Origin of the sequence: Micromonospora sp. LOL_014 (assembly GCF_048060245.1) — a bacterium.
Classification (GTDB): domain Bacteria; phylum Actinomycetota; class Actinomycetes; order Mycobacteriales; family Micromonosporaceae; genus Micromonospora_E.
The window spans coordinates 1-57,307 of record NZ_JBHMIP010000035.1 but is presented as its reverse complement, the minus strand read 5'-3'; the positions used below and the strand labels follow the sequence as shown (position 1 = coordinate 57,307).

Sequence of the window (57,307 nt, the reverse complement as noted above, 5' to 3'; positions counted from 1 at the left end):
GCCATCGTCTGCGACCACGACGCCGTTGCGATCCTCGCCGGACCCGGAGGTCCGGCGCAGCCTGGACGTGGGCCGAGTTGTGCGCCGAGTTCGGCGAGTTGCGATCCTCGCCGGACCCGGAGGTCCGGCGCAGCTCCGCGGCGGCCTGGTCATGGTCGGCGAGCAGGGCCGTGTTGCGATCCTCGCCGGACCCGGAGGTCCGGCGCAGCGCGCACCGTCAGAGCCCGCCGATGATCAGGTCGGACACGTTGCGATCCTCGCCGGACCCGGAGGTCCGGCGCAGCTTCAGCAGGCGGCGACGGCGGCCGCGGACGCCGAGGTGTTGCGATCCTCGCCGGACCCGGAGGTCCGGCGCAGCAGCTGGTCACCGACCTCATGCACCGTGAAGTCCTGTTGCGATCCTCGCCGGACCCGGAGGTCCGGCGCAGCATCCCGGACGTGCTTGCGTAGGTGCCGGACACACGACCGGTTGCGATCCTCGCCGGACCCGGAGGTCCGGCGCAGCGGCTCGCGAGCTGCGAGTATTCACCAATCACGATTGGCTTCGCGTTGCTCACGAGCAGTTTATGTCCCAATCGTAGGGGTTTGGCGGTTCGGAACCCCACGCTTGGAGCGTGGTCACCGGAGGTTCCTAGATCAACTTCAGACGCCAGACTGCACGTTTTGGTGGCGGCTGGCCGGTACCCGGCCAGCCGCCACCATCAGTCTCAGCGGGCGTCAGGCGTGGGCAGGTAGGTGGTGAAGGTGGCCCACTGGGCGGGAGCGAAGGTCAGGACCGGGCCGGTCGTGTCCTTGCTGTCCCGTACGGCGATGACGTCGGGCAGGTTCGTCGCCACTTCAACGCAGGCTCCGGCGTTGCCGCTACGGCTGCTCTTGCGCCAAGTCGCGCTGGTCAGGTCGACCACTGGTCAGTGCCTCCAATGCTTTCTCTATCATTTCCCTGGACGAGGCTTCGTCGAGGGCACGGCTTTCGAGGTCGCTCCAGACCAGATCGTAGGCCCGAATCTCCTCGGCCTTGTTCAGGTAGAGCGCCCCGGTCAACGTGTCCACGTAGGCCAACGGTGGTTCGACTGGCTCGGTAGCAAGCGGGGCGTTCGGGAAGCTGAGCAGGGTGAACGTCGAGGTCATTCCCGCGTGCTCCCCAGCCGAGTAGGGCAGGACCCGCACAGAGACGCTGTGCCGTTTCATGGCGTCAAGAATGTGTTCAAGCTGAGCCACCATGACTTCCGCACCGCCGACCAGACGATCGAGAACCGCCTGGTTGATGATCGTACGCAGATGAGGTGGTCGAGGCGAGTTCAACAACGCTTGCCGTTCGAGCCTGATCTTGACTCGTCGTTCGACCTCTTCATCGGTGAGCAGGCCGACCGGTAGACGCGTTACCGCCTCGGCGTACTCACGGGTCTGCAAGAGCCCTGGAACCGACTCGGAGACGAAGTGCCGGATCGTGGCGGCGCTGTCTTCGAGGGAGACGTAGAGGCCGAACCAGGCGGGTAGGGCCGATTCGGTGTAGTCGTGCCACCAGGCACGCCTCGGGGCATCGCGGGTCTCCCTGGTCATGGTGAGCAGGCGGTGGCGGGTCTCCGGGGAGACCCGGTAGAGGGTGCACATGGCGTCGACGTCGACGTCGCGGAAGCGGATCCGCGAGTCGCCGGCCTCGATGCGCCAGATGGTGGAGGAGCCGCGTTGCAGTGCTTGAGCTGCGGCGTCCTGGCTGATGCCGGCGGACTCCCGCAACACGGTGAGCCAGCGGCCGATGTGTCGGCGGAGCAGGGTTGTGCCGATGGAGCCGGACAAATCGCTCGCCCCCTTCATCCTCTGTGGTGAGTGTAGTCACCAACGTGGTGGACAATCAACTGACGAGCGCCTTCATAATCGTGAAGGCGCTCGGCATGGAAATGACTGACCTCGACCAGGGGTTGCCCACGACGATAAGGGCGCATCGCGCCTTGTCTTATGCATGCGGTCCAACTTAGATAACTGATGCCGGTGCTGTCCATAGTCACCCGCCGCAGTCGGGGAAACCCCCGTGACCGGCTGCGGCGGGCCCGGCGCATGCGCTCCTGCCCGCACGATTAATTGATCTTCGCTCGGGAGGAAATGGAATGTTCACCGCCCTCGCGTTCATTGCCGCCGGCTTTGTGCTCGGCATTCCGCCGGGTCTGCTGCTGTGCCGGCTGCGGCGGCGCTGGTGCCCGGCCTGCGGGCAGACGCTGCGCTGCCCCGACTGCGGCTCCCGGCAGTTCGTCACCTTCGACATCCGGCCGACGACCGGGCGGCGCTGGTCGCCCCGGGCGCGGTCGGCGCCCCGGGCCGCCGGCCGGTGACCGCCGAGCATGTGGCGGCGCGGCCGTCGTGGCGGTGCCGGGTGTGCCGGGCACCGTGGCCGTGTCAGCCGGCGAAGGCGCAACTTGTCGCCGCGTACGACCGGATCGGCCTGTGCATGTACGTGGCCGAGCGGTCCGCGGCGGCCGCCCTCGACCTGCCGGGGCTGACCCCGGCGGCGGCGTACGCCCGGTTCCTCGGCTGGGCGCGGGCCGCCACCCGTTCCGAACCCACTGGAGAGACCACGATGGAATCCGAGATGACCGTACGGGACGCCGACGTCACCGACATCGCCGAGCTGGCGGCGCTGCTCGCCGAGGCGTTCGTGACCAACCCGGTGGCCGGCTGGCTGATCGCCGACGTGTCCAACCGGTACACCACGTTCCTGCGGCTGTTCGACGTCGAGTTGACGCACGGGCTGACGCACGGCGTCGTCCACGTCGCCGGCAACCGGGAAGGGGTGGCCGTTTGGCAGCCGTACCCGATGCGGTTGGCGACGGTGACCGACCACGAGCGGGAGGTGCTCGGCGCGGCCGGCATCTACCGGCGGCGGGTCGCGCACCTGCGGGCGGTGCGTGACGAGCACCGGGCGGCGGCGTTGCGGCTGCCGGTCGGGCCGTCGGCCGGGCTGTCGGCGGGGCTGGCCGACGGGTCCGCACCGGAGCCGGTGGTCGGCCACGAGCTGGTGTACCTGGCGGCGGCGCCGTGGCTGCGTCGCCGTCGCATCGGCGCGGCGCTGCTCGACCATCATCAGCGCACGTTGGACGCCGCCGGGCTGGTCGGGCACACCGTCACCGACGAGGAGTACGCCCGTGACCTGCTGGCGGTGCGCGGTTGGCGCACGCCCGGCCCACGGCACCTCTCCCCCGGCGGGCCGCCGCTGTGGTCGATGCGCCGCGACCCCGGCACCCGACCGACCCCGCCTACAGCGGGGTACGGACGATGAAGGTGGCGTAGGACGCGTTGGCGCCTCTGCCGATCTCGGAGAGTTTCAGGTATCTGCCGTCGTGGTGCAGGTAGCGGTCCGGGTAGTTGTAGGAGCGCAGTGAGGTGTGCTGCCCGGTCAGTCCGGTGACCGGGCAGAAGGTGGCGTCGGCCCGGAACAGGGCGCTGCCGTCGACCCGGTGCAGGTAGAAGCGGAAGTTCTTGTGGCGCAGGTAGTAGCCGGGGAAGTTGACCGCCTCCAGGGAGATGCAGCTCGACTTGGCCAGTCCTCGGCGGACCACGAACGCAGCGTCGGCCTTGCTGCGCTGGTCGACGATGTCGACGCGGCCGTCGAAGTTGCGGTGCCGCACCCGGCGGCCGGGCAGGTTGACCGGCTCCAGCCCGAACGTGCCGCCGACGGTCAGGGTGAGGTAGGCGGGTGCGGTCGGTTTCGGGTCCGGTGCCGGCTCGGTGGTCGGCGGCGGTGCTGCCGGCGTCGACTCGCCGATCGGGTCCGGGGCGGGAGCAGCGCGGGCGGGGTCGCCGACCGGGCCGACCCGGTCGGCGTCGTCGGCGTCGTAGGTTGGCTCAACGGCCGACGGTACGGTGTTCGGGCTGCGGGGAAGGGTTCCGGTGGCTGCGCCACTCGGGACACCCGCGACGAACTCGCCCCGGATCGGCTTCTGCTGGTTGCCCCGGTTGGTGGCCACAGTCACGATGATGACGGCGGCGGTAAGGACCGCCACGGCGCCGATAGCGGCACGGCGGGGCGGTGTCGTCGAGCGGTCGGCATGCTTGGCGGGCGTGGCGGACAGGGCGCGGGTACCGCGCGCTCCGCCGCGCCGGCCCGACCCGGCGGCAGTCGGGCCGCCTGCGGCCGTGCCGGCGACCACTGTGCTGTCGGTGACCTCGCCGTCGATCGTCGTGGGGCTCGACCAGCTGACCTGGCTAAGCCGGGCGGTGGCCAGCGAGAGCGGGCTGTCCGCCGGCGGTCGGGGCCAGCGCGGGGCGGAACCGAGCCGGCGGGGCAGGTCATCGGGTGTCGGCTGGCCCTCGGCCGACGTGAGCCAGCGCTCGACGGGCAACGGATCCTGCTGAATGTCCTCGTCGGACATCGATATCCCACCTCCGGCTGACAGCCTGTCCGGGTCCGATCACTGCGTCGCGGCGCATACATTCTCATTTCGCCCGCATGGTGCGCCAGTACCCGGAGCCACCGAGTTGTCTCACTTCGGCAAAGCACCGCACCCCAACCACGACAGCCGTCACCCTTGGTGGTCGTTATTTGACACGCGGTTGCGGCCGGTTGAGCTTCCTGCCGTCGGCGGCCGGCCAGACCCTCCCGGAAACCTCACTCGATATGACTGAATGTAGGCATTGACGCCGACGGCGCAGCTTTTCAAGACAGCTCTTCGGGGCGCCTGAACCATCGAGGTCTAGTGAGTCCACTGTCGACCCAGCCCCACACGGAGAGGAACTCGATGAGTCCCGACCGAAACGGATCGGCGACCCCGACCAGCACCACCCCCACGGTTTCACAAACCACAGCGTCAGCGCTCTCGGCGGACTGCCCAACCAGGGTCCGAAGAGCACCAGCGCCGTCGGCGCGTACCGAGTTGGCGACGGTGCTGCCCGGGCGGGGCGACTTCGACGAGGCGATCGCGTTGCAGCGCGACCGCACGGGCTGAGCCCGGCCGGCCGGCTCGACGTCGAGCCGGCCGGCCGGGCTGTCTGTCAGCCGGTGGCGTCGCCGGTCAGCTGGCTGGGCGTTGCCGGACCCGTCGGCGCAGCAGCCAGCCGACGACCAGCAGCACAAGCAGTCCCCCGCCGCCGACGGCGGCCCCGGGCAGCAGCAGCCCACTGCCCCGGTCGTCCGACCCGGCGGCGGATGTGTCGGCCGTACCGCCGTCGGTGTCGGTGCCGTCGACGGAGCCGGCTTGTTCCGGTTCCGCTGCGGTGCCCGGTGCCGGCAGCACCGCGCGGGCGCAGTCGGCCGGGTCGGCGCTGTCGCTCCCGCCGTTGACGACCTCGAAGTAGAACTTGCCGCTGATCTCGTGTCCGTCAGCCGACGTCGCCTCGTACGCGAGCGTGTGTACGCCGGTGGTCAGCGGGTCGACGGTGGCGCACAGGGTCTTCGCGTTGACCACGACCGCCTCCCCCACCGCCACAGCGGTGTCGTCGGGGCCGGTGACGGTGATCTGCCGTTCGCCGGTGCCGGACAGCGGGCCGAATGTCAACGCGATGGTCTCCACACCGGGGGCGACCTCGTCGCCCGGCCCGGGGGCGGCGGAGATCAGCTCGGTGTGCGCCCACGCAGGAGCGGCGAACGCGACCGCCGCCACCCCCGCGCAGGCCAGGACCGCGGCGTGACTCAGAAGTCGGCGCATACCAGGCGGTTGTCCATGGCTTCCATCGGGTGGATGACCACCGACTTGGCGGCGTCGCCGACCTGCTGCTCGTTGGTGACGGTCGCGGTGCCGGTGCCGTCGGTGGCGGCGGTGAAGCCGAGGTGGACCTCGTTGGGCGGGGTTTCCGGGCCGCTCTCGTCGAACTTGAAGTGCGGTCCGCCGTTGTCGGCGGCGCACTCCTGGGCGTGCAGGTGGCCCATGTACTCCGCACCGGGCTCCAGCCCGGTCAACTTCACCGTGACCGTCGTGCCGTCCTCGGTCTGCGCCAGCCAGGCGGTCCCGGCGGCGTCGTCGGTGCCCGGTGGCCGGGTGTCGAGTAGGGCGAACGTGGCCTCCACGGCACCGTCGATCTGATCGGCCGGCGTGGCGGACGGGTCATTCATCATCATCCCGTCCATCCCGTCCATCCCGTCCGTCCCGTCCATCCCGTCGGACATCGCGGAGGCCGACGCCGACGGCTCCGTGGACGTGTCGGCGGCGTCGGTGGAGCCGGACGAGTCGTCGCCGCAGCCGGCGAGGACGCCGACCGACGCGAAGCCGACAACCGCGACAGCGGTACGCCAGCGGTCCGATCCGTTGATGTTCACGTGTCGTGTTCTCCCTGTTCGGATACAAAGGGTGGGCCGGCTACCGGGGCCACCCGGTTGCCGGCGCTTGTCTCCCCGTTCGGGGTCTTCCGATAGTTGAGTCGGACGTGGCAGCGCGGAAGTTCCCACGGGTTCGACCCCGTGACGTAGCTGCTGCTAACGGCGGTCGGCGGACGAGTTCTGGTCACCGACGCCGGGGGTGGTCTCGACCGCAGCGGGGTCGGACAGGTTGACCCGCTGCAGCGGGGCCGCCGGGTGCGACGTACCGCTGTCGTGGCCGCCGACCTCGGCGCGGACCCGGGGCCGCGACTGCGGATGCTGTTCCTGCACCCAGGCGACCAGCTGTTCCCTGACGAGGCACCGCAGGTCCCACAACGCCGACGAGTTTGCCGCCGACACAAGCGCGCGGGTCCGGATGTTGCCGTCGGTCGCCCCGGTCACCTGCAGCCCGCAGACCCGGCCGTCCCACAGCGCCGCCGCCGCCTCCGACTCGACGATGCGGCGCAGTTCCTGACGCATCGACTCGACCGGCAGGCTCCAGTCGACGTCGATCTCGGCGGTGCCGAGCACCGACGCGGCGGTACGCGTCCAGTTCTGGAACGGGGTGGTGGTGAAGTAGTTCGACGGCAGGATCAACCGGCGTTCGTCCCAGATCTTCACCACCACGTAGCCGAGGGTCATCTCCTCGATGCGGCCCCACTCGCCCTCGACGACGACCACGTCGTCGAGGCGCAACGCGTCACCGAAGGCGAGCTGCAGGCCGGCGAAGATGTTGCCGAGGGTGCTCTGTGCGGCAAGCGCGGCGACCACGCCGACCAGGCCGGCGGAGGCGAGCACACTAGCCCCGGCGGCGCGGGCCGCCGGGAAGGTGACCAGCATCGCCCCGACGGTGAGCACGCCGACGACGGCGAACGCGACCCGACGGATCACGGTGATCTGGGTGTGCGCGCGGCGGGCAGCGAGGTTGTCGTTGACATCGATCGGGAAGCGGCGCAGGGCGGTGTCGGCGGCCAGTCCGAGCAGGGTGGCGACCAGCCAGCCGCCGGTGGCGATGGTGGCCAGCAGGATGGCGTGCTGCACCGGCTCATGCCAGCCGTTGGTGGTGGCGATCGGGATGGTGAACCGGGCGGCGAGCAGCGCGGCGATGATCGCCGTCGGCAAAAAGGCGCGCCGGGAGATGTCGGTGAGCAGCGCGGAGCGGCGGCCCGCGAAGCGGAGGATACGGTAGGCGACGGCGACGGCGAGTGCTGCACCAGCCGCCGCTCCGACCACGATCGCGGCGCTGACCAGGGCGTCGGACACGTCCGACATCTCCTTTCCCATCGGTTTCGTCGGCAGCGGCCAGCTAACCACATCCACCCACGCCCGTCTCGGACCGGTCGACGTCGCGCAGCGTCACCAACGGGGCGGACCAGCCCCGTAGACCGGCCAGGAACGGCACGGACCGGGCCAGCACCACCCCGACCAGACCGTCCCGACTCGCCGGCTGGTCGTACCGGGCGCCCAACTCGGCGGCGAGCCGCGACTGCAGCCGCCGCAGCATCTGGTCGGCGTCGTCGAAGGGTGCGCTGGCCCGGGCGGCGGCCCCCTGTTCGGCGTCGGCGTCGGCGTGGTTAGCGTCCAGGACCGTGTCGTCGAGGTAGCGACGGGCGATCGTGTCCTGAATTCGCAACAGGGCGTACGCCAGCTCCTCAGCCCGTGGCCCGAGACCGCGCCAGGTGGCGCAGCGGGCGATGAGCAGCGCGGCGACCGTCGCCTCGATGACATGTTCCAGGGCCGGCTCGAGGTCGTAGTCCGGCCGCCGCGGCCGGTAGGTGAGCGCCACCAGTGGGTACCGGCGGACGGTGTCGTCGATCGCGCGCAGGTCGGCAGCCCAGTCCGCGCAGCGCTGGCGGGTGGCGTCAACCCCTTCGGTGGTCAGGCTGCGCACGGTCAGCCCGACGCCGTCGCTGCCGCCTACCTGGTCGTGCACGGCGAGCGCGAACCGGTTCCGCACTGTCAACCCGGTGATCAGTTCGATCAGGTACGTCGCCAGCGCGGCGAACAACGCGAAGCCGAGCGCCGCGACGCACACCGCGAGCAGCTTCTGCGCCGGAGTGTCCGGGGTGAGGTCGCCGTAGCCGAGCACCGTGAGGGTGCCGGCGGAAAAGTACAGGGCGTCGGCGAAACCGGTCGGGCCGTAGCCGGCGACCCGGTGGTAGCCGTCCAGGTGCGGCCACACCAGCAGGGCGACCCCGAACACCAGCGGCACGATCCAGGCCAGGAAGGTGCCGGTCACCAGCAGCGGCCCGGCCCAGACCAGCAACGTCCGCTCAGGCCGCCGGCGACGATTGGCGGCAAACGACGACAGCCGCCACACCGAACGCCGGACCGCGCCGGCGACCGGACCCTCCGCATCCGGATGCAGGATCGTCAACCAGACGTCGACCACCACCACGGCGATCAACGCGCCACCCGGTACCGCCCACAGCCACATCATGGGCGCAGGTATACCCCGTTTACCGGCTGGTCGACTGCACCACCTCGAACTCGAGCAGGCTCGCGCCGGTCGCCACCGGCGGGCGGGGTCGTTCGCCGTCCCCGGCGGCGTGGGCCTGCCGAGCCGGGCCGGCCGCCCACGCCTGATAGGCCTCCTCACTCTCCCACCGGGTGTAGACGAAGTAACGGCCCTCCCCCGCGACCGGGCGCAGCAGCTCGAACGCGAGGAAACCGGGCGCGTTCTCCACCGCCCCCTGGCGGGCGGCGAACCGTCGCTCCAGCTCGTCGCCGGCGCCGTCAGGGACCTCGATCGCGTTGATCTTCACGACTGCCATGTGGACAGCCTAGTCGGGGGCGGGTGCGCTCAGCCCTGGTTGGCCCAGTCGCCGAGCGACCAGTCCCGCACCTCGGGCATGTCCTCCAGGTGCTCCACCACGTACGCCTCGTGCTTGGCGAGCTGCTGCTCGCACCAGGCCTTCAGATCGGCGGCACCGCGCGGCAGCCGCCGGGCGTTGTTGATCGCGTCCATCACCAGGTGGTAGCGCGACGCCCGGTTACGGACCGTCATGTCGAACGGGGTGGTGGTGGTGCCCTCCTCGATGAAGCCCCGCACCCGGAACCGGTCGGCGTCCGGCCGGCCGTGCACCAGCTGATGGATGGCCCCCGGGTAGCCGTGGAAGGCGAACACCACGTCGACCGAGTCGGTGAACAGCTCGGAGAACATCGTCTCGTTCATGCCGTGCGGGTGGTCCTTCTGCCGGGGCAGCCGCATCAGGTTGACCACATTGACCACCCGGACCTTCATGCCGGGCAGCCGTTCCCGCAGGATCTGCGCGGCGGCGACCGTCTCCATGGTGACCACGTCACCGGCGCAGGCCAGCACGATGTCCGGCTCCGAGCTACCGTCGTCGGTGCCGGCCCACTCCCAGATGTCCGCACCCTTGGCGCAGTGCTCGACCGCCTGGTCCATGGTCAGCCACTGCAGCTGCGGCTGCTTGTCGATGACGACCAGGTTCACGTACGACCTGGACCGCAGGCAGTGGTCGGCGACCGACAGCAGGCAGTTGGCGTCCGGCGGCAGGTAGACCCGCGACACGGTGCCCCGCTGGTTGAGCACCACCTGGATCAGCCCGGGACCCTGGTGGGAGAAGCCGTTGTGGTCGTTACGCCAGGCCGTCGAGGTCAGCAGGATGTTCAGGCTCGGTACCTTGGCCCGCCACGGCAGGTGCGCCGCCTCCTGCAACCACTTGCCGTGCTGCACCGTCTGCGACGCGCTGACCATGGCGAACGCCTCGTAGGTGGCGAACATGCCGTACCGGCCGGTCAGGTTGTAGCCCTCCAGCCAGCCGTGGCAGTTGTGCTCGGACAGCACCTCCATCACTCGGCCGTTACGGCTGATCGCCGTGTCCGACGGGTACACCTGCTCCATGAAGCCGCGGTCGGAGACCTCGAAGACGGCGCCGAGCCGGTTGCTGTTGGTCTCGTCGGGGCAGAACAGCCGGAACCGGTCCGGGTTGCGGGTGTAGATGTCACGCATCAGCTCGCCGAGTTTGCGGGTCGACTCGGCGCGCAGCTGCGCCGGCTGCGGCACGTCGACCGCGTACTCGCGGAAGTCGGGCATGTCCAGGTCACGGGTCAACAGGCCGCCGTTGGCGTGCGGACTGGCACTCATCCGCAGGTCGCCGTCGGGGTTGACGCCGGTCACCGTCGCGGTCGGCGCGCCGTCGGCGTCGAACAGCTCCTCCGGACGGTACGAGCGCAGCCAGGTCTCCAGGATCGCCAGGTGGTCGGCGTTGTCCCGGACACCGGACAGCGGCACCTGGTGCGACCGCCAGGTGCCGGTGACGGTGATCCCGTCGACCTGCTCCGGGCCGGTCCAGCCCTTCGGCGACCGCAGGATGATCAGCGGCCAGCGGGGGCGGGAGCCGTCCCAGTCGCCGCAGCGGGCGGCCTCCTGGATCTGGCGGATCTTGCCCCAGGCGTCGGCGAGGGCGGCGGCGAACCGCAAGTGCATCCCGGGCAGGTCGTCGCCTTCGACCTCGATGACCTCGTACCCGTGGCCTTCCAGCAGCGAACGAACCTCGGCGCGGTCCTTGCGGCCCAGCACCGTCGGCCCGGCGATCTTCGCGCCGTTGAGGTGCAGGATCGGCAGTACGGCGCCGTCGTGGGCGGGGTTGATGAACGACACGCCCTTCCAGGAGCCTTCCAGCGGGCCGGTCTCCGCCTCGCCGTCACCGACGACGGCGATGGCCAGCAGGTCCGGGTTGTCCATCACCGCGCCGAACGCGTGCACCAGGACGTAGCCCAGCTCACCGCCCTCGTGGATGGAACCGGGAGTGGTGACCGAGACGTGGCTGGGGATGCCGCCGGGGCTGGAGAACTGCCGGAACAGCCGCAGCATGCCGGGCTCGTCCCGGGTGACGTCCGGATAGATCTCGGTGTAGGTGCCCTCCAGGTAGCCGGCGGCGACCAGCGCCGGACCGCCGTGGCCCGGGCCGGTGAGGTAGATGGTCTGCTGCCCGGTGTGCCGGATCAGCCGGGACACGTGGGCGTAGATCAACGAAAGGCCGGGGCTGGTCCCCCAGTGGCCCAGCAGCCGCGGTTTGATGTGCTCGGGGGCGAGCGGCTCGCGCAGCAGCGGGTTGCCCCGCAGGTAGATCTGCCCGACGGTCAGGTAGTTGGCGGCCCGCCACCAGGCGTCCAACTGCGCCAGCTCGGCGTCGTCGGGCGCGGCGAGCACCCGCAGCAGCCCGTCGTCCGCGCCGGCGCGGCCGGCCCCGGTCGGGGTGCGCTGATCGGTCACGGCAGTCACGAGCGGATTCCTCCTCATCAGGGGGTACGTCCACGACTGATCGTAGAGGGGCCGCTGCGGTTTTTCGCGGCTCCAGTGCCTGTCAGGCAGGGGCACAACGGCCCTTGACATGCCCTGACATGCCCCAGGCCGGGCCGTTGCTGGCCACCGCCGGCGGCCACGGTGAGCTGGAAGGCGGCAGTCAGTCGATCGACGCACGGCAGTGTGATTTGTGCGTCCACAGCCAACTCCACCGGGCCTGCGGTGCCCGACACTCTTCTTGACAGGAGAGTTCTCGAGTAGGAAGTGATCTGCAGTGCGTACCCTCTACGACACCGGGTCGGTCCATCCGCTGGACCGCTACGAGTACTACCGAGCGGAAGCGACGGCCGAGGTGGCGCCGGTGGAAATTCGTGGCCGATCGTCGCTGTCCCTCACCGCCGCGATGCGGATCGCCCAGGTCGGCCGATATGAGATCGAGACGACCAGCTGGCGGTCCGACATCGAAGGCGTGGCCCTCCGGACGCAACGGCTGATCCGGGCCAGTGATCCGGAGTCCTACCGGATCTGCGTCCTCGTCAGCGGGGAGCTCCGGGTCGAGCAGAACGGTAACCAGGCGCGGAGCCTGGCTACTGCTCGGTGTAACGATCTGCCGACTCGCGGACGCCCCGCTCGACGCGGTGACCGCAGTGGCAGGCACCATCCAGGTGCTCCTCTCCGGTTAGTCGCCGTGCCGGCCGGCAACGCCCGTCAGCACGGTTGTGCATGATCCACTCCGTTCGTGTACAGTCTTGCCCCGTGCGGCCCTCAGCCGCCGGCCCCACGGTGTCGACGTCCGGCTGTCGACCTACCGGATGGGGGCGGTAGAGTGGTCCGGGCAGGTCCGGGTGGCGGAATGGCAGACGCGCTAGCTTGAGGTGCTAGTGCCCGTATAGGGCGTGGGGGTTCAAGTCCCCCCTCGGACACAAACTAGTACATGATCCATCAGGGTTGGCCTCCGCTTCGATGATGCGGAGGCCTGGTTTGTATGTGAGCTTGAGTCCGAGCTGCTGGTAGACCTGGGCCTAGTCCGCGGGATCGGCGGTGCGCAGGACGTTGGCGATGCCGGAGAGCGCCTCGACCACGGTCTGGATCTCGGCGGGGGTCATGGTGCGGCGGCCGGTGAGCTGGCGTAGCTCAGCCTCGATGGTGGCCTTCTCTGCCTGGACCTGGGTGGTCCATTGCTGGACGAGTGCCGGGTCGGTGCCCGCTTCGAGTGCGGCCCGGTAGCGGTCGAGCTTGGTCTGGATGATGGCGAGCTTCTCGCGGGCGACGGCGATGCGCTGCTGTTCGGCGTCGTTGTGCTGGGCGTCGGCGATGGCTTGCAGTGTGGCCTGCAGGTTGGCGGGTCTGAACGCCCGGCTGATCCAGGGATCGACCTGTTCGATGATCTTGTCCTCACGGACGTAGAGGCTGCGGGGGTGGGCGATGCTGTTGGCGTCGGCGTACTCGGCAGCGTAGGTGCATCGGTAGTGGTTGCGGTTGTTGTTGTAGCTGCCGACCATCCGCCGGTCACACAGGCCGCAGAACAGCAGGCCAGACAGGGTGTATCCGCGTTTGCTGGCGCGTGGCTTGGACTTCACGCCCGGTCGGCGTGCTCCGGCAGCGAGCTGGGTCTGGACCTGCTCGAACGTGTCGTCGTCGACGAGGGGCTCGTGGACGAGCGCGGAGGAGTAGATCCATTCGCGGGCTGGGTTCCAGCGCATCTTCGTTTCGTGGCCGAGGGCGACGTCCTCGATGTCGATGAGGATCTCGGCCTTGCGTTGCCGGTTCCAGACCTGGCGGCCGGTGTAGCGGGGGTTGGTCAGGATGACGCGTACGGCGCTCTTGGCCCAGGCATTGCTATGTCGATGGGGGTTGCGTCGGGGGTCAGCCGCAGATGGTGAGGGGATGCCGTCGCGGGTGAGTCCTTCGGCGATGGCGTAGATGCCCGAGCCGGCGAGATACTCGCGGTAGATCCGGGCGACGACCGGTGCGGTGAGCGGGTCGGGTTCGAGGCGGTGCAGTCGTCGGCCGTCGGCGGCCTTGCTCGGGTTCGGATGCGGGCCGGCGTCGGCGAGCTGGTAACCGTACGGGGGACGGCCGCCGAGGAAGCGCCCTTCGGTCGCGGCTTGAGCGGCCATGGCGGAGCGGACTCGGATCTTGATTCGGTTACGCTCGCCTTTGCTCATCCCGCCGTAGAGCGACATGACCAGGTCATGGGCGTCGCTGCCCGGGTCTACCGCGCCCCCGACCTCGGGGATCCACAACTGGACGCCGAAGTGTTCGAACAGCGGGAACGTGAGCCCGAACTGGTTGCCGTAGAACGCGCGCTGCGGTTCGCCGATGACGACGCCGTCGAAGCCACGACGCGGGTTGCGCAGCGCGGCGAGCAGGTCCGCAGCCCGTGGTCGTCGTTTCCACGGCAGGGACCGAGATGTGCCGATGTCGAAGTACTCGCTGACGATCGCATGCCCGGCGGCCTCGATGAGGCCGCGGGCACGGGCGAGTTGCCAGTTGCGGGATGCCTCGGGGTCCTGGTTGTCTTCAGTGGACACACGTCCGTAGAAGGCGAATCTCATCTTGTACTCCTGAGCGGTGGGGAATCCTGGCCGCCGGTCTGGTGGCGTGCGGCGTTGAGGATCAGTCGAAGCAGCGCGGCGGCTGTGCCTGGTGTGATCATGGGGTCGTGATCGGGAAGCTCGACCCGGACATCCCGTCGCTGCGGCGGCGGGTGAGAAGCCGCGGCAGCGTAGTTTGACTCAGCCTGCGACGGCAAGGCCGATGTCGTACCGCCGGCGGATAGCACTCGCGAATCATGATCATGGAGATGCGGCCCGTGCGGCTGCTTCGGGTCGTGGGCTCGAACGGCATGGGTGTCATCGAGTTCATCGCGCTTGATCGCGGCTTCCTCGGCGTCGCCATGGGCCGGCGAGGCCGGGGTGGCGCGCCGTGACGACGCGCCACCCCGTGTGCCGTTTGGGTCACGGCTACTCATGCCACCGCCGTACGCCGGTTTGTGAAGACCAAGAGGTCGACGTGGTAGCTCTCGGCGCCTGCACCGGCTGGCCAGGCGTGTCTCGCTGCATCGGCTTCGGCCCGGGTGGCGTAGTAGAGGAACTGGTCGCCGTTGCCCGGTCCGGTGACGGCGACGATTTGCAGGATGTGCGTCAGGCCCGCGGCGCGGGCAGCGGGCAGCAGTTCGCCAAGGTGCTCGGCGCATGTAGTGCCGGGCTGGCCCGGTGCCGCGGAGCTGACGGCGGCGATCGCCCACGTGTCGGCCGTCATGATGAGCCGACACGCGCCGAACAGGTCAGCGATGCTGGTCTGCGTACGGCCTGCGTGCTGCGGAGGCCAGCGAAGGACGACGAGGCTGGCGGGCTCGGCGAGCGAGTCGAGGTCGGCGACGTCGCCGGGGTCGGTGATGGACAGGTACGAACGGAACGTGTTGGCGCTGGCAGTCTGTAGATGTGGGTCGCTGTCGAAGTCGACGACCGCGTCGCCGCGTTGGGTGTACACGAGGATGAGTCGCTGGGCCAGACGCGACGCAAGACGGGTGCCGGGGTCGGGGGCAAGTGGGTCGTCGTCGCGGTCGTCGAGTCGCCAGACGGCGATGGGTACGTCGCCGCCGACGAGGATCGCGTCGCCATGGGTGTTCGGTGCGTCGGTGGATGGGTTCGGACGGGGCTCGTCGTCCGGGACGGAGTTCGGCAGAGCAGTCATGTGCGGGTAGCTCCCGCGCTGGCTGACCGTGTTCGCATCTACGAATGGCCCCGGGATGCCCGCTCACAGCACCGTCTCTCACGGCCCGGTACCCAACAGCACCCAACAACGCGCGACGTCTGTTGGGCGGCCTTACCCAACAGTTGATCATCGTTGGCCCAACAGCTTGTCGTCTACGGCTGTTGGGTAGGCAACAGCCAGCCCACGGGGCGCGGGCGGCGCCAGCGGCGGACGAGACAGGCGCCGGCTATCCGGGGCCGCCGGGGTGTCGCCGCTTCCTGAAAACTGACCCACCAGGAGTCTCCGAAAACTGACCCATCCTGCTGTATGTGAGGAGGGTGCTGAAAGTGGAGGACTGGGCTGAAATACGCCGGTTGCATCGCGCGGAGGGCGTACCCATCAGGGAGATCGCCCGCAGGTTGGGAGTCGCCCGCAACACGGTCCGAGCGGCGCTGGCCAGCGACCGGCCGCCGAAGTACGAACGTGAGCCACGAGGCTCGGTCGTCGACGCCTACGAGCCACGGATCAGGGCGTTGCTGACCGAGTGGCCGCGGATGCCCGGGCCGGTGATCGCCGAGCGGATCAAATGGCCCTACTCGATGCCGCCGTTACGCAGACGGCTGGCGGTCATCCGGCCGGAGTACGTCGGTGTGGACCCGGTCGACCGGACCGTCTACGAGCCGGGCGAGATCGCCCAGTGCGACCTGTGGTTTCCCGACACCGCGATCCCGGTCGCGGCGGGCCAGTCACGCACGAAGCTACCGGTGCTGGTCATCACCCTGGGGTTCTCCCGGTTCATGACCGCCGTGATGATCCCGTCCCGGCAGGCCGGCGACATCCTGTCCGGGATGTGGCAGCTGATCTCGCAGCTGCGGCGGGTGCCGAAAACCCTGGTGTGGGACCGGGAATCCGCGATCGGCGGGACCGGACGGGTCTCGGCGCCAGCGGCGGCGTTCGCTGGCACCCTGGCCACGCGCATCCGGCTGGCTCCCCGCCGCGATCCGGAGTTCAAAGGCATGGTCGAACGCGCCAACGGATTCCTGGAGACCTCGTTCATGCCCGGCCGGCTGTTCACCTCACCCGCCGATTTCAACACCCAACTCGACGACTGGCTGGCCGGGGCCAACGCCCGCACCGTCCGCTCGATCCAGGGCCGCCCGGTGGACCTGCTGGCCACCGACTACCTGTCGATGATCCCGCTGCCGCCGGCGCAACCCCCGACCGTGTACCGTTCGAAAACTCGGCCACAGCCGTTGACGTGCGGCTTTGTCCGCTGCGGGATCGATGGATGGCGTCATGCTGCCGGTCATGATCCTGTCGTTCGGCTACCTGATTCTTCGTCAGGCACTGCAGCTGATCATCTTGTTGGCCCGGGGTGGGGACGCCAACGCGGTCGAAGTGCTCGTGCTGCGGCACCAGGTCGCGGTCCTGCATCGGCAGGTACGCCGTCCGGATCTGGAACCGGCTGACCGGGCGGTGCTTGCCGGCCTGTCGAGGCTGTTGCCGCGGACCCGGTGGGCGGCGTTCTTCGTCACCCCGGCCACGTTGTTGCGCTGGCACCGCAACCTGATCGCACGGCGGTGGACCTACCCGAGACGGCGACGCGGTCGACCGCCGATCACGGCCGAGGTGCGCCAACTGGTGCTACGGCTGGCCCGGGACAACCCCACCTGGGGATGCCGACGCATCCAGGGCGAGATGACCGGCCTGGGCTACCGGCTCGCGGCCAGCACGATCTGGGCGATCCTGACCACCACCGGTGCAGGTCCGGCTCCACGTCGGGCGGGACCGACCTGGACCGAGTTCCTCACCACCCAGGCCAAAGGCATCCTGTCCTGCGACTTTCTACACGTCGACACCATCGGACTGACCCGCGTCTACGTCCTGTTCCTCATGGAGATCGCGACCCGGCGAGTACACCTGCTGGGCGCCACGACGAACCCGACCGGTGAGTGGGTGGCGCAGCAGGCCCGCAACCTCATGATGGACCTGGACGATCGTGCGAACCAGTTCCGGTTCCTGATCCGGGACCGGGACGCCAAGTACACCGCAGCGTTCGACACCGTGTTCCACGCCGCCGGTGTCGAGGTGCTCCGAACGCCACCCCAAGCACCCCGAGCGAACGCGTTCGCGGAACGCTGGGTACGCACCGTTCGGCGAGAGTGCCTCGACCGGACCTTGACCTACAACATCCGACATCTGCTCGCCGTGCTCGGCGAATACCTCACGCACTACAACGGGCATCGGCCACATCAGGGCCGCGGGCAACGCCCACCTGACCAGGACACGGTCCCAGCCCCAGTGACCGATTTGGGTACCGTCCGAGTGCGGCGCAGGAAGGTCGTCCACGGGCTGATCAACGAGTACGAGCAGGCCGCGTAGCCGAAGCCGAGCCACCCAACGGGCGTCAACTCCGACCCAGGTCGGCCAGGCTCCACGCCACAAAACCGCACTTCACGTGCCACGATCGAGTTTCCGAACGGTACAGGCATGGCGGGACTCCCCGTCGGCCGGAGTGAGCAGGTCGGGGGTGAGGTCGGCGACGCGGGCGCAGCCGGTGAGGGCCAGCGCCAGGTCGACGTCCGCGAGCAGGCAGCGCAGAACGTGGGCGACGCCGGCCCGGCCGTCCAGGGCCAGCCCGTACAGGTACGGGCGGCCGAGCAGCACGGCGTCCGCGCCCAGGGCCAGTGCCTTGACCACGTCGCTGCCGGTACGGATCCCCGAGTCGACCAGCACCGGAACGCCGTCGCCGACCTCGGCCCGGACAGCGGGCAGAGCGTCCAGCGCGGCCACCGATCCATCGAGCTGGCGGCCGCCGTGGTTGGAGACGATCACTCCGTCCACCGCGCCCAGGTCCAGCGCGCGGCGGGCGTCGGCCGGGTGCAGGACGCCCTTGAGCAGGATCGGCAGCGATGTGACGGTCCGCAGCCAGGGCAGATCGTCCCACGTCAGGCCGGGGTTGGCGAACACCGCGGCCCAGCGCTCGACGACCGCACGGGTGTCGTGCCCGGCCGGCAGCCCGGCCCGGAACACCGGATCGGCGGTGAAGTTGGCGATCCCGGCGCCGTGCAGAAACGGCAGGTAGCCGTGGTCCAGGTCGGTCGGCCGGTAGCCGAATGTGGGCGCGTCCACGGTCAGCACGAGGGCCGAGTAGCCGCTGCGCTCGGCGCGGCGGACAAGGGACGCGGCCAAAGCTTGGTCATTGGGCCAGTAGAGCTGGAACCAGCGTGGCTGTGGGCCGGCCGCGACGGCCACCTCCTCGAGGGTGTGCGACGCGCCGGTGGACAGGACGAACGGGACGCCGACGTCCGCCGCCCCACGGACCGATGCGAGTTCGCCCTCCGGGTGCACCACGGTCTGCGCCGCCACGGGGGCCAGCAGCACCGGTGCCGGTAGGCGCTCGCCGAGCACGGTGACGCTCAGGTCGCGCCGGTCGGCGCCGCGCAGCATCCTCGGCAGCAGACGCCGTCGCGCGTACGCCGCCCGGTTGGCCCGGCCGGTGTCCCCGGTCCCGGCGTCGCCCGCCACGTACCCGTAGACGGCCGGCGTCATCACCGCGCGGGCCTGCTCTTGAAGGGCGGTCAGGTCGGTGGTGAGCCGCGGGGTGCCGCCGCCGATCCCGGCCAGATAGATCTCGCGTACCAGGCCGGGATCGGGGGCGGCGAGCAGCCGACCGGCGAGGAAACCGACCACCTCGGGATCGCGTCCCAGCAGGGCGAAGTGCCCCCCGGTGTGGGGCACGACGGCGCAGCCGCCGGTGGTGTGCCGTGCCCAGCCGCGGACCTGCTCCGCCGAGTTCTTGGGATCAGCGTCGGCGAGCAGCACGGTGACCGGGGCGCGTAGCACGACGCCCGCCGGCCGGTCGTAGCGGCGCAGCGCCCGGTGGTCGGCCCGCAGCAGGCGCAGGATCTCCTCGACCACGTCGTCCTCGCGAAGCAGTGCCTCCGGGATGCCGCCGAGCCGGCGCAGTTCGGCGATCACCGCCGCGTCGTCCATCGCGTCGAGGTCGGGCTCCCCCCAGTCGTCACCGGGTGGCCGGGCGGCCGAGACGACGAGGCCGGCGACCGTGCCCTCGCGTTCCAGCAGCCGGGCGGTCTCGAACGCGACGAGCGCGCCCATGCTGTGCCCTAGCAGGAACAGCGGCCGGTCGAGACGGGAGGCGAGCAGGCCGGCCGCCTCGGTGGCGAGCGCCGCGAGGTCCGTGGCGCAAGGTTGCGACCCGCGCTCGCGGCGGCCCGGGTACTGGATGGTGAGGACTTCCACGTCGTCAGGGAGGGCGCCGGCCAGGACGGCGAAGGCGTCGGCGGCGCCGCCCGCGTGCGGGAAGCAGGCCAGCCGTACGGCGGCGGCCGGGCGCGGGTGGAGCGTTCGGATCGGGGTGGTCTCGGTCAGGTTCAGCATGTCGCGTCCTCGGGTGCGGGACCGGCCAGCCGGTCGAGGTGGGTCGCCAGGTGCGCCGGGGTCGGCCAGTCGAAGATGAAGGTGGCCGGCAGCCGTGTCCCGGTCGCGGCGGCGATGCGGTTACGCAGTTCCACCACGGCGAGCGAGTCGAGGCCGATCCGGTCGAAGGGCACGTGCGGTTCGACCGCCAGGCCGGACGGATGTCCCAGGACCACTGCGGTCTCCTGGCGCACGACGTCGATGAAGGCCGCGGCCGGGGCGTCCGCCGTCGGTTCCGGGTCCTCGGGCCGGTGGTGGGTGAGGCCACGCAGCAGCGGCGGGACGGCCGCGTCGGGGGGGACGCCGTCGAGAGCCCAGCCGGACGCGACCGCCGTGGGCGCGTCCCGACGGATCGCCGCGTCGAACAGGGCCAGGCCCTCCTCGTCGGAGAGCGGCACCACGCCGGTGCGCGCCATCCGGGCGAGGTCGGCGTCGGTCAGGCCGGCGCCCATGCCGTCCGCGGTGTCGGCGTCCCGCCACAGGCCCCAGACGATGGAGGTGCCCGGCTGCCCCTGCGAGCGGCGCAGCTCCATCAGAGCGTCGAGGAAGGCGTTCCCGGCGGCGTAGCCGGACTGTCCGGCGGTGCCCAGGGTGCCGGCGAGCGACGAGAAGACGACGAATCTCCGCAAATTCATACCTCGGGTGGCGGTGTGCAAATGGACCGCCGCGTCCACCTTGGGCCGCAGCGCCCGGTCCAGCCGGTCCGGGGTCAGCGAGGCGAGGACGCCGTCGTCGAGGACGCCCGCCGCGTGCACGACGCCGCCGAGGCGGACACCGTCGCGGACCAGCCCGGCCAGCGCCGCCTCCAGGGCGTCCCGGTCGGCGGCGTCGCAGGCCACGCTGCGCACCTCGGCACCGGAGGCGGCCAGATCGGCGGCCGCCCGGGCGGCCGCGCTGCCGGGCGCCGGCAGCCGCCGGCCCATCAGTACCAGGTGCCGGACCCCGTGCGCAGCGGCCAGGTGCCGGGCGACCAGCCGGCCGAGCCGGCCGTGGCCGCCGACGACCAGGACGGCCCGGGAGGTGTCCCAGGCGTCGTCGCCGTCGGCGAGGGTGAGCACGATCTTCCCGGTGTGCCGCGCCTCGCCGAGGTACCGGAAGGCGCTCGGCGCCCGACGGATGTCCCAGGTGGCGACCGGCGGTGGCGTGAGGATCCCCCGCTCGAAGAGGTCGAGCAGGTCGGCGAGCGTCTGCCAGATCCGGTCCGGTCCGGGATCGCGCACGTCATAGGCGCGGTAGACGACACCAGGATGCTTAGCCGCGACCGCCGCCGGGTCGAGCCGGACCGTCTTGCCCATCTCCAGGAACCGGCCGCCGCGGGGCATGAGGCCGAGGGAGGCGTCGACGAACTCCCCCGCCAGTGAGTTGAGCACCACGTCGACGCCCTGGCCGCCGGTGGCCGTCCGGAAGCTCGCCACGAAGTCGAGCGTCCGGGACGAGGCGATATGGTCGTCCGGCACGCCGGCGGCACGCAGCATGTCCTGCTTCGGCGGGCTGGCCGTGGCGTACACCTCGGCGCCCAGATGCCGCGCGAGCGCGAGCGCGGCCATGCCGACGCCGCCGGTCGCGGCGTGCACGAGGACGGACTCGCCAGCGGCGAGGCCGGCCAGGTCCACCAGTCCGTGGTACGCCGTCAGGTACGCCACCGGCACCGCGGCGGCCTGCTCGAAGGACCAGCCCGTCGGGATCCGGCTCAGCAGCCGGTGGTCGGTGACCGAGACCGGTCCCACGCCGGCGAACAGTCCCATCACCCGGTCGCCGGGCCGCAGTCCCGGCACGCCCGGCCCGGTCTCCAGGACCACGCCGGACCCCTCGCCGCCCTGGCCGTGGCCCGTCGCGTCGGCGTCCACCGACGGCGGGATAACCCCGAGGGTGAGCAGGACGTCCCGGAAGTTGACGCCTGCGGCACGCATCCGCACCCGTACCTGGCCCGCCCGAAGCGGCCCGCCCGCCTGCGGCCACGGCACGAGCCCCAGGCCGGCGAAGGTCTCGCGGCCCACGAAGTCGAGGCGCCAGTACGGCTTCCCGGCCGGTGGGACGAGCACCGCGCCGGGGTCGGTGCCGGTGAGCGTCGGGTGATACGCGGCGCCGGCCCGCAGCGCGACCTGCGGCTCGCCGGTCGCCAGCGCCGCGACCAGCGCCCGCCGGGAGGCCGGTTCGCCGTCCTCGTCGGCGAGGACGAACCGGCCCGGGTGCTCGGCTTGGAGGGCACGGACGAAGCCCCAGGCGGCGCGCTGGGCCAGACCGGCGGGCCGCTGCTCGCCGTCCACCGCGACCGCGTCGCGGGTCAGCACGGTCAGGCGCGCGCCGGCGATCCGGTCGTCGGAGGTGAGGATGCGGGCGGCGGCCAGGAGGGAGTGCAGCGCCGACCGGGTAGCGGCCGCGTCGGCGCCCCGGGCGGTGCCGGCGAGCAGGATCCGCTCCGGCGCGGGCCCGTCCGGCCCGGCGGTGTCCAGGGCCGCCCGGAAGGCGGCGGGATCGGGGTGGACGTCCACCGTGACGCCGGCCGCCCGCAACGTGCCGGCCAGACCGTCGTCCGCGTCGGCGATGAGCGCCCACCGGCCGGCCGGCGCGGACCCGTCGGGGATCGGGACCGGCGTCCAGGACGGGACCAGCAGGCCGTCGCCGTCGCCGGGCATCGGCCGCAGCGCGAGGGACCGGATCGACGCCACCGGGTTGCCGTCGCCGTCGGCGGCGTCGATCGCGACCGCGCGGGCACCGGCCGGGGCGAGGCGTACCCGCAGCGTGGTGGTCGCGGTGTCCGGGAGACGGGCACCGGACCAGGCGTACGGCAGCGGCGTGCCGTCGGGGCCGGCCAAGCCGGTGACGGCGATCGGATGCAGGGCCGCGTCCACCAGCGCCGGGTGCAGCAGGTAGCCGTCCCGGTCGCCGTCCGGCAGCGCCACCTCGGCGAAGACCTCCGGGCCGCGGCGCCACACGGCTCGGACGCCGCGGAAGGCGGGCCCGTAGTCGAGGCCCCGTGCTGCGAGGTCCGCGTAGAGACGGTCCGGCGTCAGAGGTACGGCGTCCGCGCCCGGCGGCGGCCACGCGGTCAGGTCGGCGACCGGGCCGGCGGGTTCGTGGCCGAGGGTGCCGTGCGCGTGCCGTGTCCAGTCCCCCGGTTCCTGGCGGGCGTGTACGGTGATCTCCCGGCGTCCGGAGTCGTCCGGCACGTCGACGAAGACCCGCAGCTGCACCTCGGCGTCCTGGGGCAGCGGAAGCGGACTCTCCAGGACAAGTTCCTCGACCATCGGGCAGCCGGCGGCCCGGGCGGCGAGGGCGGCGAGGGACAGCAGCGCGGTGCCCGGCAGCAGTACCGTACCGGCAACCCGGTGCCCGGCCAGCCACGGGTGGTCGGCGAGGGCCAGCCGGCCGGTCAGCAGGAGTGCGCCGGTGCCGGGGATCTCGGCCACCGCGCCGAGCAGTGGGTGGCCGGCCGGGGTACAGCCGGACGCGCGGGCACCGGCGTCCGTGGCGGTGGCGGTGGCGTCCAGCCAGTAGCGGCGGCGCTGGAACGCGTACGTCGGGAGCGGGACCCGGCGCGCGCCCCGGCCGCCGAGGATCGCGGCCCAGTCGACCTGGCTGCCCGTGACGTGCAGCCGGGCGAGCGCGCCGAGCAGCGTCGCGGGTTCCGGCCGGTCGAGGCGCAGCGCGGTCGTAACGGTCCTGCCGGGCAGGCACGCGGCGGCCGGCGTGGCCAGGTCGCCGCCAGGGCCGATCTCCAGGAAGCGGGTGCAGCCCAGCCCGGCGAGGTGGTGCATGCCGTCCTGGAAGCGGGTGGTGCCGCGCGCGTGCCGGGTCCAGTAGTCGGGGTCGGCGAGCCCGCCGGGTTCCACCGCCTTCCCGGTGAGGTCGGAGACCAGGGTGATGCCGGGCTCTGTCGGGTCGAGGCGGGCGGCCACGTCCCGCAGCTCGGCCAGCGCCGGCTCCATCAGCGGGGAGTGGAAGGCGTGGCTGACCCGCAGCCAGGTGGCCCTGCCGCCGGTCGCCCTGAAGGCCGCGACGACGGTGGCGAGCGCGGGACTCTCGCCGGAGAGGATGGTCGACTCCGGCCCGTTCACCGCGGCGATCGCCAGGTGGTCCTCGTAGCCGGCGATCAGCGCGGCGGCCTGCCGCTCGTCCGCGGTCAGCACGACCATCGCCCCGCCACCGGGCAGCCGGCCCATGGCCCGGCCGCGGGCCGCCACCAGCTCGGCGGCGGTGGCCAGCGGCAGGGCGCCGGCCACATGGGCGGCCGCCAGCGCGCCCGCGGAGTGGCCGAGCACCGCGTCCGGGCGTACCCCCCAGGACTCCAGCAGCCGGAACAGGGCCACCTCGACGGCGAAGAGGGCGGGCTGGGCCCACTCGGTGCGCCTCAGCAGGGCGGCCTCGTCGGAGCCGTCGGCGGCGAAGACCACTTCGCGCAGCGGCCGGATCAGGTGCGGGTCGAGGGCAGCGCAGACCGCGTCGAAGGCGGCCGCGTACGCCGGATACGCGCAGTACAACTCGACGCCCATGCCGGGGCGCTGGGAGCCCTGGCCGGCGAAAAGGAACGCCGTCCGGCCCTCGTCCGCCATGCCCCGGTAGACGTGCGGTGACGACTCGCCGGCGGTCACCGCGCGCAGTCCTCCTTCGGCCGCTGCCGGGTCGGCTGCCAGCACCACCGCGCGGTGGAGCAGGGCATCCCGGGTGGTCGCCAGGGAGAGTCCGAGCGAGGCCAGGTCCGGGACCGGCCCGGCTGCCAGGAGCCGGTCCGCCTGGGCACGCAACGCGTCGGCGCCGCTCGCGGAGAGCAGCAGCGGCACGGTGCCCGGCACGGGCTCGACGACCTCGGGACCTGGCTCGGGCACCAGCGGGGCGGCCTCCAGGATGAGGTGGGCGTTGGTGCCGCTGATGCCGAACGAGGAGACCGCGGCCCGGCGCGGATGTTCACCGGCCGGCCACGGGATCCGCTCGGTCAGCAGCCTCACCGTGCCGGCCGACCAGTCCACGTGCGACGTCGGCCGCTCCGCGTGCAGCGTCGCCGGCAGGACACCCCGCCGCAGTGCTTCGACCATTTTGATGACGCCGCCGACGCCGGCGGCCGCCTGGGCGTGCCCGATGTTCGACTTCAGCGTCCCGAGCCACAGCGGACGGTCCGGTGTGTGCCCCCGTCCGTACGTGGTAATCAGCGCCCGCGCCTCGACCGGGTCGCCGAGCCGCGTGCCGGTGCCGTGCGCCTCCACCGCGTCGACCTGCGTAGCCGGCACTCCGGCGTCGGCCAGGGCCCGCTCGATCAGCCGCACCTGGGCGGTGCCGTTCGGCGCGGTCAGGCCGTTGCTGGCACCGTCCTGGTTGATCGCCGAGCCGCGGATCACCGCCAGCACCTCGTGTCCGTGGCGCACCGCGTCCGAGAGCCGCTCCACGAGCAGGAGCCCGGCGCCCTCGGCCCAGCCGGTACCGTCCGCGGACTCCGCGAAGGACCGGCACCGGCCGTCGGCGGACAACCCGCGCTGCCGGCTGAACTCGATGAACGACGTGGGTGTCGCCATCACCGTCACGCCGCCGGCCAGGGCCAGGCCGCACTCGCCGCGGCGCAGCGCCTGGCAGGCCAGGTGCAGCGCCACCAGCGAGGAGGAGCACGCCGTGTCGACCGTGACGGCGGGTCCATTGAAGTCGAACGTGTACGCGAGCCGCCCGGACGCCACGCTGCCCGCGCTGCCGGCGCTAAGGTAGCCCTCGTACTCCGCCGGGGCGGGGACGAGCCGGGACGCGTAGTCGTCATACATCACGCCGACGAACACGCCGGTGCGGCTGCCCCGGAGAGTCTGCGGCGGAATGCCGGAGCGCTCGAACGTCTCCCAGGCGATCTCCAGGAGCAGCCGCTGCTGGGGGTCGATCGCGTGCGCCTCGCGCGGGGAGATGCCGAACGGCTCGGGGTCGAAGTCAGCGGCGTTGTACAGGAAGCCGCCGCCGCGGGCGTACGACGTGCCGGCCGCGTCCGGCCCGGCGCCATGCAGTGCGCTCAGATCCCAGCCCCGGTCGCCGGGGAACGGGCCGATCGCGTCCACGCCGTCGGCGACGAGCCGCCAGAGGTCCTCCGGCGAGGCCACACCGCCGGGATAGCGGCAGGCCATGCCGACGATCGCGATCGGCTCGTTATCCCGTTCCTCTGCCTCGCGCAACCGCCGGCGGTAGTCCTGAGCCTCGGCGACGGCTCTCTTCAGGTAGGTCCGCAGTTCTGCTTCTTCAGCCACGTGAATCCCAGCTTTCCGGTGGGTCGGCCGTTCAGTCGAAGTTGTTGATCAGGGCGAACAGCTCCTCGTCGCTCGAGGCGTCGAGGGAGCGGGCGGGATCGTGGTCGCCGGTCCTCCCTGCGGCCGACTCGGCGGCGTCGAGCAGGGCGCGCAGCTCCGCCGCGACCCGCGCGAAGCCGTCCGGGTCGGCGGCCGCCCGCCGGACCGCGTCGGTGAGCTCGCCGAGGCGCGCGGTGACCGGCGGCTCCTCCACCGTCTCACTCGCCGCAGTGAGCAGGTCGCGCAGATGTCCCGCGACGGCGGCGGGGGTCGGATGGTCGAAGACGAGGATCGCGGGTAGCCGGAGCCCGGTGCCGCGGTTCAACGCGTTGCGCAGTTCCAGCGCGGTCAGCGAGTCGAAGCCCAGTTCCCGGAACGACCGGTCGCTGCGGACGGCCGCCGGATCGCCGTGGCCGAGCACCGCCGCCACCGCCGCCCGGACGAAATCGGCCAGAACCCGGTCCCGATCGGTCGCCGGCAGCGCGGCGAACGCGGCGGCGTCCAGGCGGTCCACGCTCGGCTCGGCCGGACGGCGGGCCGACGGCAGCGCCAGGTCACGCAGCAGCGGTGGCAGCTCGTCACCGGCCGCCCGCGCCCCGGCGGCGTCCAGGCGGGCCAGGGCCAGCACCGCGTCCCCAGCGGGCAGGGCCGCGTCGAACAGGTTGAGGGCGTCGTCGGTGGACAGCGGCCGCAGGCCGATCCGGGCGAGCCGCCGCAGGTCGGCCGGGGCCAGGCCGCCGCCCATGCCGCCGGCCGGCTCCCAGAGACCCCAGGCGAGGGACCGGGCGGGCAGCCCGGCCGCCGCGCGGTGCTGAGCGAGGGCGTCCAGGAAGGTGTTCGCCGCGGCGTATCCGGCCTGGCCTGCGGTGCCGAGCAGGCCGGCCACCGAGGAGTACAGGACGAAGGCGGTCAGCGGCCGGTCGCGGGTCAGCTCGTGCAGGTGCCAGGCGGCGTCCAGCTTCGCGGCCAGGACGGCGTCCAGGCGGTCCCCGGTCAGGTCGGCCAGGATCGCGTCGTCGAGGACGCCGGCCGCGTGCACGACCGCGGTCAGCGGCTGCTCGCCGGGGATGCGCGTCAGCACGGCGGCCAACGCGTCCCGGTCACTCGCGTCGCAGGCGGCGAAGCTCACCTCGGCGCCCCGCCCGACAAGTTCCTCGGCGAGTTCGAGCGCCCCGGGGGCGTCGGCACCACGGCGGGAGAGCAGGAGCAACCGGCGCGCCCCGTGCTCGGTGACCAGGTGGCGGGCGAGCGCACTCCCGAGCGCCCCGGTGGCACCGGTGATCAGCACGGTCCCTCGGTCCCACCGGCTCGCGGCGGGCCCGCCGGGCGGCGGGTCCGCCGGGACGAGCCGCGGCACCAGAATCCGGCCGTCGCGCACGGCGAGCTGCGGTTCGCCCAGCCCGGCCAGCCCGGCGGGCACGTCCACCGTGTCGACGTCGGCGAGGACGATCCGGCCCGGGTTCTCGGTCTGCGCGGTCCGCGCCAGTCCCCAGACCCCGGCGGCGGCCAGGTCGGCGACGTCCTCGACGCCGGTGGCCACAGCGCCCCGGGTGACGACGAGCAGCGTCGCGCCGGTCTGCCGTTCGTCGGCCAGCCACCGTTGCAGCTCGCGCCGCACCCCGTCGAGCATCGCGTGCGCCGCGGCGGGAACGTCACGGTCGCCGGGTCCGCTCGCCGCGACCAGGACGGTGGTCGCCCCGGCGCCGTCGGGCACGGGCGGGGGCGGCAGCGGGGTCCAGGCGACGCGGAACATGCCGCCGGCCGCCCGCAGCGCGGTGCCGTCGAGCGGGCGCAGGCGCAGCGCCTCCACCGTCGCGACGGGTACGCCCGACTCGTCCGCCAGGGTGAGCGACCCCTCGGCGAGCCGGATCCGGACGCGCAGCGCGGCCACCCCGGTGGCATGCAGGAACACGCCGGTCCAGGCGAACGGCACCCGCAGCGGGTCCCCGGGCCGGGTGCCGAGCACGAAGGGGTGCAACGCCGCGTCCAGCAGGGCGGGATGCAGCAGGTACCGGCCGGCCTCGGCGCGCACCGGGCCGGGCGGGGCGACCTCGGCGAACAGGTCGCCGTCCCCACGCCACACCCGGTGAAGCCCGCGGAAGGCCGGTCCGTAGCCGTAGCCGGCGGTGGCCAGGGTGCCGTGGAAGTCGTCTAGGGAGACCTCGGTGGCACCCGGCGGCGGCCACGCGGTCAGGCTCTCGCCGGTGCCGGCGCGTGCAGGCGTGAGCGTGCCCTCGGCGTACGCGACCCACGCGACGTCCGCGCCGTCCGGGCGGGCGTGCACGGTGATGTCGCGCCGGCCGGCGTCGTCTGCGGCGCCGACGGTGAGCTGGATCTGGACGGCGCTGGCCGGGCCAGACAGCACCAGCGGCGCCGGCAGGCTCAGGTCGGCGACTCGCGGGGCGCCGACGTGCCGCCCGGCGTGCGCCGTCAGTTCGAGCAGCGCGGTGGCCGGGACGACGACGGCGCCTGCGACGGTGTGGTCGGCCAGCCACGGGTGGGTCCGCACGGACAGCCGCCCGGTGAACACGTGGGTGTCCCGGCCGGCCAGGCTCACCGCCGCGGTCAGCAGCGGATGCCCGGGGTCGCCGAGGCCGAGCCCGCGCGGGTCGACGGCCGTCTCGGAGGCGTCGAGCCAGTACCGCTCCCGCTGGAACGCGTACGAGGGCAACGGGACCTGGCGCGCTCCCGGGAGGAGCACCCGCCAGTCGGGCGCCGCGCCACGCAGGCGCATCTCGGCGACGGCGCGCACGACGGCCTCCGCCTCGGGCCGGTTGCGGCGCAGGGTCGGCACGCACACCGGGCCGTCGCCCGTCAGGCTGCGGCGGGCCAGCGGGGTCAGCACGGCGTCCGGACCCAGCTCGACGAGGGTCACCACGCCCTCCCGTTCGAGGGTGCGTACGCCGTCCGCGAAGCGGACCGTCTCGCGGAGGTGGCGCACCCAGTACTCGGGCGTGCTCAGCAGGCCGTCGTCGGCGACGGTGCCGGTGACGCCGGAGACGATCGGGATCCGCGGCGGGCGCAGGTTGAGACCGCGGACGACGGCGCGGAACTCGTCGAGCACCTCGTCCATGTGCGGCGAGTGGAAGGCGTGGGCGCCGGGCAGCCGGGCCGTCCGGGTGCCGTTCGCGCGCCACCGCGTCATGATCTCCGTCACCGCGTCGGCGTCGCCGGAGATCACGACGGCGTCCGGTCCGTTCACGGCGGCGATGCCGACCGTGTCCGGCAGGCCGGGGGCGACCTCGGCCTCGGTGGCCTCGATCGCGGCCATCGCGCCGCCGCGCGCGGCCTGCATCAGCCGGCCGCGCTCGGCGACCAGGGCGCACGCGTCCGGCAGGTCGAACACCCCGGCGATGTACGCCGCGGCGATCTCGCCGACCGAGTGGCCGAGCAGGTAGTCAGGGGTGATCCCGATGTGCTCGACCACCCGGTACAGCGCCACCTCCACGGCGAACAGGGCGGCCTGGGTGAACACCGTCCGGTCGAGTGGGCCGTCGCCGGCGAACATGACCTCCTTGAGCGGGCGGGGCAGGCGCGGGTCGAGGTGGCGGCACACCTCGTCGAGGGCTGCGGCGAAGACCGGGTCGGCGGCGTACAGGTCGCGGCCCATGCCGGGGCGCTGGGCACCCTGGCCGGTGAAGAGGAACGCTGTCCCGCCCGGCGTGCCTCGTCCGCCGAGCACGACCTCGGGGGCGGCCTCGCCACGGGCAACAGCGGCCAGACCTCGGGTCAGGGCGACGCGGTCGGCGCCGATCACTGCGGCACCGTGGTCCAGCAGGGCGCGGCCGCCGGCCAGGGTGTAACCGATGTCGGCGACGGACTGCCCGGGGTTCTCCTCGACGTGACGGGCGAGGCGGGCGGCCTGCGCGCGGACGGCCTGCTCGGTACGGCCGGTGAGGATCCACGGGACGGGTCCGGTGGTGCCGGCGGCCGGGGCGGGCGGCGTGTCCGGGGGCGGCGTGGGCATGGGTGGCTGTTCGAGGATGACGTGGGCGTTGGTCCCACTGATCCCGAACGACGACACCCCCACCCGACGCGGCCGACCCGTCTCCGGCCACGGCCGCTCCCGCGACAACAACTCCAGACCACTGGCGTCCCAGTCCACCCGCGACGACGGCACATCGGCATGCAGGGAACGCGGCACCATCCCACGGTGCAACGCACCGATCATCTTGATGACCCCACCCACACCCGCAGCCGCCTGCGCATGCCCGATATTCGACTTCAACGAACCCACCAGAAGCCGACGACCATCGTCACGACCCCGCCCATAGACAGCGGCCAGCGCCTCGGCCTCGATCGGATCGCCCAGCACCGTCCCCGTACCATGCGCCTCCACCGCGTCCACCTCAGCCGGCGAAAGACCCGCATCCGCCAACGCCGCCCGCAACACCGCCTCCTGCGACGGACCATGCGGCGCGGTCAGACCATTCGAGGCACCATCCTGATTCACCGCCGTACCCCGCACCACCGCCCACACCCGATGACCCCGGCGCCGCGCATCCGACAACCGCTCCACCACCAGCAGACCCACACCCTCCGACCACCCCGTCCCATCCGCCGACGCCCCGAACGACTTGCACCGACCGTCCACCGCCAGACCGCCCTGCCGGGAGAACTCCCGGAACATGCCCGGCGTGGACATCACCGTGGCGCCGCCGGCCAGCACGAGGTCGCACTCCCCCGAGCGCAACGACCGCACGGCCAGGTGCAGCGCCACCAACGACGACGAGCACGCGGTGTCGACGGTGACCGCCGGGCCGTGCAGCCCGTACGTGTACGACAGCCGGCCGGACAGAACGCTGGACAGGTTCCCGGCGAGCAGGAAGCCCTCGGCCTCGGCGGGGACGCGGGCGAGCCGGGACGCGTAGTCGTCGTACATGGCGCCGGCGAAGACGCCGGTGTTGCTGCCGCGCAGGGTCTCCGGGTCGATGCCCGCGCTCTCGAACGCCTCCCACGCGGTCTCCAGGAGCAGACGCTGCTGCGGATCGGTGGCGGCCGCCTCGCGCGGGGACAGGCGGAAGAACTCGCGGTCGAACAGGTCCGCGTCGTGCAGGAAGCCACCGCTTCGGGTGTACGACGTACCGATCCGCCCGGGATCCGGGTCGTACAGCCGGTCGACGTCCCAGCCACGGTTGACCGGGAACTCGCCGATCGCGTCCACGCCGCCGGCCACCAGCCGCCACAGGTCGTCAGGAGAGGACACGCCACCGGGGAAACGGCACGCCATACCGACGATCGCGATCGGGTCGTCCGTATCTCTGGGAGCCTGTGCCGGCGCCGCCGGACTCTCCTCGGTCATCCGGGTCAGCAGGTGGGCGGCCAGCCGGGCCGGGGTGGGATGGTCGAAGACTGCGGTGGTGGTCAGTCGAAGGCCGGTTGCCGCCGCCAGCCGGTTGCGCAGGTCCACGTCGGCCATGGAGTCGAAGCCGAGGTCGTGGAAGGCGCGCCGGGCGTCGACCGCCCGCGCGTCGGCGTGCCCGAGGATTTCTGCGGCGGCGGACCGGACCAGGTCGAGGGCGGCGTCCGCCCGCTTGGTCTCGGGCAGCGCGGCCATCCGGCCGGCCCACCCGGGTCTGCTCCGCCGGCCGGTGGTCGACGGGGATGGCGCCGGCCGGGCGGGAGTCAGGGCGGCCGGCACCACGAGCGGCCGACCGACGGCGAGGGCGGCGTCGAACAACAGGAGGCCCTGCCCGGGGGTCAGCGGCCGGATTCCGGCCCGTTCCCAGCGGCTCAGGTCGGTCTCGCTCAGCCGGGTGCCCATCCCCTGAGTGGCGTCCCACAGGCCCCACGCCAGTGAGATGGCGGGCAGGCCGCAGGACGCACGATGGTGGGCGAGCGCGTCGAGGACCGTGCTGGCGGCGGCGTAGTTGGCCTGCCCGGCCGTGCCGACGATGCCGGACACCGAAGAGAAGAGGACGAACGCCGCCAAGTCCCGGTCGGCGGTCAGCTCGTGCAGCACGCGCGCGGCGTCGGCCTTGGGCCGCATCACCTCGGCCAGCCGCTCCGGGGTCAGCGACAGCGCGGTCCCGTCGGCGAGGACGCCGGCGGCGTGTACCACTGCGGTCAGCGGATGCTCGGCGGGGACGTCCGCGAGGACCCGGGCCAGCGCGGCGCGGTCGGCGACGTCGGCGGCGGCGACGGTGACCGCCGCGCCGAGGTCGGTCAGGTCGGCGGCGAGCCGGTCCGCGCCCGGCGCGTCCGGGCCGCCGCGGCTGACCAGCAGCAGCCGCCGCACGCCGTGCCCGGTCACCAGGTGCCGGGCGAGCAGACCGCCGAGCCCGCCGGTGCCGCCGGTGATGAGCACGGTGCCGTCCGGGTCGAGGCGAGGGCCCGTCGCCCCGGCCGGGCGGCAGCGTTCCAGCCTCGGCACGTGGACCCGACCGGCCCGGACGGCGGCCTGCGGCTCCCCGGCGGCCACGACCGCGGGCAGCAGGCCGGTCCCGGGTTCGTCGGCGTCGACCAGGACGATCCGGCCCGGGTGCTCGGACTGCACCGAGCGGATCAGGCCCCAGATGCCGGCGGCGTCCAGGTCCACCTCGTCCACCGGGCGCACCGCGACGGCGTTGCGGGTGACCACCAGCAGCCGCGCGTTGGCCCGGTCCTCGTCGGTCAGCCAGTCCTGGACCAGGCGCAGTGCGGCGTCGAGCCGGTCGGTGCGCGAGACGACCACCTCCCCGGCGATGTCCGCCCAGGTCGTACCGGGATCCGCGGACACGACCGGCCAGTTCAGGGCGAACAGCGCGTCCGGCGTGCCGAGCGTCAGGCGCTCCCGGGGTACGGGCCGCAACGTGAGCGACCCGGCGGCGACCGGCGTGCCGTCCGGCTCGGCAAGCTCCAGCGCGGCGGTGCCGTCGTCGCCGCGAATCAGCCGGACCCGGAGCCGGGTCGCGCGGCTCGTGCCCAGCGTGACGTCGGTCCAGCTGAACGGCAGGGGGATCAGATCGACGGCACCCCCCGGCGCGGCGGCGAGGACCAGGGCGTGCAGCGCGGCGTCGAGCAGGGCCGGGTGTACGCGGTACGCCCCGGCGTCCGCCTGCAGCGGTTCGGGCAGGCTGATCTCGGCGAAGATCGACCGGCCGAGGGTCCACACCGCGTCGAGGCCGCGGAACGCCGGTCCGTAGTCGTAGCCGTGCCCCGCGAGGCGCGCGTACGCGTCGTCCACCGTCTCGGCCGTGGCGCCGTCCGGGGGCCAGGCTGCTGACATGTCCGCAACGAGCGGCGTGTCCGCGGCGGGCGCCAGGATCCCGCCGGCGTGCCGGGTCCACTCGCCGTCCCGCTCCGGCCGGGCGTACACCGCGAAGGTCCGCCGGCCACCGGCGTCCCCGGCGGCCACCACGACCTGCAGGCGCACGGCGTCGGCCGCGGGCAGGACCAGCGGCGCCGCCAGGGTCAGCTCCGCCACCCTCGGGACGCCGGTCCGGTCGCCGGCCGCCACCACCAGGTCGAGCAGGACCGTGGCCGGCACCAGCACGCTCCCGCCGATCGTGTGGTCGGCCAGCCACGACCGCGCGGACGGCGGGATCCGGCCGGTGAACACGGTCTCGGTGCCGTCGGCCCGGTCCAGTTCACCGCCGAGCAGCGGATGACCGGCCGGTTCCAGGCCCAGGGCGTGCGCGTCGGTACGCGGGGCCGGCACCGTCCAGAAGCGCTCGCGCTGGAAGGCGTACGTGGGCAGTCGCGCCGGCGTGGCTCCGGGGAAGAACGCGCCGGCGTGCAGCGGGGCCCCGTTCGCGTACGCCTCGGCGAGCCCAGCCACGAAGCTCTCGGCCTCGTCGTGCCCGTCCCGCAGCAGCGACACCACCGTGGCAGCCCCGTCCAGCGTGCGCGCGGCCAGCGGCGCGAGCACCGGCCCGGGGCCGACCTCGATCAGCACCGTGGCGCCCAGCCCGGCCAGCCGGCGGACCGCGTCGGCGAACCGGACGGTGTCGCGGATCTGCCGGGTCCAGTGGTCCGGCGAGGACAGTTCCTCGACGGTAGCCGGCTCCCCGGTGAGGGTGGAGACGATCGGGATGCGGGGGGCGTGGAAGCGGACGCTGGCCGCGACCGCCCGGAACTCGTCCAGGACGCCGTCCATGTGCGGCGAGTGGAAGGCGTGACTCACCGCGAGGCGGCGCACCCGACGGCCCGCCGCACGCCAGCGGGCGGCGATGCGGCCGGCCTCGTCCTCGTCGCCCGAGACGACCATCGATCGGGGCGCGTTGACGGCGGCGAGGCTGACCCGGTTCTCCCGGCCCGCGAGCGACCGCCGTACCTCGTCCGGCTCCGCCTCGATCGCGATCATGACGCCGCCACGGCGGGCGGCCTGCATCAGCCGGCTGCGGGCCGCGACGAGCCGGGCCGCGTCCGGCAGGGTCAGCACGCCGGCCGCGTGGGCTGCGGCGATCTCGCCGATCGAGTGCCCGACGAGCAGGCTGGGCGAGGTGCCGTGGTGGTCCAGGAGCCGGAACAGGGCGGTCTCCAGTGCGAACAGTGCGGGCTGGGCGTCCGAGGTGCGGTCGTACGCATCGGCGCCGCCCGTGAGCATGCGCTCGCGCAGGGGCCCGTCCAGGAGGCCGTCGAAGGCGGCGCACGTCTCGTCCAGGGCGGCGGCGAAGACCGGGTGCACCGCGTACAGCCGACGGCCCATGCCGGGGCGCTGGGCACCCTGGCCGGTGAAGAGGAACGCGGTCCGGCCGCCGGCGGCCTCGCCCCGGTGCAGTCCGGGTGCTGGAGCGCCGGCGACGAGGGCGTCGAGGCCGTCGCGCAGGTCGGCGGCGGTGCGGCCGACGATCACGGCGCGGTTGGGAAAGGCGGTGCGGGTGGTGGCCAGGGCGGCCCCGAGAGCAACGGGGTCGGTGCCGGGCTCGCCGAGGTGGGCTCGCAGCCGGGCGGCCTGGGCTCGCAGGGCGGGCTCGCCGCGCGCGCTCAGCACCCATGGGGCCGGCGTCGCGGCGGGCGGCGTGTCCGGGGGCGGCGTGGGCATGGGTGGCTGTTCGAGGATGACGTGGGCGTTGGTCCCACTGATCCCGAACGACGACACCCCCACCCGACGCGGCCGACCCGTCTCCGGCCACGGCCGCTCCCGCGACAACAACTCCAGACCACTGGCGTCCCAGTCCACCCGCGACGACGGCACATCGGCATGCAGGGAACGCGGCACCATCCCACGGTGCAACGCACCGATCATCTTGATGACCCCACCCACACCCGCAGCCGCCTGCGCATGCCCGATATTCGACTTCAACGAACCCACCAGAAGCCGACGACCATCGTCACGACCCCGCCCATAGACAGCGGCCAGCGCCTCGGCCTCGATCGGATCGCCCAGCACCGTCCCCGTACCATGCGCCTCCACCGCGTCCACCTCAGCCGGCGAAAGACCCGCATCCGCCAACGCCGCCCGCAACACCGCCTCCTGCGACGGACCATGCGGCGCGGTCAGACCATTCGAGGCACCATCCTGATTCACCGCCGTACCCCGCACCACCGCCCACACCCGATGACCCCGGCGCCGCGCATCCGACAACCGCTCCACCACCAGCAGACCCACACCCTCCGACCACCCCGTCCCATCCGCCGACGCCCCGAACGACTTGCACCGACCGTCCACCGCCAGACCGCCCTGCCGGGAGAACTCCCGGAACATGCCCGGCGTGGACATCACCGTGGCGCCGCCGGCCAGCACGAGGTCGCACTCCCCCGAGCGCAACGACCGCACGGCCAGGTGCAGCGCCACCAACGACGACGAGCACGCGGTGTCGACGGTGACCGCCGGGCCGTGCAGCCCGAGGTGGTAGGCGATGCGGCCAGAGGCGACGCTGGTGGTGGTGCCGGTCAGGACGTGACCGCGGGCGGTCTCGTGGGCGTCGGCCATACGGGGGCCGTACTCCAGAGCGGTGGCCCCGACGAAGACGCCGGTGCCGCTGCCTTTGAGGGACGCCGGGTCGATGCCGGCCCGTTCGACGGACTCCCACGCGGTCTCCAGGAGCAGCCGCTGCTGCGGGTCCATCGCCTCGGCCTCCCGAGGCGATATCCCGAAGAACGCCGCATCGAACTGGGCGGCGTCGTGCAGGAACCCGCCATGCCGTACCGGGTCGCCCGGCTCGGCCTCCCAACCCCGGTCCACCGGGAAGTCCCCGATCGCGTTCACGCCGCCGGCCACCAGCCGCCACAGATCGTCAGGAGAGGACACGCCACCGGGGAAACGGCACGCCATGCCGACGATCGCGATCGGGTCACCAGCGGGGATCGGTGCCGGCGGACCTGATTGTGCGGGCACCACGCCGGCCAGCTCCGATTGGATGAAGGCGGTCAGCGCGGCGGGCGTGGGACAGGTGAAGAGGAGGCCGCTCGGCAGAGCGAGGCCGGTGGCGGCGGCGAGGGCGGTGCGCAGTTCGGCCGCCATCAACGAGTCGACGCCGAGGTCGCGGAAGGCGGTGTGCTCGGGGGCCCGCTCGCCGGGCGCGCCGCCGAGGACGGCGGCGAGGTGCGAGAACACCAGTTCCTCGACGCCGAGCTCGGCCGGCCCGCCGGCCGCGTTCGGGAGAGGAATGGCGGCGGGAGCGGGAGCGGCCACTTGGGTGCGAGTGGACGTGGCAGCCGGAGCGGAGGAGGTGAACCAGTGGTGGCGGCGCTGGAAGGCGTACGTCGGCAGTTCGACGCGGTGGGCCGGGGCGTCGGGCAGCAACGCGGTCCAATCCAGACGGTGTCCGCGGACGTGGGCTCGGGCCACCGCGTCGAGTGCCGTCTCGGGTTCCGGGCGGGCCGCCCGCAGCAGCGGGGCGGCGACCGCATCGGCCGCGACCGTGGCCGCGTGGCCGGTGAGCGTTCCGTCCGGTCCCAGCTCCAGCATCGTGCTGACGCCTGAAGCCGTCAGGGTGCGCACCGCGTCCAGGAAGCGCACCGGTTGCCGGACCTGGCGGACCCAGTACTCGGGCGAGGTGAGTTCGCCCGCCGTGACGAGCCGGCCGGTCACGGTGGAGACGATCGGGATGATCGGCGGGGCGTAGGTGAGCGCGGCGGCGGTGGCCCGGAACTCGTCGAGCATGGCGTCCATATGGGGCGAGTGGAAGGCGTGGCTCACGTCGAGCCGCTTCACCCGGTGCCCTCGCGCGGCGAGGGCGGTGGCCACGCGGTCGGCGGCATCCGCGTCGCCGGAGAGGACCATCGCGCCGGGGCCGTTGACCGCCGCGACGTCGAGGCGTCCGCTCTCGGTGCGCAGCAGGTCGCGCACCTCCTGCTCCTCCGCCCGGACGGCGATCATGACCCCGCCGGACGGCAGCGCCTGCATCAGCCGGGCGCGGTCGACGACCAGCCGGGCCGCGTCGGGCAGGGAGAGCACCCCGGCGACGTGGGCCGCGCTGATCTCGCCGAGCGAGTGGCCGGCGAGGTGATCCGGGCGCAGCCCGCACGACTCGAGCAGCCGGAACAGCGCCACCTCGACCGCGAAGAGGGCAGGCTGGGTGTACACCGTACGGTCCAGAGCCGGCCCGCCCTCGGCGATCACCTCCACGACCGGCCGATCCAGGAACGGGTCCAGCGCGGCCGCGACCTGGTCGAAAGCCCGGGCGTAGGCCGGGAAGGCGGCGTGCAGGCCGAGGCCCATCCCGGCGCGCTGCGCGCCCTGCCCGGCGAAGAGGAAGGCGAGCCGTCCCGGCGCGGCCACCGCGCCGCAGCGCACGCCGACGGCCGGCGTGCCCGCCGCGACCGCCCGCAGCCCGGCCAGCAGGCCGTCGCGGTCCTCGGCGGTGACGACCGCCCGATGGTCGAACATCTGCCGCCGCGTGGCCAGGGCGCGTGCGACGGACGCGGCGAGTGGCTCCGGCCTCTCCAGCAGAAACTCGTGCAACCGCGCAGCCTGTGCGCGCAGTGCTGCCTCGCTGTGGCCGGAGACAAGCCACGACACCGTCCTGTCACGCGGCACCGCCACGAAGGCCGGGACGGGCGGCTCGCCCACAACCGGCACCGGCGGCTCGGCCACCACGACGTGGCAGTTGGTGCCGCCCATGCCGAAGGAACTCACGCCGGCCAGCAGCCGGGAGTCCGGCCTGGGCCAGTCGGTGAGCAGGCGTTGCACCTCCAGGCCCAGGGTCGCGAGGGGCATGCCCGGGCCGGCAGCGGCAAAGTTCAGGCTGGCCGGCAGCTCCCGGTGGCGGATGCTCAGCAGCACCTTGATCAGGCCGGCGATCCCCGCAGCGGCCTCCAGATGCCCGATGTTGGTCTTCACCGAGCCGACGCGCAGCCGGTCGCCGTCAGATCGGCCGCGGCCGAGGACGCCGCCGAGCGCCCCCGCCTCGATCGGGTCGCCGACCGGGGTTGCGGTGCCGTGCAGCTCGACGTACTGGACCGCAGCCGTCGGTACGCCGCACGCCGCGTACGCCTCCCGCAGCACCGCCTCCTGCGCGGCGCCGCTCGGCACGGTCAAGCCGTCGGTGGCGCCGTCGTTGTTGACGGCGCTGGCGAGGATCGCGCCGTGCACCCGGTCGCCGTCGGCGAGCGCCCGGGCCAGCGGCTTGAGCACCACGACGCCGCCGCCCTCGCCCGGCACGAAGCCGTTGGCCCGGGCGTCGAAGGCGTAGGTGGTGCCGTCCGGGGACAACGCGCCGAAGAGCGACTCGGCCAGCACGTTGCCGGGCAGCAGATTGAGGTTCACGCCTGCGGCGACGGCCAGGGTGGACTCGCCGGCGCGCAGGCTGGCGCAGGCCAGGTGCACGGCGGTCAGCGAGGACGACTGGGCGGTGTCGACGACGAGGCTCGGGCCGCGCAGCCCGAGATGGTAGGAGACCCGGTTGGCGATGATGCCCCGGTTCAGCCCGGTCATCGTGTGCTGGGTGACCGTGCCGCCGCCGTGCTGGTGCACCAGGGCCGCGTAGTCGTCGCGCAGGGCGCCGACAAAGACCCCGGTGCGGCTGTCGCGCAGCATGCCGGGCACGATCCCGGCGTCCTCCAGCGCCTCCCAGACCAGTTCGAGCACGAGCCGCTGCTGCGGGTCCATGGCGGCGGCCTCGCGGGCCGAGACGTGGAAGAACGCGGCGTCGAAGTCGCCCACGGCGTCGAGGAAGCCGCCACGCCGCGAACCGGGGACGCCGTCCCACCGGCCGCTCGGCGCGTCGGTGACGGCGCTGCGGCCGCCGGCCAGCAGTCGCCAGTACGCGGCCGGGTCGCTCGCCTGCGGGAACCGGCAGGCGAGACCGACGACGGCAATGGGTTCCGGGATGTTGTCGGCGGACACGCGGCACCTCGCTCGTCTTCTGTTCAGGCGGTACGGGATGGGACGGTCACCACTGCACCCGGAGGGCGGCCAGGCCGCGGACGGACAGGCCCTGCTTCCACACCACCGGCTCGGGCACGTCGGCCAGCCGGAGCCCGGGGAAGCGGCGCAGCAGCCGGTCCAGCACGATCCGCAGCTGGAGTCGGGCCAGCGGCGCGCCGAGGCAACGGTGCACGCCGTGTCCGAAGGTCAGATGGACCGCATCGTTCTCCTGCGGATGCAACCCGTCCGGCCGAGCCCACACCTCGACGTCGCGGTTGCCGTGCAGTAGCGAGACCACCACCGCCTCGCCGGGCTGGACCGTGACGTCGCCGAGCCGCACCGGCTCCACGGCCACGCGCGGGAAGCTCACCGGGGTGACCGGGGTGAGGCGCAGCAGTTCGTCCACCATCGGTTCCAGCGCCTCCGGCCGGTCCCGCACGCCGACCAGCGCCGCCGGGTCGGACAGCAGCGCGAGGACGGAGAGACCTAGCTGGCCGACCGTGGTCTCGTACCCGGCCATCAACAGGGTCAGACCGAGGGTGAGCAGCTCGCCGGGGCTCAGCTGGCCCTGGTCCTGCGCCGCGATCAGCGCGGTGAGCAGGTCGTCGTCGGCGCGCGACCGCTTGCGCTCGATGAGGTCGCCCATGTAGTCGACTAGTTCGAGCCGGCGGCGGGACTTCTCCCGGGGCGTACTCGCGGAGATGTCGAAGAGCACCTCCACCCAGTTGCGGAAGACCGCCCCGTCCTCTCCGGGGATACCGACCAGCGAGCAGAGCACGGCCAACGGCAGCGGCGCGGCCAGCCCGGTGACCAGGTCGGCACCGGGTCCGGCGGCGGCCAACGCGGCCAGGTGCTCGTCGGTGAGGCGCTCGACGGCCGGCGCCATGGCGGCCACCCGGTGGGTGCTGAACGCGCCGCTCACCACCCGCCGCAGCCGGGCGTGCTCGGCACCGTCCATGCTCATCATGGCGTCCGCGGCGGGCTGGGCGTCGTTGAAGCGGGGCGCGTGCGGCCGGGTCGCCTCGGCCCGGCTGAGCCGCCGGTCGGCGAGCGCCTGCCGGCCCAGCCCGTGATCGCGGACGAGCCACATCTTGTCACCCATCGGGGTGTCGATCGGGACGACGCCGTCCCCGGGTGCCATGAAGGCGGGCATCGGTCCCAGTTCGGCACCGTGGTCGTGTCCCACTCGGATTCTCCCTTCCGCCGTGATGTGGTCAGGCGGTGATCCGACGCTCGGCCTCGCGCAGCGTCGCGGCCTGCCGGTTGAAGGCGATGCGGACGTAGCCCCGGCCCTGCTGCGGGTCGGCGAAGAACGGCGTGCCGGGGGCGAGCAGCACTCCGGCGCGGTCCAGCAGCCGGTGCGCGTACGCGGTGCAGTCCTCGCGCCCGCCGGTCAGCCCGCCGATGTCGGCCAGCAGGAAGCAGCCGCCCTCGGCGGGCGTGAACTTCATGCCCATGCCGGAGAAGATCTCCTGGGCCAGGTCGCGCCGCCGGCCCATCTCGGCGCACACCTCGGCGAGGTCGACCGAGCGGGCGGCGTGGCCGGCCGCGGCCTGCAACGGCGCGGCGGTGCCGTTGGTGGTCAGCTCGTGCACCCGCCGCAGGGTCTCGGTGCGAGTCGGGTCGCTGCGCAGGAAGCCGAGTCGCCAGCCGCTCACCGCGTGGCTCTTGGACAGCGAGCCGATCACGACGGTCCGCCCGGTCAACGCGGGGATCTCGGTGACCGAGACGTGCCGCCGGCCGTCGAAGACCAGGCTGCGGTAGACCTCGTCGGAGACTACCGTGGTGTCCCAGCGCTCGCACAGCTCGCCGATCTCGTTCAGCTCAGCACGGGTGAGGACCCGGCCGGTCGGGTTCGCCGGGGTGTTCAGCAGCACGGCCCGGGTGCGGTCGGTGAAGGCGGCGGCCAGTTCGGCCGGGTCGTACCGCCAGCCGGGGGCGTGCAGCCGGACGAACCGGGGGCGGGCGCCGACCAGCGAGGCGGCCGCGGCGAACTGCTCGTAGCCGGGCGTGAAGAGCACGACCTCGTCGCCGGGGTCGAGGGTGGACAGCAGCGCGACGTACAGGGCCTCGGTGGCGCCGGCGGTCACGGTGATCTCCTGTTCCGGGTCGGCGCCGTCGCCGAGCATGCCGGCGATCCAGTGGCGCAGGGCGGTCTCGCCGGCTGGGTGCTCGTACTGGTTGCGCCCGGCACGCATGGCCTCCGCGGCCCGGTCGATCAGGTTGTCGGCGGGCCGGGGATAACCGGGGGTACCGACCGCCAGGTCGAGGGCGTCGCGGGCCCGGGCCAGGGCGAACAGCCCGGTCAGGCTGTTGCCGGAGAGCGCCGCCGCCCGGGCGGAGACGAGCGGTCGGCGGGAGGTGGGACGCACCATCTCGGATCTCCTCAGATCTCCGGCCAACCAGCCGGGTCGATGCCGTGGCGGCACAGGAAGGCGTACGCGATCCGTTCCAGCCCGATGCCGATGCAGCCGGAGTACGCCGGCGACCCGTCGGGGGTGGTGATGCCGAAGGCGCTGCCGAACTTGCTGCCGTGCAGGTTGAACGAGCCGACCGCGACGGTGCGCCCCTCGGCCACCGGCATCACCAGCTCGTACTTCATCTTCAGGGCGCGCTGCACCATGACCCGCTTGGCGGTGGCGCCGCCGCCGAAGAACGGGTCGTTCGCGACCTCGACATGGCCGGCGAGGCGCAGGTCGTCGACCAGCCGGCAGACCGCCGCGACCATGGTCCTGCGCAGTTCGGCGACGGCCTCGCGGCTGCCGAAGAAGACCACCTCGCGCATGGTGAAGTCCCACAGCCGTTCCAGCGTGCGGTGGTCCTCCGCCTCGAAGCGGAAGATCCTGCCGCAGGCTGTGACGACGGTGCCGGCGGCGAGCACCTCACGCCCGGCGAACTGCTGGTACGCGTGATAGCAGACGGTCGGCGAGAGGCAGTACGAGGTCGGTTCGGTCCGGTCGTGCAGCACCTTGGCCGCGCCGGCAGGGTCTGCGAGCCACTGCGGCTCAGTGTCGGTGCGGAATCGGCCGGCGGTCATCAGCAGGTGCGGGAACGCGTCGAAGTAGCCGGCCCGGTGCAGCACGGCGGTCGGGACGAGAGCGGGATAGCGGTTCTCGACCGCGCCGAAGTCCCGCTCGGCCATCGCCCGGATCCGGTCGTCGAACCGGGTGAGCAACTGTGCGAGGAGCCCGCTCGCGGCGTATGATCCGGCGCCCATGCGGGTGACCATCCCGGCCCGTTCCAGGTCGGCGAAGTCGACGCGGGACCCACGCGGCATCGCCATGGAATGCCAGACGGCGGAGATCTCCGGGGCGAGGGTGGTGGTGGTGTGTTCAGGCATCACCGTAGCTCCTCTGGGTCGGTAGGGCCGCGCGGACCAGACGCAGCAGCGCGGCCTGCGACGTACGCGGGAAGAAGTGGCCGCCGGGGAGCACATGGCAGGCGAACCGGCCGGTGCTCTCCGCCGCCCAGGGCGCCAGGCGCGCAGGCGGCAGTTCGTGGTCGTCGCTGCCGGTGAAGGCGACCACCGGGCAGCCGAGCGGGGGCCGAGCCCGGTACTCGTACGTCTCGAAGACCGCGAAGTCGGCCCGGATCGCCGGCAGGAAGCACCGCAGCAGCTCCGACTCGTCGCGCAGTTCGTCCGGCAGCCCGCCCAGCGTCTCCAGCCGGGCCGTCAGGTCGGCGTCGGACGCGGCGTGCAGGGGCGGGTGCCTGCGGCCGAGCCGGGGTGCCGGGGTGCCGGAAACGAACAGCACCTCCGGCCGGCGGTCGCCACGGCGGTGCAGCTCGGCCGCGGTCTCGAAGGCGACGAGCGCGCCCATGCTGTGCCCGAACAGCGCGTACGGCACGTCCAGCTCAGCGGTGATGGCTGTGGCCAGTGCGTCGACGAGCGGTTCGAGCCGGGTGTACGAACGTTCCCGCAGCCGGGCACCCCGGCCGGGCAGCTCGATCGGGCACACCTCGACGTCGGCGCCGAGCGCGCCGCGCCACGACTCGTACGCCTGGGCCGCGCCACCCGCGTAGGGCAGGCAGAACAGCCGGAGGGCGGGCGGGTACACGGGCCGGGGGCCGGCGATCCAGCCGCGCGCGCGGCCGGCCGCCGGGTGGGTGGCGATGGGGTTCACGGGTCGGTTTCTCCTGCCTACCGGCTGACTTTCGGTTCGAGCCCGGCTCCCGGCTCAAGTCCGGCGGCCGCGCTGTCGTCGTCGGCCACCGACGGCGCCACCTCTGGCCGGGCGACGCGCCCGGCCAGCAGCGAGACGGCGCAGAGCACCGCGGTAGCGGCCATGATCAGGTACATGGCGTGGTAGCCGAGCACGCCGATGAGTGCGGCGCCCACGGCGATGGACACCGCCTGCGCGGTGCCGGTGACGCTGCTCACCGCGGCGTTAACCCGGCCCTGCATGCGCGCCGGGGTGTAGAGATGCAGGGCGGTGCCCAGGGAGATCACCACGAACGGCAGGCCAAGGCCGAACGCGGCCACCCCGACCAGGAACAACGGGACGTCACCGGCCAGGCACAGCAGCAGGCCGACGGCGATCAGCGCGTAGCCCGCACCGGTCGCCCGGACCTCGCCCCACCGCCGCACCGCCGCCCCGGCGACCAGTCCGCCGGCCACCGACCCGGCACCCTGCACCGACGTGATCACGCCGAGGAAGGCGGCCGGGCGGCCCAGCCCCTGGTTCGCGGCGAAGATGGCGGTCTCCAGCATCCCCACGACGGTCATGAAGGCCAAGGTGGTGGCCGCCAGGCGCAGCAGTATCGGCACGGTGGCGACGAAGCGGAACCCAGCGGCCACCGACGTACGGAACCGCTCGGCGGCCGGTTCCGGCGCCGACTCCACCACCTGCACGGAGACGAGCAGCAGGGCGGCCACGGTGAAGGTCACGGTGCCGAACATGGCCAGCGCGCCGCCGCCGAAGGCCACGTACACCGCCGCGCCGGCCACCGGCGAGACGATCCGAACGCCCTCCCCGGTCGCGAGGATCAGGGAGCGCGCCGCCGCCGCGTCCGCCGACGGCAGCACATCCTTGAGCAGCGCAGGCGGGGCCGGGCTGGCGGAGAACACGCCGTATGCGAACGTGACCAGGTAGATGATCCACACCTGGCCGGCGTCGCGCACCGCCAGCAGGCTGAGGAACAGGACCGCCATGCCGAGATCCATGCCGATCATCAGCCGCCGCCGGCTGACCCGGTCGACGACGTGGCCGAGCAACGGCGCGAACAGCCCGGGCGCCGCGATGGTGAGGAATACGATACCGGCCGCCGCGTTCGAGCCTGTCAGGTCCTTGACCCAGATGGCCAGCGAGAGATAGACGGCGCTTTCCCCGAAGCTGGTCACCACGTTGCCGGCGAAGATCCGGCGGAAGCGCCGGTTGGTACGCAAGAGCGTCCACATGAGATTCATCCTCCGTGTCGCGGGCGGCGGCGGGTTGGGCTGCCGCGCCGCCGTCAGCGCTCGCCCATGGCGACGCGCAGGCTACGCGGCCGCATGTCGGTCCAGGTCTCGTCGATGAACTCCAGGCACTCCTCCCGGGTCCCGCGCACGCCGACGGTGTTCCAACCGGCAGGGAGGGTACGGCCGGCGGCCCAGATGGAGTACTGCTCCTCGTCGTTGACGACGACGTCGTACTGGTCGCTCATGGTCTTGTCCTTTCGGATCTCAGCGGGGAGGTGCGGGTGCGCGCCGGCGCTCGACGGCGGTGACGAGGCCGCGCATGGTGGGTTCGGCCAGAAAGTCGGCGAGGTCCAGGGCCACGCCGAACATCTCGTCCACCCGGGCGAGCAGTTTCAGGGCCTTGATCGAGTGGCCGCCCAGGGCCACGAAACTGTCCTCGGGGCGGGCCTGGGCGATGCCCAGTGCCTCGCACCAGAGGGCACCGACGGCGTCGGTGAGGGCGTCGGAAGGTCTAGCTTCCGGTGGTGCGGCCTCCGGGGATCCGGGCGCAGGGTCGCCGTCCCGGGACCAGGCGGACAGCAGCGCGGCCCGGTCCACCTTGCCGTTCGTGTTCAACGGCAGCTGGTCGGTCACCACCACCAGGGCGGGGACCATGTAGTCGGGCAGCAGGTCGCGCAGCCGCGCGGTGAGCCCGGCGGGGTCGGCGGTGCCGGCGACGTGGGCGAGCAGTTCGGTGCTGGTGGGCGTGGCACGGGCTAGGACCACCGCGTCGGTGACGCCGGGCAGCGAGCGCAGCGCGTGCTCGATCTCGCCCAGCTCCACTCGGAAGCCGCGCACCTTCACCTGGTCGTCCACCCGGCCGACGAAGTGGAACGCACCGTCCGCCCGGGGCCGCACCCGGTCGCCGGTGCGGTAGAGGCGGCCACCGGCGTCCGGGCCGAACGGGTCGGGAACGAAGCGGTCCGCGGTGAGCGCGGGGTTGCCGTGATAACCGCGGGCCAGGCCCGCGCCGCCGACGTAAAGCTCGCCCTCGGCGCCGGACGGGACCGGCTCGCCACCCGGACCGAGGGCGTACGCGGTCGAGCCGGACACGGCGTGCCCGATCGGCAGCGGCCCCGGGTCGAGGTCCGCCGGGGTGACCCGTTGCAGGGTGCTGACCGTGGTGTTCTCGGTGGGGCCGTAGACGTTCATGACGCGGGCGGGCGGCCGGCCGGCCATCAGCCGGGCCAGGCGTTGCTCGTCGGCCTTCTCCCCGCCGAAGACCAGTAGCCGCAGCTCCGCCAGCGCGTCCGGCGCGATGTCGATCACCGTGTTGAGCAGCGCGGTGGGCAGGCCCAGGACGCTGATCCGGCGGCCGCCGAGGAAGGCGCGCAGCCGGGTCGGCGACAGGGCGTCCTCCTTGTCGCCGATCTCCAGCACGGCACCGGCACCGAGCGCGCCCCAGATCTCCAGGACGGCCGCGTCGAACGCCGGGTTGCACAGGTGTGCCACCCGGTCGTCGCGGTGGTAGGTGAGGCCCTCGGCGTTTGGAACGAGCCGGCTGATCCCTCGGTGCGGGACCACCACGGTCTTTGGCCGCCCGGTGGAGCCCGAGGTGGACATCAGGTAGGCGGCGTCCTCGCCGACGAGCCGCACCGGAACCGCCGCGTCGGCCGGCACGCCGGGCAGGTCCTCGACGCGCAGCACGGGTAGCTCGGCGGGCAGCGGCGGCGGTGTCCCGGCGACCAGCGCCGCGTCGGCCACCCCGCGGACCGCGGAGCGAACCCGCTCGACCGGCTGACCGGGGTCGAGCGGGAGGTAGGCGCCGCCGGCGTAGGAGATGCCGAGGTACGCGCAGATCGCGTCCACTCCGCGCGGCATCGGCACCGCCACCACGGAGCCCCGGCGCAGCCCTGCGGCGCGCAGCCCGCTCGCGATGGCGACGGCCCGCTCGTCCAGTTCCCGGTAGGTGAGCTCGACGTCCCGGTGCCGCACGGCGGGCGCGTCCGGTTGCTGCCGGGCCCACCGGCGGACGAGCTCGGGAAGGGGGCGCCGGGCGGGTGTCCCGGACCCCGGCGCGCCGGGGTCCGCGGGCAGGCACAGCGGCGCGTCCGGCCGGGCGAACGCCGAGCGGGCGGCCGCGATGAACGCACCGTGCACCTCCGCCGCCCGCTCGGCGGAGAAGAGCCCGCCGGCGTACTCGAACTCGGTGACGGTGCGGTCCGCCTCCCGGGTCACCGACCACAGCAGCTCGTACTTGGCGGTCCCGGTGGGCAGCAGCTCGCGCCGGCCGGTCAGGCCGTCGAGCCGCAGCCCGCGGCCAGCCGCGTCGAGGTAGGTGAGGCCGGCCTGGACGAGCGGCGCGCGGGCCGGATCGCCGCCGGGGCCGAGATCTTCCACGATGGTCTGGAACGGCACGCCCCGATGGGCCAGCGCCTCGGTGGCGGCCCGGCGTACCTGGCGGGCCAGGTCCCGGGCGGTGGCACCAGCCGCGACGGCGAGCCGCAGCGGCACCGGATCCACGAACATCCCGATCTCGTCGCGCCGACCGGCGGGCCGTGAGGAGACCGCGATGCCGATCACGACGTCGCGTTCGCCGGTCTGCGCGACCAGCCCGGCCACGTAGGCCACGATCCAGGTCATGAACGGGCTGAGCCGTTCCTGGCGGGCCAGCTCGGCCATGCCCGCGAGCAGTTCCTCGGGAGCGGTCAGCGGGTGCACGTCGCCGGTGCCGTCCAGCACGTCGGGCCGCGGCAGGTCGTGCGGCAGCGCGATGCCCCGGGGCGCGCCGACGAGCACCCGCCGCCAGTACGCGCGGGCGTCGTCCGGGTCGATGAGCCGGCCGGCGGCCGGTGGTGCGGCCGGTGGTGCGGCCTCGCCGCCGGCGTAGAGCCGGCCCAGGTCGTCCTCCAGGATCGCCAGCGAGGCACCGTCGCAGACCAGGTGGTGCACGGTGAGCAGGAGCAGGTCGTCGCCCTCGCCGCCGTCGACGGCCAGGGCCCGCAGCAGCGGCGGCCGGGCCAGGTCGAACGGCCGCCGGGCGTGCTCGTCCAGCACCTCGCGCAGCTCGTCGGCCGGCAGGTCCCGGGCGTCCAGCCAGCGGCAGGAGGCGCTCGACCGAGCCTCGGTCACCGCTCGGCCCGGTGCCTCGAAGCCGCGGCGCAGCGCGTCGTGCCGCTCGACGAGCCGGTCCAGGGCAGTCCGCAGCCGCGGCACGTCGATGCGCCCGGGGAACCGGTAGAGCGCGGCGATGTGGTAACGCGGCGACCCGGGGTTCAGCCGCTCGGCGAACCACAGCCGTTCCTCGGCGGCGGTGAGCGGGCGCTCGGCGCGCCCGGGCCGCGGGTCGGTGAGGAACGACAGGAGCCGGCCGAACTCCGGGTACTGGTAGAGGATGTCCAGGTCGAGCTCGGTGCCGGTGAGCGCGCGCAGGCTGATGGCGGTCTCTACGGCCAGCGCGGAGTCGCCGCCGACGGCGAAGAAATCGTCCTCGGGGTCGACGTGGTCGGCACCGAGCACCGCGCACCAGATCCCGGTGACGGTCTCGCGCAGACCGTCGGTGACTTCACGCCGGTCAGTCATCGGAGCCTCCGGCCGGCTCCCGCACGACCAGCCAGTCGCCGATCGCCAGGGCGTCGAGGGTGGACCGGGCATAGGTGGCGACGGCCTCGGCCGGGGTCCGCACGATCGGCTGGCCGCGCAGGTTGAACGAAGTGTTGAGCAGCACCGGCGTGCCGTGGTCGGTGCCGAAGCGACAGATCAGGGCGTGGAAGCGCGGCGCCAGGTCCGGCTCGACCACCTGGACCCGGGCCGAGCCGTCGACGTGGGTGACCGCCGGCAGGGCGGCGCGGTGCTGCTCGCGCACCTGGGTGACGAAGAGCATGTGTCGGAAGACGCCCTCCCGGCCGGGTTCGATCTCGAAGTACTCGCCGGCCACTTCGGCGGGCACGGCCGGGGCGAACGGCCGGAACTCCTCGCGCTGCTTGACCATCGCGTTGAGGTGCGCGCGCATGTCCGGGACGGTGGGGTCGGCCAGGATGCTGCGGTTGCCGAGGGCGCGTGGCCCGAACTCCATACGCCCCTGGTACCAGGCGACCACCGCGCCGGAGCCGATCAGGCCGGACACCTCGGCGAGCATCGGGGCGCCGGGCAGGTGCCGCACCCGATGGCCGGGCCCGAGCGTGGCAAGGCCCGTCTCGATCTCGGTGTCGTCGAACTCCTCCCCCCAGTACGGCATGCCCATCGCCCACGGTGCGGCCGGCACCCGCTCGCGCAGCACGTGCAGTGCGGCGCCGAGGGCGGTCCCGTCGTCGCCGGCGGCGGGCTGGACGAACATCCCGTCGAACCGGCCGCTGCGGGCGATCCTGCCGTTGGCGGTGCAGTTCAGGGCGACACCGCCGGCCATGCAGAGGTTCCGGGACGTCTCTCCGGTGGCGTCCAGACCCTCGCCGAGGACCAGGAACAGCCCCTCCTCCACCGCCCGCTGCACCACCGCGGCGACGTCCATGTGACGCTGGGTGACCGGGGCGTCGGGGCGGCGCGCCGGCCCGAACAGCTCCTCGAGGCGGCGGATCGCGCCCCGGTGGGTCTCGCGCTCCTCCGGTGTCTTGTCGTGGGCCAGCACCGGCACGGCGAGGTCGCCGCCCGGCCGGGGTACCACCAGCGTGGCCTCCGGGAAAGCGCCGGGGTCGCCGTACGGCGCGAGCCCCATCACCTTGTACTCGTCCATGCCGGGCAGGAAGCCGAGGTACTGCGTGACGACGCTGTAGAGGATGCCCAGCGAGCTGCCGATCGGGTAGCTGCGCAGCGGCTCCAGCCGGCCGTCGCGCCCACGGAACAGCGACGTGGACTCGCTCTCCCCCATGCCGTCGGCGACCAGCACCACCGCGTCGCGGAAGCCACTGAGGTGGTAGCTGCTGGCGGCGTGTGCGAGGTGGTGCGGGACGCGGACCAGCTTGCGGTCCCAGTCCTGATCCGGGTAGTACGCCCGGAGCACGTCGAACTGGACCTCCGCCCGGTACGCCTCCTGGTACCAGCGCCGCAGGTAGTCGTCCAGCTCGAAGACCGGGGACGGCTCGTACCGGAAGCCGTGCGCGACGAAGTCGACGTCGTCCATCGTGGCCCCGGCCTGGCGCAGGCACGCGGCCACGGCATCGGCCGGAAAGGCGCCGGTGCCCTTCTCGCCGTCGTGGCGTTCCTGCGCCGAGGCCGCGATGACGCCGTTCTCGTCGACCAGCGCGGCGGCCGAGTCGAGGCCCTGCACCAGGCGCTGCTCGCGCCAGTCGAGCCCGGGCATCATCCGTTTCTTGAGCGCGGCGGCCCGGTCGAGACCACTGATACCGAGGACCAGCACGTCAATCTCCTGTCTGTGCGGTGAAGCCGCGGAGGGCGTCGGCGACGGCCGTCACCCGGGGGTGGTGCAAGAGTTCGAAGTGGTCGCCGTCGACGTCGGTGACCGTGAGCGAGCCGGTCAGGTCGCGCCAGGCGGTGGCGATCGGGTCGCGGTCGGGGCCGCGGCCGAGGATCAGCGCGGCCGGGCCGGGGAACGGGGCGGGCCGGTGCGCGGCGAGGCCGGCGAACACGTCACGCCAGAAGGTGACGAGGCCGGCGGCGGTGGGACCGTCCAGGTCGGCAACGGCCGCCGGGTCGACACCCAGGGTGGCGAGGAGCCGACCGGCGCCGGCGGACCGCAGCAGCGGTCCCGGTCCCTCGGCGGCGACCCGGTGGCGCAGGTCGTCGAGGACGGCGATGTCGCCGCGGTAGTCCGCCGGGTCGATGCGGGGGTCGGCGTCCACGAGAACGAGCTGGTGGGTGCGGATGCCGTGCTCTGCCAGCGCCCGGGCGAGTTCGTGGGCGATGACGCCGCCGGCCGACCAGCCGGCGACCACCGGCTCCCGGTCCTCGAGGACCGGGACGAGTTCCTCGGCGTAGCGCCGGGCCAGGCCGGCGACATCGGCGGCGCCGGTCTCCCCGGCACCGAACCGTCCCTGGACGCCGTACGTCTCGAAGTCGGCCCGTGTCTCGGCGAGCAGGTCCCGGTAGCTGAACAGGGTGCCGCCGACCGGGTGGACGAGCACGAGCGGGCGCCCGCCCGGGACGCCGTCGAGCCGGATCACGTTGCCGCCGTCGCCGCCCTCGCGACGCAGCAGCGCGTCGAGCCGGCCGGCCTGCTCGGCGACGGTCGGCGCGGTGTAGAGGGTGGCGAGCGGGATCTCGATCCGGAACTCGCGGCCCAGCGCCATAGCCAGCCGGACCGCGAGCAGGGAGTGCCCGCCCAGAGCGAAGAAGTCGTCGTGCACGCCCACCCGGACGACGCCGAGCAGGTCCCGCCAGACCGCCGCGATCCGCCGCTCGGTCCCGGTGGCCGGAACGGTCCGCTCGGCTGGTTCGGCACCGTCGGGTACGGCCTCGACCTCCTCGGGTTCGACCCGCTGGCCGAGGATCTTCACCTGATGGTCGCCCCGGCCGAGGAACTCGATCTGACCGTCCACGGTGTACCGGCCCAGGTCGCCGGTACGGTACAACCGGCCGCCCGACGCGCCCCACGGATCCGGCACGAAGACCGCCGCCGTGGCCCCCGGCCGGCCCAGATAGCCCCGGCCCACCCCGGGACCACCGAGAACGATCTCGCCCACCACACCCGGCGGCACCAGCGCGAGACCGTCGTCCACCAGGTACACCCGCACGTTCCCGTACGGACGGCCCAGCACCGGCGACGGGTACGCCCCGACGTCGGCGTAGACGGCGTCCACCGTCGCCTCTGCGGGCCCGTACGTGTTGTGCGCGGTCAGCCCCGGCCGGGAGCCCAGGGCCCGCCACAGATCCGGCGGGCACGCCTCGCCACCCACCGAGATCAGGCGCGGTGGGTACGGGGCGTCCAGCAGCCCCGCCTCCACCATGAGCTGCACCTGCGACGTGGTGGCGTCGATAACCTGGACCGCCCGCTCCGGGTCCCGGGCCAGCTCGACCAGACGCCGCGGATCGCGACCCTCCGCACCCGTGAGCACCAGCAGCCGGTGCCCGTCCAACAGCGGCAGCAACTGGGCAAGGAAAAAGTCGGAGATGAACGCCGACGTCCCGGTCACCACCCGGGCCGGCCGGCCCGGTTCGACACCGGCCCGACGCATCCGCGGCAGCAACAGGGACTCCGCGAAGTTCGCCAGGCTGCCATGCTCGACCAGCACGCCCTTGGCCCGGCCACTCGACCCGGACGTGAACATCACATACGCCAGGTCCCGCACACCCACCCGCGGCAGCACCACACCCTCCACCCCGGCGCCCGCATCCGGCGACACCACCGGCCACGACCCAGACACCCGATCCACATCCGCGTCCGCCGACACGACCACGGCGGGCCGGGCGTCCGCCAGCATCGCCGCCAAACGCTCCACCGGCAGCTCCGGATCCAGCGGCAGGAACGCCCCACCGGCCTTCCACACCGCCCACACCGCCACCACCGCCTCGACACCCGGCCGCAGGTGCAGGCCCACCACATCCCCGCGACGCACCCCGGACACCGCAAGCCGGCACGCCAACACCTCACTACGCGCGTCCAGACCCGCGTGGGTCAACGTCCCCGCCGCCGACTCCACCGCCACCGCGTCCGGCCACCGGGCCGCCCGCTCCCGCAGCAGCTCGTGCACCGGGGTAACGGGCCCCTCGACGGCACCGGCCCCGGTCCAGGCGGTGATCCGCTCCCGCTCCCGAGGGCTGGCCGCCAGCAGGTCCGAGACAGCGGCGTGCGGCGACCCGGTCAGGGTGCGCAGCAGGTCGGCGTAGGCCGCCAGCAGCTCGTCGGCGTCCGCCTCTGCCAGGACGTCGGTGCCGAACTCCAGGTCGAGTCGCAGCCCGTCCGGCGTGCGGGCCGCGCCGAGCGTCACGTCGAAGTGCTTGCCGCCACCGCCGAGGCGCAGGTCGCGCATGGTCAGGCCGGGCGCTGCGGCGGCCAGCCGGTCCGCTGCCGGCGCGTCCGGGGTGAAAGCGAAGAGGGTACGGAACAACGGGTTGCCGCCGTCCACCCGGTCCGCCGCCACTGCCCGGACCACGTGCTCGAACGGCGCCTCCTGATGGGCGAAGGCGTCCAGCACAGCCGAGCGGACACGCCGCAGGTGCGCGCCGAAGTCGTCCTCGGGGCGGACCGTCACGCGCAGCGCGAGCGTGTTGACGAAGAAGCCGACGAGCGGTGCCAGGTCCGGGTGGGAGCGGCCGGCGACCGGGACGCCGACGGTCAGGTCCCGTTCGCCAGAGACCCGCGCCAGCAGGAGCAGGTAGACGGCGAGGTGCGCGGCGAACTCGGTGGCTCCCGCCCGCGCACGGATCCGGTCCAGCCCGGCCAGCAGGTCGGCGGGCAGGGTCCGGGTGCGCTCCCCCGCGGTGACGGTCGCCGGGCGGGTCACGGACGGCTTCGGCCAGGCGGGTGCGGCCCCGTCGAGCGTCCGGCGCCAGTAGTCCAAGTCGTCGTCGGCGCGGCGCGCCACCAGGTCGCGGTGCCACATCGCGTAGTCGGCGTAGCTGACCTCGATCGGCGGCAGGCCGGCCGCTGCGGCGTCGCCGCCGGCCCGGTACAGCGCCCACAGCTCGCGGTCGAGCACGTCGACGGACCACTCGTCGACGGCCACGTGGTGGGCGACGAACAGCAGCACGTGCCGGTCCGGAGCGGTACGCCAGACGTCCGCTCGCAGTATAGGGCCGACGCTGAGGTCGAAGGGCCGGCGGACTGCCCGCTCGATCAGGCCGGGTAGGTCCGCCTCGGCGGCGTCCCGCACCGCCAGGCCGGCCGCGCCGGCCGCACCGACGCGCTGCACGACCCGTCCGGCCGCGTCCAGGTGCAGCGTCGTGCGGAGCGGCTCGTGGCGTTCGGCCAGGGCTCGCACCGCCGCGCCGAGCACGGCCGGATCGAGGTCGCCGAAGATCTCGTAGCCCCACGGCACGTGGTACGTCGCGCTGCCCGGGTCGAGCCGCCACAAGAACCACTGGCGTTCCTGGGCGTGCGAGGCCGGCGTGTCGCCGTCGGGCGCGGTGCGCGGGATCGGCCCAGCCTCGCCGGTCGTGTGCTCGTCGATCAGCGCCGCCTGCGCCGCGACCGTGGGCCGCGCGAAGATCTCGTGCAGCGGCAGGCCGGCACCCAGTTCCGCGCCGACGCGCATGACGAGCCGGACGGCGAGCAGGGAGTGCCCGCCGAGGGCGAAGAAGTCGTCGTGCACGCCGACCAGCGCGAGGCCGAGCAGGTCCCGCCAGACCTCGGCGACCCGCCGCTCGGTGTCGGTACGCGGCGCGACCACGTCCCGGCCGGCCGGCTCGGGCTCGAAGTCGTCGGGTACGGTCAGCGCCCGTCGGTCCAGCTTGCCGCCGGCCGTCGTGGGCAGCGCGTCCACCGGCACGAACACCGACGGCACCGCCGCGGCCGGCAACCGCGCCGCCAGATACACCCGCAAGTCGTCCGGGCCGGCGTCCCCGACCACGTCCCCGACCACGTACGCGACCAGCCGCGACCCGCCCTCCGCGCCGAAGCGCTGCGCGCCCACCGCCGCCGCTGTCACGTCCGGATGCTCCCGCAGCACGGCCTCGACCTCCTCGGGTTCGACCCGCTGGCCGAGGATCTTCACCTGATGGTCGCCCCGGCCGAGGAACTCGATCTGACCGTCCACGGTGTACCGGCCCAGGTCGCCGGTACGGTACAACCGGCCGCCCGACGCGCCCCACGGATCCGGCACGAAGACCGCCGCCGTGGCCCCCGGCCGGCCCAGATAGCCCCGGCCCACCCCGGGACCACCGAGAACGATCTCGCCCACCACACCCGGCGGCACCAGCGCGAGACCGTCGTCCACCAGGTACACCCGCACGTTCCCGTACGGACGGCCCAGCACCGGCGACGGGTACGCCCCGACGTCGGCGTAGACGGCGTCCACCGTCGCCTCTGCGGGCCCGTACGTGTTGTGCGCGGTCAGCCCCGGCCGGGAGCCCAGGGCCCGCCACAGATCCGGCGGGCACGCCTCGCCACCCACCGAGATCAGGCGCGGTGGGTACGGGGCGTCCAGCAGCCCCGCCTCCACCATGAGCTGCACCTGCGACGTGGTGGCGTCGATAACCTGGACCGCCCGCTCCGGGTCCCGGGCCAGCTCGACCAGACGCCGCGGATCGCGACCCTCCGCACCCGTGAGCACCAGCAGCCGGTGCCCGTCCAACAGCGGCAGCAACTGGGCAAGGAAAAAGTCGGAGATGAACGCCGACGTCCCGGTCACCACCCGGGCCGGCCGGCCCGGTTCGACACCGGCCCGACGCATCCGCGGCAGCAACAGGGACTCCGCGAAGTTCGCCAGGCTGCCATGCTCGACCAGCACGCCCTTGGCCCGGCCACTCGACCCGGACGTGAACATCACATACGCCAGGTCCCGCACACCCACCCGCGGCAGCACCACACCCTCCACCCCGGCGCCCGCATCCGGCGACACCACCGGCCACGACCCAGACACCCGATCCACATCCGCGTCCGCCGACACGACCACGGCGGGCCGGGCGTCCGCCAGCATCGCCGCCAAACGCTCCACCGGCAGCTCCGGATCCAGCGGCAGGAACGCCCCACCGGCCTTCCACACCGCCCACACCGCCACCACCGCCTCGACACCCGGCCGCAGGTGCAGGCCCACCACATCCCCGCGACGCACCCCGGACACCGCAAGCCGGCACGCCAACACCTCACTACGCGCGTCCAGACCCGCGTGGGTCAACGTCCCCGCCGCCGACTCCACCGCCACCGCGTCCGGCCACCGGGCCGCCCGCTCCCGCAGCAGCTCGTGCACCGGGGTAACGGAGATCTCCGCTTCGGAGACCGTCGCCCCGGTGCCCTGCCAGGAGGCGAGCAGCCGTTCCTCCGCCGCGCCCAGCAGCGAGTGGTTGCGGCGGTGCGCCTCGCCGGCACCGTCGCCGGCGATGGCACGCAGGGCACGCAGGTGGTAGTCGCGGATCCGGGTGATCTGACCCGCGGCGAACTCCTGGAGCGTGTAGTCGATCTCCAGCAGCAGGCCGCCGCCGGGCTCGTGGCTCACCGTCACGTCCAGCGGGAAGTTGGTGCGGGCGACGCCGGGCAGCGCCGGCGCGGTGCCCGTGGTGGCGAGCGTGCCGTCGGTGGCCAGCCGGGCGATCCGGTGGAAGTTGTTGTAGGTGAAGTTGGTTTCGACCAGCGGCTGGTCGCCGCCGAAGTCCCGCTGGACCGCGGCCATCGGGTACCGACGGTGCGGCACCAGATCACGCTCGGCGCGGAAGACCGCCGCGGCCAGCTCGTGCCAGCCGCCGTCGGGCAGCCGCACCCGCAGCGGCACTGTGTTGAGGAAGAGCCCACGGGCCTCGGTGCCGTCGGTCTCCTCCAGCCGGCCGTTCGCGGTCAGCCCGATCAGCACGTCGGACGCGCCGGTGAGCAGGCCGATCACGGTCAGATGGGCGGCGAGCACGACGGTCTTGAGCGGCACCCCGGCGCGGCTGGCGAACGCGGTCAGGTCGGGCAGCAGGTCCGCCGGCAGCGGTGTGGCCAACGACCCGTGGCCGGCGGCCTCGTCGCGGCGGTGCCGCTCGCCCGGAATCGTCTCCGCGGCTGGCTCCACCGTGGCGGCGGGCCACCGGGGAAGCCGCCCGTCCGGGGTTGCGGCGAGGCGTTCCCGCCAGAAGTCCCGGCTGCGCGCGGACCGCAGGGCGGCGCGTTCGGTGGCGACGAAGTCCCGGTAGAGCGAACGCAGGGGCGCTACGCCGGGGCGTTCCCCGGCGAGCAGCCGGCGGTAGAGGCCGGTGATCTCCTCGATCGTCGCGACCATGCTCCAGCCGTCCAGGATGGCGTGGTGCTCGGTGATGGTCCACTGGAACGCGTCGTCGGCGAGCACGTGCACGGCCATCCGGCAGAGCGGGGCCGTGGCGAGGTCGAACCGGGCCCGTTGCTGCTCGCGCAGGTAGCAGTCGAGCGCCTCGGCCTGCTCGGCGGTGGGCATCCGGCGCAGGTCGACGACGAGGAACGGCACCTCGACAGCGGTGTGGACCAGTTGCATCGGCTCGCCGAAGCCGGTCAGGTCGAACGACGTGCGCAACACCGGGTGCCGGGCCACGACCAGGCCGGTCGCCGCCCGGAAGCGCGCCTCGTCGAACCGGCCGGCCAGCCGCAGCGTCTCCACGTTGTGGTACGCGTTGCGCGCCGGGTCGCGCTCCATCTCGTAGACCATGCCCACCTGGAGCTGTGTCATCGGGTACGCGTCCGCCAGCCCGGCCGGCAGCACCGCCCGGTCCGCCGCTGCGACCAGCTCGAACGGCCGGCTCTCCGGGGCGGGCACGGGACCGGCCGGGGCGACGTGGGCGGCCAGTCCGGCCGGCGTGGGCGCGTCCAGCAGGTCCTGGAGGCCCAGGGCGAGTCCGGCGTCGCGGACCCGGCCGAGCACCTGGATGCTGCGGATCGAGTCGCCGCCCAGGTCGAAGAAGTTGTCATGCCGGCCCACCCGGTCCAGGCCGAGCACCCGGCCCCAGATCCTGGAGAGAAGCTCCTCCACCTCGCCGATCGGCGCCTCGTACCGCTGGCGCAGGGCCGGCCGGGCCACTGCCGGCTTGGGAAGAGCCCGGCGGTCGACCTTGCCCTGCGGGGTGAGCGGCAGCACGTCCATCGGCACGAGGTACCGGGGAACCATGTAGTCCGGCAGCCGCCCGCCGAGCCACGCGCGCAGTTCGTCCGGCGACGGTGCCGGGCCGGCGGCGACCAGGTAGGCGGCCAGGTCGGCCT

26 protein-coding genes, 1 tRNA gene, 2 pseudogenes and 1 CRISPR repeat array are annotated in these 57,307 nt (G+C 73.2%); of the genes and pseudogenes, 6 read left to right on the top strand and 23 right to left on the bottom strand.

Annotation, left to right across the window (positions count from 1 at the left end):
* Window positions 1–24 precede the first annotated feature (24 nt).
* Window positions 25–505: a CRISPR direct-repeat array (repeat unit 37 nt; unit sequence GTTGCGATCCTCGCCGGACCCGGAGGTCCGGCGCAGC).
* A gap of 202 nt (window positions 506–707) precedes the next feature.
* Together ACFHW1_RS25090 and ACFHW1_RS25085 are read right to left on the bottom strand one after the other, a co-directional pair.
* The gene (locus ACFHW1_RS25090) at window positions 708–905 is read right to left on the bottom strand and encodes a DUF397 domain-containing protein (RefSeq protein WP_416616260.1); all 198 of its coding nucleotides are present in this window, start codon (window positions 903–905) and stop codon (window positions 708–710) included.
* Window positions 862–1,815, bottom strand: coding sequence for a helix-turn-helix domain-containing protein (locus ACFHW1_RS25085; RefSeq protein WP_416616258.1), 954 nt, complete (start codon window positions 1,813–1,815; stop codon window positions 862–864). The genes ACFHW1_RS25090 and ACFHW1_RS25085 overlap by 44 nt, the downstream gene beginning before the upstream one ends.
* Window positions 1,816–2,105: 290 nt before the next feature.
* On the opposite strand from ACFHW1_RS25085, the gene ACFHW1_RS25080 reads away from it, so the two are divergent.
* Together ACFHW1_RS25080 and ACFHW1_RS25075 are read left to right on the top strand one after the other, a co-directional pair.
* Window positions 2,106–2,327: a hypothetical protein gene (locus ACFHW1_RS25080; RefSeq protein ID WP_416556832.1), complete on the top strand. Its 222-nt coding sequence runs from the start codon at window positions 2,106–2,108 to the stop codon at window positions 2,325–2,327.
* Window positions 2,324–3,271 (top strand): hypothetical protein, encoded by a 948-nt coding sequence (locus tag ACFHW1_RS25075; protein ID WP_416556830.1) that lies wholly within the window; start codon window positions 2,324–2,326, stop codon window positions 3,269–3,271. The genes ACFHW1_RS25080 and ACFHW1_RS25075 overlap by 4 nt, the downstream gene beginning before the upstream one ends.
* Here ACFHW1_RS25075 and ACFHW1_RS25070 read toward each other — a convergent pair.
* From ACFHW1_RS25070 to ACFHW1_RS25040, 7 genes are all read right to left on the bottom strand, one after another.
* The gene (locus ACFHW1_RS25070) at window positions 3,249–4,364 is read right to left on the bottom strand and encodes an AbfB domain-containing protein (protein WP_416556828.1); all 1,116 of its coding nucleotides are present in this window, start codon (window positions 4,362–4,364) and stop codon (window positions 3,249–3,251) included. The genes ACFHW1_RS25075 and ACFHW1_RS25070 overlap by 23 nt on opposite strands.
* Window positions 4,365–5,003: 639 nt before the next feature.
* Window positions 5,004–5,636, bottom strand: coding sequence for a copper resistance CopC family protein (locus ACFHW1_RS25065; RefSeq protein ID WP_416569381.1), 633 nt, complete (start codon window positions 5,634–5,636; stop codon window positions 5,004–5,006).
* Complete coding sequence (locus tag ACFHW1_RS25060) at window positions 5,621–6,244, bottom strand: hypothetical protein (protein WP_416569380.1); 624 nt, start codon at window positions 6,242–6,244, stop codon at window positions 5,621–5,623. The genes ACFHW1_RS25065 and ACFHW1_RS25060 overlap by 16 nt, the downstream gene beginning before the upstream one ends.
* Window positions 6,245–6,400: 156 nt before the next feature.
* Window positions 6,401–7,555 (bottom strand): mechanosensitive ion channel family protein, encoded by a 1,155-nt coding sequence (locus ACFHW1_RS25055; RefSeq protein WP_416556824.1) that lies wholly within the window; start codon window positions 7,553–7,555, stop codon window positions 6,401–6,403.
* A gap of 34 nt (window positions 7,556–7,589) precedes the next feature.
* Window positions 7,590–8,723, bottom strand: coding sequence for a potassium channel family protein (locus tag ACFHW1_RS25050; RefSeq protein ID WP_416569378.1), 1,134 nt, complete (start codon window positions 8,721–8,723; stop codon window positions 7,590–7,592).
* Between the two features lie 19 nt (window positions 8,724–8,742).
* Window positions 8,743–9,057: an antibiotic biosynthesis monooxygenase family protein gene (locus ACFHW1_RS25045; protein WP_282230987.1), complete on the bottom strand. Its 315-nt coding sequence runs from the start codon at window positions 9,055–9,057 to the stop codon at window positions 8,743–8,745.
* Between the two features lie 29 nt (window positions 9,058–9,086).
* Window positions 9,087–11,552: a phosphoketolase gene (locus ACFHW1_RS25040; protein ID WP_416616256.1), complete on the bottom strand. Its 2,466-nt coding sequence runs from the start codon at window positions 11,550–11,552 to the stop codon at window positions 9,087–9,089.
* Between the two features lie 842 nt (window positions 11,553–12,394).
* Between ACFHW1_RS25040 and ACFHW1_RS25035 the strand changes: the two genes are divergently transcribed.
* A tRNA-Leu gene (locus tag ACFHW1_RS25035) sits at window positions 12,395–12,478 on the top strand.
* A 99-nt stretch (window positions 12,479–12,577) separates the two neighbouring features.
* On the opposite strand, the gene ACFHW1_RS25030 is transcribed toward ACFHW1_RS25035, so the two are convergent.
* Window positions 12,578–14,113, bottom strand: coding sequence for a recombinase family protein (locus ACFHW1_RS25030; RefSeq protein WP_416616254.1), 1,536 nt, complete (start codon window positions 14,111–14,113; stop codon window positions 12,578–12,580).
* A 236-nt stretch (window positions 14,114–14,349) separates the two neighbouring features.
* Between ACFHW1_RS25030 and ACFHW1_RS25025 the strand changes: the two genes are divergently transcribed.
* The gene (locus tag ACFHW1_RS25025) at window positions 14,350–14,487 is read left to right on the top strand and encodes a hypothetical protein (protein ID WP_416616252.1); all 138 of its coding nucleotides are present in this window, start codon (window positions 14,350–14,352) and stop codon (window positions 14,485–14,487) included.
* Between the two features lie 38 nt (window positions 14,488–14,525).
* On the opposite strand, the gene ACFHW1_RS25020 is transcribed toward ACFHW1_RS25025, so the two are convergent.
* Window positions 14,526–15,254 (bottom strand): hypothetical protein, encoded by a 729-nt coding sequence (locus ACFHW1_RS25020; RefSeq protein WP_416616250.1) that lies wholly within the window; start codon window positions 15,252–15,254, stop codon window positions 14,526–14,528.
* Window positions 15,255–15,592: 338 nt separating this feature from the next.
* Between ACFHW1_RS25020 and istA the strand changes: the two are divergent.
* Together istA and ACFHW1_RS25010 are read left to right on the top strand one after the other, a co-directional pair.
* Window positions 15,593–16,498: pseudogene (gene istA, locus ACFHW1_RS25015) on the top strand (IS21 family transposase); the annotation flags it as partial.
* Window positions 16,499–16,652: 154 nt separating this feature from the next.
* A complete protein-coding gene (locus tag ACFHW1_RS25010) occupies window positions 16,653–17,636 on the top strand; it encodes an integrase core domain-containing protein (RefSeq protein WP_416616248.1) in 984 nt (327 codons plus the stop codon).
* A 72-nt stretch (window positions 17,637–17,708) separates the two neighbouring features.
* Here ACFHW1_RS25010 and ACFHW1_RS25005 read toward each other — a convergent pair whose 3' ends face one another.
* From ACFHW1_RS25005 to ACFHW1_RS24950, 12 genes and pseudogenes are all read right to left on the bottom strand, one after another.
* Window positions 17,709–19,655: an alpha-hydroxy-acid oxidizing protein gene (locus tag ACFHW1_RS25005; protein WP_416616246.1), complete on the bottom strand. Its 1,947-nt coding sequence runs from the start codon at window positions 19,653–19,655 to the stop codon at window positions 17,709–17,711.
* Window positions 19,649–25,906: pseudogene (locus ACFHW1_RS25000) on the bottom strand (type I polyketide synthase); the annotation flags it as partial. The gene ACFHW1_RS25005 and the pseudogene ACFHW1_RS25000, both read right to left, overlap by 7 nt.
* A 31-nt stretch (window positions 25,907–25,937) precedes the next feature.
* Complete coding sequence (locus tag ACFHW1_RS24995; RefSeq protein WP_416616244.1) at window positions 25,938–39,158, bottom strand: SDR family NAD(P)-dependent oxidoreductase; 13,221 nt, start codon at window positions 39,156–39,158, stop codon at window positions 25,938–25,940.
* Between the two features lie 46 nt (window positions 39,159–39,204).
* Window positions 39,205–40,365, bottom strand: a complete 1,161-nt coding sequence (locus tag ACFHW1_RS24990; RefSeq protein ID WP_416616242.1) for a cytochrome P450 — start codon at window positions 40,363–40,365, stop codon at window positions 39,205–39,207.
* Window positions 40,366–40,393: 28 nt separating this feature from the next.
* Complete coding sequence (locus ACFHW1_RS24985; RefSeq protein ID WP_416616240.1) at window positions 40,394–41,554, bottom strand: pyridoxal phosphate-dependent aminotransferase; 1,161 nt, start codon at window positions 41,552–41,554, stop codon at window positions 40,394–40,396.
* Between the two features lie 11 nt (window positions 41,555–41,565).
* Window positions 41,566–42,519: a hypothetical protein gene (locus tag ACFHW1_RS24980; RefSeq protein WP_416616239.1), complete on the bottom strand. Its 954-nt coding sequence runs from the start codon at window positions 42,517–42,519 to the stop codon at window positions 41,566–41,568.
* On the bottom strand, window positions 42,512–43,303 hold the full coding sequence (locus ACFHW1_RS24975; protein ID WP_416616238.1) for a thioesterase II family protein: 792 nt from the start codon (window positions 43,301–43,303) through the stop codon (window positions 42,512–42,514). The genes ACFHW1_RS24980 and ACFHW1_RS24975 overlap by 8 nt, the downstream gene beginning before the upstream one ends.
* 17 nt (window positions 43,304–43,320) lie before the next feature.
* Window positions 43,321–44,577, bottom strand: a complete 1,257-nt coding sequence (locus ACFHW1_RS24970; protein WP_416616236.1) for an MFS transporter — start codon at window positions 44,575–44,577, stop codon at window positions 43,321–43,323.
* A gap of 53 nt (window positions 44,578–44,630) precedes the next feature.
* A complete protein-coding gene (locus ACFHW1_RS24965) occupies window positions 44,631–44,822 on the bottom strand; it encodes an MbtH family protein (protein WP_416616234.1) in 192 nt (63 codons plus the stop codon).
* Window positions 44,823–44,841: 19 nt separating this feature from the next.
* Window positions 44,842–48,138, bottom strand: coding sequence for an amino acid adenylation domain-containing protein (locus ACFHW1_RS24960; protein ID WP_416616232.1), 3,297 nt, complete (start codon window positions 48,136–48,138; stop codon window positions 44,842–44,844).
* On the bottom strand, window positions 48,131–49,909 hold the full coding sequence (locus ACFHW1_RS24955; protein WP_416616230.1) for a carbamoyltransferase: 1,779 nt from the start codon (window positions 49,907–49,909) through the stop codon (window positions 48,131–48,133). The genes ACFHW1_RS24960 and ACFHW1_RS24955 overlap by 8 nt, the downstream gene beginning before the upstream one ends.
* Before the next feature lies 1 nt (window position 49,910).
* A partial coding sequence (locus tag ACFHW1_RS24950) for an amino acid adenylation domain-containing protein (RefSeq protein WP_416616228.1) occupies window positions 49,911–57,307 on the bottom strand: 7,397 nt, incomplete at its 5' end.

Coding starts and splice junctions, on each gene's coding strand:
- ACFHW1_RS25020 (WP_416616250.1), bottom strand. CDS start 15,254: ATGACTGCTCTGCCGAACTCCGTCCCGGACGACGAGCCCCGTCCGAAC.
- ACFHW1_RS25065 (WP_416569381.1), bottom strand. CDS start 5,636: ATGCGCCGACTTCTGAGTCACGCCGCGGTCCTGGCCTGCGCGGGGGTG.
- ACFHW1_RS24985 (WP_416616240.1), bottom strand. CDS start 41,554: ATGGTGCGTCCCACCTCCCGCCGACCGCTCGTCTCCGCCCGGGCGGCG.
- ACFHW1_RS25085 (WP_416616258.1), bottom strand. CDS start 1,815: ATGAAGGGGGCGAGCGATTTGTCCGGCTCCATCGGCACAACCCTGCTC.
- ACFHW1_RS24960 (WP_416616232.1), bottom strand. CDS start 48,138: ATGACTGACCGGCGTGAAGTCACCGACGGTCTGCGCGAGACCGTCACC.
- ACFHW1_RS24970 (WP_416616236.1), bottom strand. CDS start 44,577: ATGTGGACGCTCTTGCGTACCAACCGGCGCTTCCGCCGGATCTTCGCC.
- ACFHW1_RS25040 (WP_416616256.1), bottom strand. CDS start 11,552: ATGAGGAGGAATCCGCTCGTGACTGCCGTGACCGATCAGCGCACCCCG.
- ACFHW1_RS25050 (WP_416569378.1), bottom strand. CDS start 8,723: ATGATGTGGCTGTGGGCGGTACCGGGTGGCGCGTTGATCGCCGTGGTG.
- ACFHW1_RS25005 (WP_416616246.1), bottom strand. CDS start 19,655: ATGCTGAACCTGACCGAGACCACCCCGATCCGAACGCTCCACCCGCGC.
- ACFHW1_RS25030 (WP_416616254.1), bottom strand. CDS start 14,113: ATGAGATTCGCCTTCTACGGACGTGTGTCCACTGAAGACAACCAGGAC.
- ACFHW1_RS24965 (WP_416616234.1), bottom strand. CDS start 44,822: ATGAGCGACCAGTACGACGTCGTCGTCAACGACGAGGAGCAGTACTCC.
- ACFHW1_RS24980 (WP_416616239.1), bottom strand. CDS start 42,519: ATGCCTGAACACACCACCACCACCCTCGCCCCGGAGATCTCCGCCGTC.
- ACFHW1_RS25070 (WP_416556828.1), bottom strand. CDS start 4,364: ATGTCCGACGAGGACATTCAGCAGGATCCGTTGCCCGTCGAGCGCTGG.
- ACFHW1_RS25045 (WP_282230987.1), bottom strand. CDS start 9,057: ATGGCAGTCGTGAAGATCAACGCGATCGAGGTCCCTGACGGCGCCGGC.
- ACFHW1_RS25025 (WP_416616252.1), top strand. CDS start 14,350: ATGATCATGGAGATGCGGCCCGTGCGGCTGCTTCGGGTCGTGGGCTCG.
- ACFHW1_RS25055 (WP_416556824.1), bottom strand. CDS start 7,555: ATGTCGGACGTGTCCGACGCCCTGGTCAGCGCCGCGATCGTGGTCGGA.
- ACFHW1_RS25080 (WP_416556832.1), top strand. CDS start 2,106: ATGTTCACCGCCCTCGCGTTCATTGCCGCCGGCTTTGTGCTCGGCATT.